At 67.8% G+C, this 57,671-nt stretch carries 47 protein-coding genes (1 of these 47 only partly in view); 30 read left to right on the top strand and 17 right to left on the bottom strand.

The window, feature by feature from the left end; genetic code table 11:
- Nucleotides 1–32: 32 nt before the first annotated feature.
- The 16 genes from pyrH (at nucleotide 33) to KZ491_RS05870 (ending at nucleotide 19,107) form a co-directional block, all read left to right on the top strand.
- A complete protein-coding gene (gene pyrH, locus KZ491_RS05795) occupies nucleotides 33–758 on the top strand; it encodes a UMP kinase (RefSeq protein ID WP_222564931.1) in 726 nt (241 codons plus the stop codon).
- A gap of 32 nt (nucleotides 759–790) precedes the next feature.
- Nucleotides 791–1,702, top strand: a complete 912-nt coding sequence (locus KZ491_RS05800) for a cation diffusion facilitator family transporter (RefSeq protein WP_222564932.1) — start codon at nucleotides 791–793, stop codon at nucleotides 1,700–1,702.
- An 85-nt stretch (nucleotides 1,703–1,787) separates the two neighbouring features.
- Nucleotides 1,788–2,345, top strand: a complete 558-nt coding sequence (frr, locus tag KZ491_RS05805) for a ribosome recycling factor (protein ID WP_222564933.1) — start codon at nucleotides 1,788–1,790, stop codon at nucleotides 2,343–2,345.
- A gap of 20 nt (nucleotides 2,346–2,365) precedes the next feature.
- On the top strand, nucleotides 2,366–3,124 hold the full coding sequence (gene uppS, locus KZ491_RS05810; RefSeq protein ID WP_222564934.1) for a polyprenyl diphosphate synthase: 759 nt from the start codon (nucleotides 2,366–2,368) through the stop codon (nucleotides 3,122–3,124).
- Nucleotides 3,121–3,984, top strand: a complete 864-nt coding sequence (locus KZ491_RS05815) for a phosphatidate cytidylyltransferase (RefSeq protein ID WP_222564935.1) — start codon at nucleotides 3,121–3,123, stop codon at nucleotides 3,982–3,984. The genes uppS and KZ491_RS05815 overlap by 4 nt, the downstream gene beginning before the upstream one ends.
- Complete coding sequence (locus KZ491_RS05820) at nucleotides 3,984–5,213, top strand: 1-deoxy-D-xylulose-5-phosphate reductoisomerase (RefSeq protein ID WP_222564936.1); 1,230 nt, start codon at nucleotides 3,984–3,986, stop codon at nucleotides 5,211–5,213. The genes KZ491_RS05815 and KZ491_RS05820 overlap by 1 nt, the downstream gene beginning before the upstream one ends.
- A 30-nt stretch (nucleotides 5,214–5,243) precedes the next feature.
- Nucleotides 5,244–6,668 (top strand): RIP metalloprotease RseP, encoded by a 1,425-nt coding sequence (gene rseP / locus KZ491_RS05825; protein WP_222564937.1) that lies wholly within the window; start codon nucleotides 5,244–5,246, stop codon nucleotides 6,666–6,668.
- Nucleotides 6,669–6,774: 106 nt separating this feature from the next.
- Nucleotides 6,775–9,228, top strand: a complete 2,454-nt coding sequence (gene bamA, locus KZ491_RS05830; RefSeq protein WP_222564938.1) for an outer membrane protein assembly factor BamA — start codon at nucleotides 6,775–6,777, stop codon at nucleotides 9,226–9,228.
- A gap of 17 nt (nucleotides 9,229–9,245) precedes the next feature.
- Nucleotides 9,246–10,274 (top strand): UDP-3-O-(3-hydroxymyristoyl)glucosamine N-acyltransferase, encoded by a 1,029-nt coding sequence (lpxD, locus tag KZ491_RS05835; protein ID WP_222564939.1) that lies wholly within the window; start codon nucleotides 9,246–9,248, stop codon nucleotides 10,272–10,274.
- Nucleotides 10,271–10,732: a 3-hydroxyacyl-ACP dehydratase FabZ gene (fabZ, locus tag KZ491_RS05840; protein ID WP_043958928.1), complete on the top strand. Its 462-nt coding sequence runs from the start codon at nucleotides 10,271–10,273 to the stop codon at nucleotides 10,730–10,732. Before lpxD ends, fabZ begins: the two co-directional genes overlap by 4 nt.
- Nucleotides 10,729–11,514: an acyl-ACP--UDP-N-acetylglucosamine O-acyltransferase gene (gene lpxA / locus KZ491_RS05845; protein ID WP_222564940.1), complete on the top strand. Its 786-nt coding sequence runs from the start codon at nucleotides 10,729–10,731 to the stop codon at nucleotides 11,512–11,514. Before fabZ ends, lpxA begins: the two co-directional genes overlap by 4 nt.
- Nucleotides 11,511–12,713: a lipid-A-disaccharide synthase gene (lpxB, locus tag KZ491_RS05850; protein WP_222564941.1), complete on the top strand. Its 1,203-nt coding sequence runs from the start codon at nucleotides 11,511–11,513 to the stop codon at nucleotides 12,711–12,713. The genes lpxA and lpxB overlap by 4 nt, the downstream gene beginning before the upstream one ends.
- A 4-nt stretch (nucleotides 12,714–12,717) precedes the next feature.
- Nucleotides 12,718–13,455, top strand: coding sequence for a ribonuclease HII (locus tag KZ491_RS05855; RefSeq protein WP_222564942.1), 738 nt, complete (start codon nucleotides 12,718–12,720; stop codon nucleotides 13,453–13,455).
- Nucleotides 13,456–13,691: 236 nt separating this feature from the next.
- On the top strand, nucleotides 13,692–14,342 hold the full coding sequence (locus tag KZ491_RS05860) for a hypothetical protein (protein ID WP_222564943.1): 651 nt from the start codon (nucleotides 13,692–13,694) through the stop codon (nucleotides 14,340–14,342).
- A 138-nt stretch (nucleotides 14,343–14,480) separates the two neighbouring features.
- A complete protein-coding gene (gene dnaE, locus KZ491_RS05865) occupies nucleotides 14,481–18,041 on the top strand; it encodes a DNA polymerase III subunit alpha (protein ID WP_222564944.1) in 3,561 nt (1,186 codons plus the stop codon).
- Between the two features lie 106 nt (nucleotides 18,042–18,147).
- A complete protein-coding gene (locus KZ491_RS05870; protein ID WP_222564945.1) occupies nucleotides 18,148–19,107 on the top strand; it encodes an acetyl-CoA carboxylase carboxyltransferase subunit alpha in 960 nt (319 codons plus the stop codon).
- Nucleotides 19,108–19,121: 14 nt separating this feature from the next.
- On the opposite strand, the gene KZ491_RS05875 is transcribed toward KZ491_RS05870, so the two are convergent.
- Complete coding sequence (locus KZ491_RS05875) at nucleotides 19,122–20,183, bottom strand: NADH:flavin oxidoreductase/NADH oxidase (RefSeq protein ID WP_222564946.1); 1,062 nt, start codon at nucleotides 20,181–20,183, stop codon at nucleotides 19,122–19,124.
- A gap of 115 nt (nucleotides 20,184–20,298) precedes the next feature.
- Between KZ491_RS05875 and tilS the strand changes: the two genes are divergently transcribed.
- From tilS to KZ491_RS05900, 5 genes are all read left to right on the top strand, one after another.
- A complete protein-coding gene (gene tilS / locus KZ491_RS05880) occupies nucleotides 20,299–21,591 on the top strand; it encodes a tRNA lysidine(34) synthetase TilS (RefSeq protein ID WP_222564947.1) in 1,293 nt (430 codons plus the stop codon).
- A gap of 62 nt (nucleotides 21,592–21,653) precedes the next feature.
- Nucleotides 21,654–21,926, top strand: coding sequence for an exodeoxyribonuclease VII small subunit (locus KZ491_RS05885; RefSeq protein WP_043958708.1), 273 nt, complete (start codon nucleotides 21,654–21,656; stop codon nucleotides 21,924–21,926).
- Complete coding sequence (locus tag KZ491_RS05890) at nucleotides 21,919–22,800, top strand: polyprenyl synthetase family protein (RefSeq protein ID WP_222564948.1); 882 nt, start codon at nucleotides 21,919–21,921, stop codon at nucleotides 22,798–22,800. Before KZ491_RS05885 ends, KZ491_RS05890 begins: the two co-directional genes overlap by 8 nt.
- A gap of 111 nt (nucleotides 22,801–22,911) precedes the next feature.
- Complete coding sequence (locus tag KZ491_RS05895) at nucleotides 22,912–24,711, top strand: CHASE2 domain-containing protein (RefSeq protein ID WP_222564949.1); 1,800 nt, start codon at nucleotides 22,912–22,914, stop codon at nucleotides 24,709–24,711.
- Nucleotides 24,708–26,024 (top strand): M48 family metalloprotease, encoded by a 1,317-nt coding sequence (locus tag KZ491_RS05900; protein ID WP_222564950.1) that lies wholly within the window; start codon nucleotides 24,708–24,710, stop codon nucleotides 26,022–26,024. Before KZ491_RS05895 ends, KZ491_RS05900 begins: the two co-directional genes overlap by 4 nt.
- A gap of 90 nt (nucleotides 26,025–26,114) precedes the next feature.
- On the opposite strand, the gene KZ491_RS05905 is transcribed toward KZ491_RS05900, so the two are convergent.
- A complete protein-coding gene (locus KZ491_RS05905; protein WP_281421652.1) occupies nucleotides 26,115–26,528 on the bottom strand; it encodes a DUF4870 domain-containing protein in 414 nt (137 codons plus the stop codon).
- A 66-nt stretch (nucleotides 26,529–26,594) separates the two neighbouring features.
- Nucleotides 26,595–27,905, bottom strand: a complete 1,311-nt coding sequence (pmbA, locus tag KZ491_RS05910; RefSeq protein WP_222565494.1) for a metalloprotease PmbA — start codon at nucleotides 27,903–27,905, stop codon at nucleotides 26,595–26,597.
- 167 nt (nucleotides 27,906–28,072) lie between these two features.
- Between pmbA and yjgA the strand changes: the two genes are divergently transcribed.
- Nucleotides 28,073–28,702, top strand: coding sequence for a ribosome biogenesis factor YjgA (gene yjgA / locus KZ491_RS05915; protein ID WP_222564951.1), 630 nt, complete (start codon nucleotides 28,073–28,075; stop codon nucleotides 28,700–28,702).
- Between the two features lie 13 nt (nucleotides 28,703–28,715).
- Here yjgA and tldD read toward each other — a convergent pair whose 3' ends face one another.
- The 10 genes from tldD to leuS form a co-directional block, all read right to left on the bottom strand.
- Nucleotides 28,716–30,158, bottom strand: a complete 1,443-nt coding sequence (gene tldD / locus KZ491_RS05920; RefSeq protein WP_222564952.1) for a metalloprotease TldD — start codon at nucleotides 30,156–30,158, stop codon at nucleotides 28,716–28,718.
- 134 nt (nucleotides 30,159–30,292) lie between these two features.
- Entirely contained in the window at nucleotides 30,293–34,228 is a 3,936-nt protein-coding gene (locus KZ491_RS05925) for a YhdP family protein (protein ID WP_222564953.1), read from the bottom strand.
- Between the two features lie 20 nt (nucleotides 34,229–34,248).
- Nucleotides 34,249–35,760: a ribonuclease G gene (rng, locus tag KZ491_RS05930; protein WP_222564954.1), complete on the bottom strand. Its 1,512-nt coding sequence runs from the start codon at nucleotides 35,758–35,760 to the stop codon at nucleotides 34,249–34,251.
- Nucleotides 35,757–36,365 carry a Maf family protein gene (locus tag KZ491_RS05935; RefSeq protein ID WP_222564955.1) on the bottom strand — a complete coding sequence of 203 codons (609 nt, stop codon included), beginning with the start codon at nucleotides 36,363–36,365 and terminating at the stop codon, nucleotides 35,757–35,759. The genes rng and KZ491_RS05935 overlap by 4 nt, the downstream gene beginning before the upstream one ends.
- Before the next feature lie 103 nt (nucleotides 36,366–36,468).
- Nucleotides 36,469–36,939 (bottom strand): 23S rRNA (pseudouridine(1915)-N(3))-methyltransferase RlmH, encoded by a 471-nt coding sequence (rlmH, locus tag KZ491_RS05940; RefSeq protein WP_222564956.1) that lies wholly within the window; start codon nucleotides 36,937–36,939, stop codon nucleotides 36,469–36,471.
- A gap of 23 nt (nucleotides 36,940–36,962) precedes the next feature.
- The gene (gene rsfS / locus KZ491_RS05945) at nucleotides 36,963–37,418 is read right to left on the bottom strand and encodes a ribosome silencing factor (RefSeq protein ID WP_222564957.1); all 456 of its coding nucleotides are present in this window, start codon (nucleotides 37,416–37,418) and stop codon (nucleotides 36,963–36,965) included.
- 29 nt (nucleotides 37,419–37,447) lie between these two features.
- The gene (gene nadD / locus KZ491_RS05950; protein ID WP_222564958.1) at nucleotides 37,448–38,128 is read right to left on the bottom strand and encodes a nicotinate-nucleotide adenylyltransferase; all 681 of its coding nucleotides are present in this window, start codon (nucleotides 38,126–38,128) and stop codon (nucleotides 37,448–37,450) included.
- A gap of 18 nt (nucleotides 38,129–38,146) precedes the next feature.
- On the bottom strand, nucleotides 38,147–39,190 hold the full coding sequence (gene holA, locus KZ491_RS05955) for a DNA polymerase III subunit delta (protein ID WP_222564959.1): 1,044 nt from the start codon (nucleotides 39,188–39,190) through the stop codon (nucleotides 38,147–38,149).
- Nucleotides 39,191–39,192: 2 nt separating this feature from the next.
- Nucleotides 39,193–39,837: an LPS-assembly lipoprotein LptE gene (locus KZ491_RS05960; protein ID WP_222564960.1), complete on the bottom strand. Its 645-nt coding sequence runs from the start codon at nucleotides 39,835–39,837 to the stop codon at nucleotides 39,193–39,195.
- 74 nt (nucleotides 39,838–39,911) lie between these two features.
- A complete protein-coding gene (gene leuS, locus KZ491_RS05965; RefSeq protein WP_246606668.1) occupies nucleotides 39,912–42,614 on the bottom strand; it encodes a leucine--tRNA ligase in 2,703 nt (900 codons plus the stop codon).
- Between the two features lie 275 nt (nucleotides 42,615–42,889).
- Here leuS and KZ491_RS05970 point away from each other — a divergent pair, with 275 nt between their 5' ends.
- Nucleotides 42,890–44,191: a metal-dependent hydrolase family protein gene (locus KZ491_RS05970; RefSeq protein ID WP_222564961.1), complete on the top strand. Its 1,302-nt coding sequence runs from the start codon at nucleotides 42,890–42,892 to the stop codon at nucleotides 44,189–44,191.
- A gap of 49 nt (nucleotides 44,192–44,240) precedes the next feature.
- Here KZ491_RS05970 and KZ491_RS05975 read toward each other — a convergent pair whose 3' ends face one another.
- Together KZ491_RS05975 and KZ491_RS05980 are read right to left on the bottom strand one after the other, a co-directional pair.
- The gene (locus KZ491_RS05975; RefSeq protein WP_222564962.1) at nucleotides 44,241–44,459 is read right to left on the bottom strand and encodes a helix-turn-helix transcriptional regulator; all 219 of its coding nucleotides are present in this window, start codon (nucleotides 44,457–44,459) and stop codon (nucleotides 44,241–44,243) included.
- A gap of 11 nt (nucleotides 44,460–44,470) precedes the next feature.
- On the bottom strand, nucleotides 44,471–45,100 hold the full coding sequence (locus KZ491_RS05980; protein WP_222564963.1) for a hypothetical protein: 630 nt from the start codon (nucleotides 45,098–45,100) through the stop codon (nucleotides 44,471–44,473).
- Nucleotides 45,101–45,236: 136 nt separating this feature from the next.
- Here KZ491_RS05980 and trxA point away from each other — a divergent pair, with 136 nt between their 5' ends.
- Together trxA and KZ491_RS05990 are read left to right on the top strand one after the other, a co-directional pair.
- Entirely contained in the window at nucleotides 45,237–46,115 is an 879-nt protein-coding gene (gene trxA, locus KZ491_RS05985; protein ID WP_222564964.1) for a thioredoxin, read from the top strand.
- A gap of 64 nt (nucleotides 46,116–46,179) precedes the next feature.
- Nucleotides 46,180–47,616 (top strand): aldehyde dehydrogenase family protein, encoded by a 1,437-nt coding sequence (locus KZ491_RS05990; RefSeq protein ID WP_222564965.1) that lies wholly within the window; start codon nucleotides 46,180–46,182, stop codon nucleotides 47,614–47,616.
- A 36-nt stretch (nucleotides 47,617–47,652) separates the two neighbouring features.
- Here KZ491_RS05990 and KZ491_RS05995 read toward each other — a convergent pair whose 3' ends face one another.
- Nucleotides 47,653–50,535 (bottom strand): putative bifunctional diguanylate cyclase/phosphodiesterase, encoded by a 2,883-nt coding sequence (locus KZ491_RS05995; RefSeq protein ID WP_343225564.1) that lies wholly within the window; start codon nucleotides 50,533–50,535, stop codon nucleotides 47,653–47,655.
- A 215-nt stretch (nucleotides 50,536–50,750) separates the two neighbouring features.
- Here KZ491_RS05995 and KZ491_RS06000 point away from each other — a divergent pair, with 215 nt between their 5' ends.
- The 5 genes from KZ491_RS06000 (at nucleotide 50,751) to KZ491_RS06020 (ending at nucleotide 57,595) form a co-directional block, all read left to right on the top strand.
- Entirely contained in the window at nucleotides 50,751–51,362 is a 612-nt protein-coding gene (locus KZ491_RS06000) for an IMPACT family protein (RefSeq protein WP_222564966.1), read from the top strand.
- Between the two features lie 40 nt (nucleotides 51,363–51,402).
- The gene (locus KZ491_RS06005; RefSeq protein ID WP_222564967.1) at nucleotides 51,403–53,193 is read left to right on the top strand and encodes an ABC transporter transmembrane domain-containing protein; all 1,791 of its coding nucleotides are present in this window, start codon (nucleotides 51,403–51,405) and stop codon (nucleotides 53,191–53,193) included.
- Between the two features lie 82 nt (nucleotides 53,194–53,275).
- Complete coding sequence (locus tag KZ491_RS06010; RefSeq protein ID WP_222564968.1) at nucleotides 53,276–54,781, top strand: MATE family efflux transporter; 1,506 nt, start codon at nucleotides 53,276–53,278, stop codon at nucleotides 54,779–54,781.
- Nucleotides 54,782–54,929: 148 nt separating this feature from the next.
- A complete protein-coding gene (locus KZ491_RS06015; protein ID WP_222564969.1) occupies nucleotides 54,930–55,412 on the top strand; it encodes a DUF2946 family protein in 483 nt (160 codons plus the stop codon).
- Nucleotides 55,413–55,495: 83 nt separating this feature from the next.
- Complete coding sequence (locus KZ491_RS06020) at nucleotides 55,496–57,595, top strand: TonB-dependent copper receptor (RefSeq protein WP_246606588.1); 2,100 nt, start codon at nucleotides 55,496–55,498, stop codon at nucleotides 57,593–57,595.
- On the opposite strand, the gene KZ491_RS06025 is transcribed toward KZ491_RS06020, so the two are convergent.
- On the bottom strand, nucleotides 57,579–57,671 hold the final stretch of the coding sequence (locus KZ491_RS06025; RefSeq protein ID WP_222564970.1) for an acyl-CoA dehydrogenase family protein. Its footprint extends 1,620 nt past the window's final position; the window shows 93 of its 1,713 coding nt (coding positions 1,621–1,713); its start codon lies beyond the right edge, outside the window; it ends in the stop codon at nucleotides 57,579–57,581. The genes KZ491_RS06020 and KZ491_RS06025 overlap by 17 nt on opposite strands.

Here is a 57,671-nt window from a genome sequence, read left to right on the forward strand (position 1 = left end):
TTGCCCCGCTTACCTATTCATACGAGGTCCTCATGTCCCAGCTCGCCTACCGCCGCATCCTGTTGAAGTTGTCCGGCGAGGCGTTGATGGGCAACGAGGACTACGGCATTGACCCGCTGGTGATCCATCGGCTGGCGCGCGAGGTGATGGAAGCCCAGGACGCGGGCGCCGAAGTGGCGCTGGTGATCGGTGGCGGCAATATCTTCCGCGGCGCCGGGCTTGCTGCTGGCGGGATGGACCGGGTAACCGGCGATCAGATGGGCATGCTCGCCACGGTGATCAACGCGCTCGCCATGCAGGACGCGTTGGAGAAGCTGGGCGCGAAGGCGCGGGTGATGAGCGCCATCAAGATCAACGATGTCTGCGAGGACTACATCCGTCGCCGCGCGATCCGCCATCTGGAAAAAGGCCGGCTGGTGATCTTCGCCGCGGGAGTGGGTGCGCCGTTCTTCACGACCGACTCGGGCGCCGCCCTGCGGGCGATCGAGATCGGCGCCGACCTGCTTCTGAAAGCCACCAAGGTCGACGGTGTGTACGACAAGGACCCCAACAAGTATCCCGACGCGGTGCGCTACGACCGGCTGACGTACGACGACGTGATCACGCGCAACTTGCAGGTGATGGATACCGCGGCTTTCGCGCTCGCCCGCGACAGCGACCTGCCGCTGCGCATCTTCGACATGAGCCAGCCGGGTGAGCTGTTGAAAATCCTCCGCGGCGAGGACATCGGCACGCTGGTCCAGGGCCGGAGCGAATAGTGTCCGCTGCGGCGGCATGGCACGATTGAGCCATGCATTCCGAACCGCATCAGCACGCCCTCCCCCACGCCACCCGCGCCTTCGCGGTGGTCACCTTGGCCAATCTGGCCTACACGGTCATTGAGGCCGGCTACGGCTTCCACACCAACTCCCTGGCGCTGCTGTCGGATGCGCTGCACAACCTGGGTGACGTGTTCGGGCTGGCGCTTGCGTGGGGCGCGGCCGTACTTGCGCGGCGTCCGCCGACGGAGCGCCACACATTCGGTTGGCGACGCGCGACCCTGCTATCGCCGCTGGCGAACGCCGTGCTGCTGGTAGGGTTCGCCGGCGCCCTGGGGTGGGAGGCGATCCGGCGATTCGGCGCGCCGCCGTCGATCCCCGGCCTTTCGATCATGGCGGTTGCCGCAGTCGGCATCGTGGTGAACCTGGGCGGCGCATGGATGATGCGCGATGGTCACGAGCACGATCTCAACCGGCGCGGTGCATTCCTCCACTTGCTTGCCGATGCCGCGATCTCGGTCGCCGCGGTGGGCGCGGGCGCAGGCATCTGGTGGTTGGGATGGAACTGGCTGGACCCGGTGATCTCATTGCTGGTCAGCGTGGTAGTCGCCCTGACCGCGTTCGGCTTGCTGCGCGAGAGTTTCAACGCGGCGATGGACGCGGTGCCGCGCACGGTAGACCAAGCGGCGGTGGCTGCGTACATCAACAGCCAGCCGGGAGTCGTGGACGTCCACCACCTGCACATCTGGTCGCTGGGGACCGGCGAGATCGCGATGACCGCTCACGTGGTCCGTCCGGCCGACAGCGCGGACCACGACGAGTTCCTGGACCGACTGCACCGGAAGCTGGACGAGAGGTTCGGCATCAATCACCCGACCCTGCAGATCGAGCACGGCACTTCCTGCGAGCACGACGAGCACAACCGCGCCCTCCACTCCCACTGACGTCGCCCGCCCACCCGGATCACGAGGGCTGCCGCGGCCGCGGTTCGCTATACTTCGCCGATTACCGCAAAGACCGGAACCGGCGATGTTGAATGAGATCACGAAAGACGCGCAGGCCCGCATGGGCAAAAGTATCGAGTCGCTGCGCCAGGCGATGAGCAAGGTACGCACCGGCCGTGCCTCCACCTCCCTGGTCGACCACCTGAAGGTGAACTACTACGGCTCCGAGATGCCGCTGGCGCAGGTGGCAAGCATTGCCGTCAACGACGCGCGCTCGCTGACCATCACGCCGTGGGAGAAGCCGATGGTGGCCGCAGTCGAGAGGGCCATCATCAACTCGGACCTGGGCTTGACCCCCAATACCGCCGGCACGGTGATTCGGATCAACCTGCCCGCCCTGACCGAGGAGCGCCGCCGCGACCTGGCCAAAGTGGTCAATGCCGAAGGCGAGGACGCCAAGGTTGCGATTCGCAACATCCGTCGCGACGCCAACCAGCAGGTCAAGGAACTGCTGAAGGAAAAGGAGGCCAGCGAGGACGACGCGCGCCGGGTCGAGGACGAGATCCAGAAGATCACCGACGCCGCGATCAAGGACGTCGACGAGGTGGTCAAGGCCAAGGAACAGGAGCTGATGTCGGTTTGACGGCCCGGCCCGTCGCCACCATGGCAGCTACCGAACCGTCCAGTCCCGCCATCCCGCGCCACCTGGCCATCATCATGGATGGCAACGGGCGTTGGGCGGAGCGCCGCCACCGGCCGCGCATCATCGGTCACCGGGCCGGGGCGCGCGCGGTCAATGTCTGCATCGACTTCTGCATCCTCAAGGGCATCCAGGCGCTGACCCTGTTTGCCTTCTCCAGCGAAAACTGGGGGCGGCCGGAGAGTGAGGTGGGTGCGCTGATGAAGCTGTTCATGAACGCGCTGGAACGTGAGGTCGACGAACTCGACCGCCGCAACGTGCGGATCCGCTTCATCGGCCAGCGCGAGCGCTTCACCCCTGCGATCGTCGCCCGGATGGCGTCCGCCGAATTGCAGACCGCCTCCAACACCGGCCTGCAGCTGTCGATAGCCGCGAGCTACGGTGGCCGCTGGGACATCACGCAGGCAGCGCACGCGCTGGCTGCCGATGTCGCAGCCGGACAACTCCGGCTCGAAGACATCGACGAGGACGCCATGGCGAACCGCATGACGCTCGCCGACGTGCCGGCACCGGACCTTTTCATCCGCACCGGCGGGGAGATGCGCATCAGCAACTTCCTGCTGTGGCAAATGGCCTACACCGAACTGTGGTTCACCGAGGCATTGTGGCCGGAGCTCGATGCGGCAACACTGCAGCGAGCGCTCGACCATTACGGTTCCCGCGAACGCCGTTTCGGGCTCACCGGTGCGCAGGTCGCCCCCATCCAAGAGAGCTCCGAATGACCCGTATCCGCCTTATCGCCGCCCTGGTGATGGCTCCGGCCGCCATTGCGGCGATCCTCTTGCTTCCCACCGCCTGGCTGGTGGCGCTGGCCGCTGTGGTGTTCCTGCTGGGCCTGTGGGAATGGTTTGACCTGGCCGACATCGATGAGACGCTGGCCAAGACGGTCCTGTTGCTGGCACACGTTGCGTTGATGGTGGCGCTGGTCTGGGCATCCAGATCCGGCTCGGGCTTCAGCTTCGCGCTCTTCGAGTTGGCAACGCTGGTCGGCGTGGTCTGGTGGCTGCTCGCGCTGGTGTGGCTGGGCCGTTACCAGTTCGGCAGCGACCACACCACCTATGCGCGCGTGTTCAAGCTGGCTGCTGGCGCTTTGGCGATCATTCCCGCCTGGTGCGCCCTGGGCTGGCTGCACGCCAGTGATCCCAGCGTCAGCGTGGTCGGGTCGATTCCCAAGGGGCACTTCTGGTTGCTGACGGCGTTGATGATGGTCTGGGCGGCCGACAGCGGTGCTTACTTCGTCGGTCGCCAGTTCGGCCGGCACAAGCTGTCGCCCAGAATCAGCCCCAACAAGACCGTCGAGGGACTGCTCGGTGGACTGGTGGCGGGCGTGGCGATGGCCCTGGCCATCTCGCTGCTGGCCGGCGCCGAACGCAGCCAGCTGCCGGCCATTGCCCTGGTGGCAACGGTGGCGACCTTGTTCTCGGTGGCAGGCGACCTGTTTGAAAGCCTGCTCAAGCGCCACGCCGGAGTGAAAGACTCCGGCACCCTGATACCGGGGCACGGTGGCGTACTGGATCGGCTGGATGGGGTGCTCGCCGCCCTGCCCGCTTTTGCCTTGGGCAAAGGCCTGATGGGATTTTGATGAACGCGGTTGCTACCCCCTCGGACTCGATCCGCCACGATATCGCGGTACTGGGCGCCACCGGCTCCATCGGCAGCTCCGCCCTGGACGTCATCGCGCGGCACCCGCAGCGCCTGCGTGCGACCGTGCTCGGCGCCGGCCAGAACGTCGATGCGTTGATCGAGTTGTGTCGGGTGCACCGGCCGCTGCACGCGGTGATCGCCGACCCGGACGGCTTCACGGCGCTGCGCGACGGTCTGGCGGCGGCCGGACTCACGACACGGGCGCACGCCGGCGCCGACGCGGTCAGCGAGCTGGCCGCCGGGGACCACTGCGACACCGTGGTCGCTGCCATCGTTGGCGCGGCGGGCCTGCCCTCGACGCTGGCAGCGGCACGTGCAGGCAAACGTCTGTTGCTGGCCAACAAGGAGTCGCTGGTGCTTGCCGGTGAGCTGCTGATGGCGGCCGCGCGCGAGGGCGGCGCCACGATCGTGCCGATCGACAGTGAGCACAACGCGATTTTCCAGTGCCTGCCTGCTGCGACCCGGTTGACCGCAGGGGAATCCCGCGCCGGCCTGGCGCGGATCATCCTCACCGCCTCGGGTGGCCCCTTCCGCGGCCGCTCCCGTAGTTCGCTGGCGGACGTTTCGGTCGAGGAAGCCATCAAGCATCCCAAGTGGTCGATGGGCCCGAAGATCTCAGTGGACTCGGCGACCCTGATGAACAAGGGTCTGGAAGTGATCGAGGCGCACCACCTGTTCGGCTTGCCGGGCGATCGGATCGATGTGCTGGTTCATCCGCAGAGCCTGGTCCACTCGATGGTGGAATTCATCGACGGCTCCACATTGGCCCAACTGGGACTGCCGGACATGCGAACGGCGCTCGCGGTTGGCCTGGGCTGGCCCGACCGGGTCGAGTCCGGCGTATCGGGCCTCGACCTGCTGACGCAGGGCGGCCGGCTGGATTTCGAAAAGCCCGACCTGGAGGCGTTTCCCGGCCTGAAACTGGCCTATGCCGCCCTTGCGGCCGGTGGCACCGCGCCCGCGGTATTGAACGCGGCCAATGAAGTCGCGGTCGCCGCTTTCCTGGAGCGTCGGATCGGCTTCCTGTCCATTCCTGCGCTGGTTGCGGAGACCCTTGCCGCCCTGCCCGCGATCCCCGCCGACTCGTTGGAAGCGCTCCAGGACATCGATCAACGTGCCCGCCGTTACGCCGTTCAGGGGCTGGCCGCCCATCGGATGCCAGCATGAGCGCCTTGATCCTGATTGCAGATTCCGCCCATGGCTGAGCTGATCGGTTCCGTCTGGTGGTTGCTGGTCAGCCTCGGCCTGTTGGTGACCTTCCACGAGTTCGGCCATTACTGGGTGGCGCGCCGCTGCGGAGTCAAGGTCCTGCGCTTCTCCGTGGGCTTCGGCAAACCGCTTTTCATGCGGCGCGGCAAGGACGGCACCGAGTACGTGGTCGCCGCCATCCCGCTGGGTGGCTACGTCAAGATGCTCGATGAGCGTGCGCTGATCGAAGACATGCCGGCAGCGGGGAGCACCGGCGAGCCAGGCGACGCCACCAGCACCGCCGCATCACTGACCGAAGCCGACCGCGCCGGCGCGTTCAACCGCCAGTCGGTCTGGAAGCGGATCGCGATCGTGATTGCCGGTCCGCTCGCCAACCTGCTGCTATGCGTGCTGCTGCTGTGGGCAATGTTCGTCATCGGCCGCCCGGATTACGCGCCCGTGCTCGGCCAGGCCACCGGCATTGCGGCGGATGCCGGGCTGCACCGGGGGGATACGATCACTGCGGTCGGGGACCGCCAGACGCCCACCTGGAGCGAAGTCCAGATGGCGCTGATTCCGTCCGCGCTGGATCGCATTGACGTCCAGCTGCAGGTGCTGGACGTGAATGGCAACACTGGCACCCGGCGCCTCCCGCTGTCGCGCCTGCCGGCCGACTTCGACGAACGCCGGGCGGTCGACGCGATCGGCCTGGTGCCGCGCCATCATTCGCTGCCCGCCGTGGTCGGCCAGGTGGCTCCGGACACCGCGGCCTGGGGTGTGCTCGCCGAAGGCGACCGCATCAGCGCGATTGACGGCCACTCGGTGCAGGAGTGGTCCGACCTTGGGCCGCTGGTGCAGGGCCTGGGCGAGCGCGGCGGTCCAGGCATGGTCGAGGTGATTCGCGACGATGAGCGCCTCGCGCTGGAACTCCAGCCCACCCGCGTCACACCTGAGGGTGCAGACAGTTATTGGGCCATCGGGATCTCGCCGGCGCGCCCTGAGCAGCCCGCCATGGACGCGGAGTTGCGCTACGGCCCGATCGTTGCCGTGCCCGCCGCGCTGCGCGAAACCGCGCACCAGGCCGGCCAGTTGTTCTCGATGATCGGCCGCGCCTTCAGTGGCCGCGTGGAGGTGCGCAACACGGTCGCCGGACCCATCACCATCGCCCGCGCGGCCAATGCCTATGCCGGCCAGGGCGCTGCATGGTTCCTGTCGTTGCTGGCGATGCTGTCGTTGAGCCTCGGCATACTGAACCTCCTGCCAATCCCGCTCTTGGACGGCGGACACCTGCTGTATTACCTTATCGAGTTGGTCAAAGGCAGCCCGGTGAGCGAGCGCACGATGGCCTATGGCCAATACATCGGCCTGATGCTCATCGCCGCGCTCATGGGCCTGGCGTTCTACAACGACATCGTGAACAACCTGCTGCACTGATGCCGCCTGCCCTGCCTGCCACTGCCGACACCCGTTCACCCTATTTCGCCGCCTCCACGGGCACCTGCCCCGGCGAGTGCCGCAAGTTCCCCAACCGGACGTGACAATGACGCGACCCATCCCCCGCCGCCTGCTGGTTCTGGCCCTTGCTTCGGCGCTTTCCACGGTTCCCGCGTTGAGCGCGATTGCGCAGCAGCAGCCGGCGATCGCCGCACCGGTCGGCCCGTTCACCGTCAGTGACATCCGCGTGGACGGCCTGCAGCGGATTTCCGCGGGCACCGTATTCACGTATCTGCCGGTGGAGCGTGGCGACACGATGGACCAGGCCGCGGCGGGCGACGCCATCCGCGCGCTCTACAAGACCGGGTTCTTCGAGGACGTCCGCATCGGCCACCAAGGCGACATCCTGGTGGTCACCGTGACCGAGCGTCCGGCAATCAACAAGCTGACCCTGACCGGCAACAAGGACATCAAGACCGAGGACCTGATGAAAGGCCTCAACGACATCGGTCTGACCGAAGGCAACACCTTCGATCGCCTGAGCCTTGACCGCGTGACCCAGGAACTGACCCGCCAGTACAACAACCGCGGCAAGTACAACGTCAAGGTGACCCCGTCGGTGGCGGCGCTGCCGCGCAACCGCGTCGACGTGACCATCGCCGTCGAAGAAGGCAAGGCGGCAAAGATCCAGCACATCAACCTGATCGGCAACGAGCTGTTTGACGACAAGGAGATCACCGGCGGCTGGGAGTCGGGCGTCCACAACTGGCTGAGCTGGTACCGCCGCGATGATCAGTACTCGCGCGAGAAGCTCTCCGGCGACCTGGAAAAACTCAACAACTTTTACCTCGACCGCGGCTACGTCGACTTCAACATCGACTCCACCCAGGTTTCCATCAGTCCCGACCTGCAGGACATGTTCATCACCGCAGGCGTGACCGAAGGCGAGCAATACAAGATCTCCAGTGTCGAGATCACCGGCGACACCGTGCTGCCCAAGGAAGACATCGAGAAGATGGTGCTGGTCAAAGCCGACCAGGTGTTCTCTCGCAGCCTGCTTGAGATCAGCTCCGACGCGATCACCGCGACGCTGGGCAACATCGGCTACGCCTTCGCCCAGGTGAACCCGATTCCGGACGTGAACCGGGAAGATAAAACCGTCGCGATCGCAATGCAGGTGGTCCCGGGGCCGCGCGTCAACGTGCGCCGGATCAGCTTCAAGGGCAATACCCGTACCGCCGATGAAGTGCTGCGCCGCCAGATGCGCCAGTTTGAAGGCGCCTGGTATTCGCAGGCCGCGATCGACCGCTCGAAGATCCGCGTCCAGGGTCTGGGCTACTTCGACAAGGTGGACGTGGAAACGGTTCCCGTGCCGGGCACCAGTGACCAGGTCGATGTGGTCTACAACGTCAACGAGGTCGCCGCCGGCAGCTTCGTGTTCGGTCTGGGCTATTCGCAGCTGACCGGCCTGAGCACCCAGATCCAGGTGTCGCAGAACAACTTCCTCGGCAGCGGCAACCGGATCGCCGTGCAGGCGCAGCGCAACGATTACCTGCAGCGCTACGATTTCTCCTTCACCGATCCCTACTTCACCGACAACGGCGTCTCGCTGGGCTACAACCTCCGCTGGAGCGAGTTCAACAACTCCAACTTCAACACCGCGCGCTACTCGTCCACCAGCGGCATGGGGCAGGTTGTACTCGGGGTGCCCATCACCGAGACCGACAGCTTCACCACGCTGCTGGGCATCGACAGCAACCAGATCTTCGCCTACCGCGGCTCCACGCCGGAATCCATCGTCGACTACATCGACGCGATCGGCCAGCGCACCTTCCACGCCTGGCGGGGCGAGATCGGCTGGGCGCGCAACACGCTCAACAGCGCACTGACGCCGACCCGTGGCTTGTCGCAGCGCCTGTGGCTGGAAGCGACCCTGCCCGGCTCGACGGTCGAGTACTACAAGCTCAACTACAGCCTGTCGCATTTCTGGCCGCTGTCGCGCCACTTGGTGCTCAACACCCGCGCCGAGCTCGGCTACGGCGACAGCTACGGCGACGCCTCGGTGCGCAACATCTGCTACACCGCGCCCACCCAGGCCAATCCGAATCCGGTGCAGACCGAGAATTGCGATCCCAGCTCGGCTGACTACGTCAAGACCGTCACCGCCGACGGCCTCCCGTTCTTCGAGAACTTCTACGCCGGTGGTACGCGCTCGGTCCGCGGCTTCAAGGACAACACCCTTGGCCCGCGCGAGGCTGCGCTTTACAGCAGCTACCTGCAGCCGATCGGCGGCGCGGTGAAGACGGTCGGCTCGGTGGAGATGATCTTCCCGACCCTGATCGACAGCACGGCGGCGCGCATCTCCGCGTTCCTGGACTTCGGTAACGTATTCGCCAGCACCGACGATTTTGATGCGGGCGAGCTGCGAGCCTCCACCGGTCTGGCGCTGATGTGGCGATCGCCGATGGGCCCGATCACGATCAGCTATGCGTTCCCGGTCAAGAAGGAAGACGGCGACCAGCTGGAGCGCCTGCAGTTCACGTTCGGCGGCTCGTTCTGACGGCGGACCCGGCCGTCATGACCTCACCTGCCCCGACCGTGGCCGAGCTGGCCGAGCGATTCACGCTCGGCGTGCGCGGCGACGCGACTGCACTCATCCATGGTGTCGGCACTCTGGCCCACGCGGGCGAGGGGCAGCTCGCTTTCCTGGCCAATCCCAGGTATCGCAGCCAGCTGGAGGGCTCGAAGGCCGCCGCGGTGGTGATGCGCGCAGCCGATGCGGAGGGCTACGCCGGCACGGCGCTGGTCGCCGAGGATCCGTACACGGCGTTCGCAAAGATTGCCGCGACATTCGAAGTGCCGCCCGCGCGCGAGCCCGGGGTGCACCCCATGTCTGACATCCATCCCGACGCCGTCATCGACTCTGCGGCGCACGTCGGTGCCTTCAGCAGCATCGGCGCGGGCAGCCGCGTCGAGGCCGGCGCGTTCATCGGCCCGGGCTGCATCGTCGGTGAGGACTGCATGGTGGGCGCCGGCAGCGAACTGCTGGCACGCGTCACCCTGGTGACCCGGGTCCGGCTGGGCGAGCGAGTGCGCATCCATCCCGGCGCGGTGATCGGCGCCGACGGCTTCGGCCTGGCGATGGATGCGGGACGCTGGATCAAGGTGCCACAGCTGGGCGGCGTGGTGATCGGCGATGACTGCGAGATCGGTGCCAACACCTGCATCGACCGCGGCGCGATCGAGGACACCGTGCTGGAAGAGGACGTGCGCCTGGACAACCTCATCCAGGTTGGCCACAACGTCCGCATCGGCGCGCACACCGCCATGGCCGGCTGCGTGGCCATCGCCGGCAGCGCCCGGATCGGTCGCTATTGCATGATCGCCGGCGGTGCCGGCATCGCCGGGCACCTTGAAATCTGCGACCGGGTGGTGGTGACCGCAATGAGCCTGGTGAGCAGTTCGATCCGCGAGCCCGGAGAATACTCGTCCGGCACCGGGCTGATGGACAATCGCAGCTGGCGCAGGAACGCCGCGCGATTCCGGCAGCTCGACAGGATGGCGCGCCAGTTGCGCGACCAGGAACTTAAGGACGACACGCAATGACCGATGCACTCAAACTCCCGATCGATGTTCCGGGTATCCAGGCGCTGCTGCCGCACCGCTACCCGTTCCTGCTGGTCGACCGGGTGACGGAGCTGGATCCGAACAAACGCATCCTCGCCTACAAGAACGTCACCAACAACGAGCCGTTCTTCAACGGCCACTTCCCCGGTCAGCCGGTGATGCCCGGCGTGCTGGTGATCGAGGCGCTGGCCCAGGCCGGCGGTCTCCTCACCCAACTCTCGCTGGGCGGGACCTTCGAGAACAAGCTCTTCTATCTGGTCAAGATCGACGGTGCGCGGTTCTCCCGCATGGTTGTCCCCGGCGATCGCCTCGATCTGGAAGTGATCCTCAAGCGGACCATCCGCAACATGGCGCTGTACCAGGGCATCGCCCGGGTCGACGGCGAGCAGGCCGCCTGCGCCGACATCCTGTGTGCCGAGGTCGTCAACAAGCCATGAGCGCGGCGGTCATCCACCCCAGCGCGATCGTCGAAGCCGGGGCACGGCTCGCCGATGGTGTGACGGTGGGCGCCTTCAGCTACATCGGTGCGGACGTGGAGATCGGCGCCAATACGGAAATCGGGCCGCACTGCAGCGTGCACGGACCGGCCCGGATCGGCCGCGACAACCGCTTCATCGGCCACGCTGCCATTGGTGGCGAGCCGCAGGACAAGAAGTACGCCGGCGAGCGCGTCGAGCTGGTCATGGGCGAGCGCAACACGGTTCGCGAGTTCGTCACCATCAACCGCGGCACCCAGGGCGGCGGCGGTGCCACCCGCATTGGCGATGACAACTGGCTGCTCGCCTACACCCACATCGCCCACGACTGCGTGATCGGCAACGACTGCGTGTTTTCCAACAACGCGACCCTTGCTGGCCACGTCATCGTTGGCGACCACGTGATCCTCAGCGGGTTCGCCGGCGTCCACCAGTTCTGCCGGATCGGCGCGCACGCGTTCATCGGCATGGGCGCGTTCGTCAACGGTGACGTGCCGCCGTTCGTGATGGTGGCCCAGGAAGGCTACAGCCGGCCGCGCGGGATCAACAACGAAGGCCTGAAGCGGCGCGGCTTCGACGCCGAGCGCATCGCCATGATCAAGCGGGCCTACCGCGCCCTTTACGTGGCCGGCCACACGCTGGAGGAGGCCCAGGCCCGCCTGCGCGAGATGGCGGGCGACAGCGACGATGTTCGCCAGCTGCTGGACTTCATCGACAGCAGCGATCGGCCCCTGCTGCGGTGAGCGACAGCCGTGCCGTGGCGGAGATCTTCAACGAGCTCCCCCCGACCCGACCCAAACGCATTGCCCTGGTGGCCGGAGAAGCGTCCGGCGACCTGCTCGGCGCGGACTTGATCGAGCAGCTCCGCCTGCGCTGGCCGGGCGCGGAATTTGTCGGGGTCGGCGGTCCGGCGATGCGCGATGCTGGCATGGAAACCTGGTTCGATGCCTCCGAGCTCGCGGTGATGGGCCTGTCGGAGGTACTGCGCCACCTGCCACGCCTGCTCCGCCTGCGGCGGGAACTGCGCGAACGCGTGCTGGGGTGGCAGCCCGACGTGTTCATTGGTATCGACGCACCGGACTTCAATCTGGGCGTGGAGAAGTGGCTGAAGCAGCGCGGTGTGCGCACCGTGCACTACGTCAGCCCGTCGGTATGGGCTTGGCGCGAGAAACGCGCGGCCCGGATCGGTGAGAGCGCCGATCTGGTGCTGTGCCTGTTTCCGATGGAGCCGGCGATCTACGCCAGGCACGACGTGGACGCGCGCTTCGTCGGCCATCCGCTTGCCGACACAATGCCGCTGGTTCCCGACCGCGATGCGGCGCGGGCGACGCTCGGACTGGATCCCCAACGACCCGTGCTCGCCCTGTTGCCGGGGTCACGGGTCGGCGAGATCCAGCGTCTGGGTGCCGACTTCATCGGCGCTGCGGCACGCGTGCTTGCCGCCGAACCGGCGCTGCAGGTGGTCGCGCCGATGGCCGGACCGCAGGCACGCGACGCATTCGCGACCGCCCTGGCCCGCCACCCGGACGCAACTGCGCTTTCGCGTGCGCTGAGCGTGGTGGACGGACAGTCACGCACCGCGATGGTCGCCAGCGACGTGATCCTGCTGGCGTCCGGCACCGCGACGCTGGAGGCGATGCTGGCGAAACGACCGATGGTCGTCGCCTACCGGGTTTCCGCGTTCACGTATTTATTGGTGAAAACCCTGGGCATGCTCAAGGTCGATCATTACGCGCTGCCCAACGTGCTCGCAGGGGAAGAGGTCGTGCCCGAGCTGATGCAGGACGAATGCCGCCCGGAGGCGTTGGCAGATGCGTGCCTGGCATGGCTGCGCGGCGCCGACACCCGCGGCCTGCAATTGCGCTTCCTCGCCCTGCACGATTCGCTGCGCCGCGGCGCCTCCGCGCAGGCTGCACAGGCGATCGTCGAGCTCGTATCCTGAGCCGATGGGCTGCTGCACCGACCAACTGACCCTGCAACTGGACACCGTCAGGGCTGCCGAACCGTTCGCCGGTGTGGACGAGGCCGGACGTGGGCCACTGGCCGGTCCGGTCGTGGTCGCTGCCGTGGTGTTTGCGCCGGGTCGCACCCCGGTCAACGGGCTGGACGATTCCAAGGTGCTGTGTGCGCGACGGCGCGATGAGCTGTACGCGCGAATCGTGGAGCGCGCGCTTGCCTGGCACGTGGTCGCAGTGGAGGTCGAGGAGATCGACCGCATCAACATCTACCAGGCCACGATGGCCGGAATGCGTCGTGCGGTGGAGGCCGTCAGTCACCTTGCCGTCGCGGCCCGCATCGACGGCAACGTGATCCCGAAGGGGCTGCCTTGCCCGGCGGAAGCGTGGATCGGCGGCGACCGCCGCGACCGCGCCATCATGGCCGCCTCCATCCTCGCCAAGGTCACCCGCGACCGCCTGATGTGCGCGCTGGACCAGGAATGGCCGCACTACGGCTTTGCCGCTCACAAGGGCTACGGCACTCCGGCGCACCTCGCCGCGCTGGACCGGCATGGCGCCTGTCCCCACCACCGGCGAAGTTTTGCCCCGGTACGGAAGGTGATTGACCGGGACGGGGCCGGCGGGCTCAGCGCCGCGTCGATCGCCGGGCGGTCATCAGGTACTGAACGGGAACGGCCCCCGAAGCCCCGGTCAGACGTTCACCTGCCGTTTCCCAATCGCGGATAAACCAACGCGTAGAGGTATGCGCACGGGCCTCTCGGAATGTGGTGCGTGTCGCGCCCCAGGACTTGCGGCACTCGCCAGCTGGCCCGCGAGCGAGCACGCTGGAGTCGTGGAGCGTGCCGGGTCGCAGACCCATTGCACAGCGATTTGGCGGCTCTGGCCTGTCGCGGATGACGGTGTCTACCGTTGGATCCGCCAGCCACCCCGTCCAGGCATGGACAAGCAATGAGGCTATCCTCATGAACACGTCCCTATTCGTCGTATCCCCGCTGCCAGCAAGCCTGTTCAGCGGCGCGGTGCGACTGAACTCCAACCGCCACTCGATCGGCGACTTCGTACCCGACCCGGTCCGTCTGGCGCACTTCAATGCACTGCTGGCGCAGATCAGTGCCGAGCATCCCCAAGTCGACGGCGACCAGTTGGCCACCGCCGCGCGCGAGCTGATATTCCAGGCCCGGGACGGACGTATTCCCCAGTCGATCCGCGAACGGATCCGCCGCGCAGGCGCCATGGACCTGATGCAGTCCGATCCGGAGTGGGAGACCGACGCCGCGGCGGCGATTGCTGCCGCGACAGCGCTGGACTACCTGCATGGCAAGGACACTCTGATTCCCCACAGCCTGCCCGTGGTGGGCTGGCTGGACGGCGCGGTGGTGGTCGAGACGGCATGGCCCACTCTGGCCGACGAGGTCAGGGACTACCTCGACTTCTGTCGCCTGCGCAGGATCGAGGCCGGTTTGCGCGGCGAGTCACGCCGGCATTTCGGCTTCACCCGGGACCAGCTCGACGACGCCCGGACCGCCGAATGGCTGTGGACGGAACACTGCCGGAGGACCGGACGCACCAGCTACCTGTCGCAAGATGAGGCTGGGCGTTTCCGGGTGAACTGAGCCATTGCGTGCCGCGGGCCGGAAACCCGCGGCGCGCGTACCGTCGTCTTCGGTCCCCGCAAGGCTTGTCAAGGCCTTGCCCGGCCGACCGTGGCTGATACTCTGGGCGTTGCCCCAGCCGGTCGGTCCACGGCACGAATGCCAGCTCGCTTCACCCACCTTCACCTGCACAGCGAATTCTCGCTCGTCGACTCCACCATCCGGGTCAACGAGCTGGTCAAACGCTGCGTGATGCTTGGTCAGCCGGCGGTCGCCCTGACCGACGTCAACAACCTGTTTGCCGCGGTGAAGTTCTATCGCGCTGCGGAACAGGCCGGGGTCAAGCCGATCCTGGGCGCGGACATCGGCCTGGCCGATGGCAACGAGGCCAGCTCGCGCCTGACCCTGCTATGCCGCGACCACACCGGTTACCTGACCCTGTCGCGCCTGCTCAGCCGGATGTGGATGGAAGGCCACCGTACCGACAGCGTCGCGCTGCGCCCGGAATGGCTGCGCGAGGACAACGAGGGCCTGTTCGCCCTGGCCGGACGACAGAGCCTCGCCGGGCGCATGGCGACCTCGCAGCGGCCCGAGCTGGCCGAGGCCTGGCTGGCGGACTGGCAGGGAATTTTTGACGACCGCCTGCATCTGGAGCTGACCCGGACCGGGCGCGCCGACGAGCCCGCGTTCAACGAATTCGCGATCCACGCCTCGGCCAAGCGCGGGCTGCCGCTGATCGCCAGCAACGATGTCCGCTTCCTCGACCGCGACGGCTTCGACGCGCACGAGGCGCGCGTCTGCATCTCGACCGGCCGGGTGCTGGACGACCCCAAACGGCCGAAGGAGTACAGCGCCGAGCAGTACCTGAAGTCGTCCGAAGAGATGGCGGAGTTGTTCGCCGACGTCCCTGACGCGATTGACAACGCACTGGCGCTGGCGACCCGCTGCAACCTCGAGATGCAGCTGGGCACCTACTACCTGCCCGCATTCCCGGTGCCCGATGACCACACCATCGAGTCCTGGCTGCGCAGCCAGGCGCACGACGGGCTGGACGCGCGGCTGGAGAAGGCGCCGCTGGCCGAAGGCAAGACCCGACAGGACTACGAGGACCGCCTCGATACCGAGCTCGGCGTCATCCTGTCGATGGGCTTCCCCGGCTACTTCCTGATCGTTGCGGACTTCATCAACTGGGGCAAGGAACAGGGCATTCCGGTCGGGCCTGGGCGCGGCTCGGGTGCCGGTTCGCTGGTGGCGTGGGCACTGGGCATCACCGACCTGGACCCGCTGCCCTACGACCTGCTGTTCGAGCGCTTCCTGAATCCGGAGCGCGTGTCGATGCCCGACTTCGACATCGACTTCTGCATGGACCGCCGCGACGAGGTGATCGACTACGTCGCGCGCAAGTACGGCCGCGACCGGGTCAGCCAGATCATCACCTACGGCACCATGGCCGCCAAGGCGGTGGTGCGCGACTGCGGGCGCGTGCTCGGCCATCCCTACGGCTTCGTCGACGGGATCGCCAAACTGATCCCGATGACGCTGGGCGTGAGCCTGAGCGACGCGCTGGGCGAGTCGGAGGCGGCCAAGAAGAATCCCGAGCTGGCGTCCGGCGACCTGATCGCGCGCTATCACTCCGAAGACGACGTGCGCGACCTGCTGGACCTCGCGCGCAGTCTGGAGAACCTGACCCGCAACGCCGGTCGCCACGCCGGCGGTGTGGTGATCGCACCCTCGCCGCTGAGTGATTTCTGCCCGCTGTTCGCCGAGCACGATGGCGAGGGTCGCGGCAAGACGCCGGTAACCCAGTTCGACAAGGACGACGTGGAATCGGTCGGGTTGGTGAAGTTCGACTTCCTCGGCCTGCGCACGCTGACGATCATCGACTGGGCGGTGAAGGCGATCAACGTGCGCCGCGCCAAGACCGGCGAAGAACCGCTGGACATCACCGCGCTGCCGCTGGACGACAAGCCGACCTACGAGCTGTTCGCCCGCGGCGAAGGCGTGGCGGTGTTCCAGTTCGAGTCGCGCGGCATGCGCGAGTTGCTCAAGCGCGCCCGCCCCGACACCTTCGAGGACATCATCGCGTTGGCGGCGCTGTTCCGCCCCGGTCCGCTCGGCTCGGGGATGGACAAGGACTGGGTGGACCGCAAGCACGGCGTGGCCGAGGTCAGCTATCCGCATCCGTCATTGGAGCCGGTGCTGAGCCCCACCTATGGCGTGATCGTCTACCAGGAACAGGTGATGCAGATCGCCCAGGTCATGGCTGGGTACTCGCTGGGCGGCGCCGACCTGCTGCGCCGCGCGATGGGCAAGAAAAAGCCCGAGGAAATGGCCAAGGAACGGGCCAAGTTCGAGGCCGGCTGCCTGGCCAACGGCATTCCGGCCAAGGTCGCCAGCCCGATCTTCGACCTGATGGAGAAGTTCGCCGAGTACGGCTTCAACAAGTCGCACTCGGCCGCCTATGCGCTGGTCGCCTACCAGACCGCGTGGCTGAAGGTGCACTACCCGGCCGAGTTCATGGCCGCGGTGCTGTCCTCCGACATGGACAACACCGAGAAGGTCACCGGTTTCCTGGACGAGTGCCGGGCCATGAATCTGACCGTGCTGCCACCGGATGTGGACGCCTCGGCGTACATGTTCGAGGCGGTGGAACCGGACGCCGGAGCAGTGCCCGTGGACGCCGATGCCAAACCGCCTGTCGACACGATCCGCTACGGTCTGGGCGCGGTGAAAGGTGTCGGTTATGGCGCGTGCGAGGCGATCGTACAGGCGCGCCGCGCGGGCCCATTCGCTGACCTGCTCGACTTCTGCAAGCGCGTGGAAGGCGGCAAGCTCAACCGCCGCGCGTTGGAAGCGCTGACCCGCGCCGGCGCCCTGGACAAACTGGGGAAGAACCGCGCCAGCCTGATGCTGCAATTGCCCGAGGTGGTCCGCGCCACCGAGCAGCTGGCCCGCGAGCGCGAGGCCGGGCAGGTCAGCCTGTTCGGCGGCGGCGACGCCGGTCCAGCGCTGCATATCGACCTGCGCGAGACCGACGAGTTTCCGCTCGGCCAGCTGTTGGCCGGCGAGCGCGAAACCCTGGGCCACTACCTCAGCGGGCATCCCTTCGACCCTTACCGCGACGAGTTGCTGGACCTGATCGGGCACGATCTGGGTGCGCTGGAGAGGATCTGGGAATCGCGTCCGGAAAGCGCACGCAGCGGTTGGCGACCGGAGCTGGACACGGTCGTCGCCGGCCAGGTGGTCGCGCTGCGCAAGAAGGGCGACAGCCAGATGTTCGTGCAGATCGAGGACGGCAGCGGCCGGCTCGAAGTCGCGTTCTTCTCCGAGACCTATACCGACTTCGCCCCGCTGCTGACCCGTGACCGCCTGCTGGTGATCAAGGGCGGCTTGCGCGAGGACGCCTTCAGCGGTGGCTTCGCCCTCAAGGCCGAACGCTGCTGGGATTACAACCAGATCTGCGCCGATCACGCCAAGCGGCTGTCGTTGCGTCTGGACCTGCAGGTGCCCGGCACCTGGCAGCGGGTTGATGCGCTGCTGGCGCGACATCGTCCGGGCGGCGCGCGGGTCCGGCTTGACCTGCTGCTGCCCGTCGCCGCCGGCATGGTCGATCTGCCATCCAGCGGATCAGTACGGGTGGACGCGGAACTTGCCGGCCTGCTTCGCGCCGAGCCCGGCGTACGCGCGGTGAAACTGGCACTTGAGCGGCCGTGGGGTTGAACGGGTAGCACGCCAGCAGGTACGCCGTCGCTTGGCGCGTGCGCGCAGAGGGGTCGGTTAGACTGTCCGATTCACGGCAGTACGGCTGCCCAAGCCCAGGCTACCCATGAACCCGAACTACCTCGATTTCGAACAACCCATCGCCGACCTGGAAGCCAAGATCCAGGAGCTTCGCCAGGCCAGCCGAGGGTCCGCGGTGGACGCCGACAGCGAAGTGCACACCTTGCAGGACAAGCTGCGCAAGCGCACCGCGCAGATCTTCCGCGACCTCAGCCCGTGGCAGGTATCGCAACTGGCCCGGCACCCGGCCCGTCCGCACACCAATGACTACATCCGGGTGATGTGCGACGAGTTCCAGGAGCTGGCCGGCGACCGGGCCTACAGCGACGATCCGGCCATCGTGGGCGGCCTGGGCCGCATCGGCGGGCGACCGGTGGTCATCATTGGCCACGAGAAGGGCCGCGACACCAAGAGCAAGGTGCGCCGCAATTTCGGCATGCCACGGCCGGAGGGCTATCGCAAGGCGCTGCGCCTGATGAAGCTGGCCGAGCGTTTCCAGCTGCCGGTGCTGACCTTCATCGATACCCCCGGCGCGTATCCGGGCATCGGCGCCGAAGAGCGCGGCCAGTCGGAAGCCATCGCCCGCAACCTGCTGGAAATGGCCGAGCTGAAGGTCCCGATCATCTGCACGATCATCGGCGAGGGCGGCTCGGGCGGCGCGCTGGCGATCGGCGTCGGCGACTGCACCGTGATGCTGGAGCACAGCACCTACTCGGTGATTTCCCCGGAAGGCTGCGCGTCGATCCTGTGGAAGGACCCGGCCAAGGCCAAGGACGCCGCCGAGCAGCTGGGCCTGACCGCCAAGCGCCTGCACGGCCTCGGTCTGGTCGACAAGGTGGTGCGCGAGCCCACCGGCGGTGCGCATCGCAACCCGCGCCAGATCGCGACCCGGCTCAAGGCGGTATTGCTCAACGAGCTCGACATCCTGCAGGCCAAGCCGGTCGAGGAGTTGTTGCAGCAGCGCTATGAGCGGCTGCGCAACTACGGGGCCTACGAAGCAGCCTGAGCCACGCCGCGCCGTTACCAGGCGCGCTGGTATTGCACGGGCACCGGCAGCGCCGCACCCAGCTCCTTCGCGGCCCGCTGCGGAAAGTACGGGTCGCGCAGCAGCTCTCGGGCCAACAGGACCATGTCGGCGTCGCCGTTGGCCACCAGTGCCTCGGCCTGGGCGGCGTCGGTGATCAGTCCGACCGCACCGGTAGCGATACCGGCCTCGCGGCGGATGCGTGCGGCGAACGGCACCTGGTAGCCGGGCTCCACCGCAATCGTGACGTCCGGCACCAGCCCGCCAGATGAGACATCCACCAGATCGACCCCGTGCCCCGCCAGCATCCGGCACAGCGCGATGCTCTGCTCGATATCCCAGCCGCCCTCGGCCCAGTCGGTCGCCGAGATGCGCACCCACACCGGCAGCTCCCGGGGCCACTCATGGCGCACCGCGTCGAGCACGTCCAGCAGCAGGCGGGTGCGGTTCTCGAAACTGCCCCCGTAGTCGTCCTCGCGCCGGTTCGACAGTGGCGACAGGAACTGGTGAAGCAGGTAGCCGTGAGCGGCGTGGACTTCCACCAGCCGGAACCCCGCCGCCAGCGAGCGACGAGCGGCCATCGCAAAATCCTCGATGATCCGGGCGATGCCGCCACGGTCGAGTGCGCCCGGATCGGCGTAGTGAGCATCGAAGGCCAGCGCGGTGGGCGCCACCGGTATCCAGCCGCCGACCGCTGGAGCGACCGCGCCACGACCCCGCCACGGCGCATAGGTGCTGGCCTTGCGCCCGGCGTGCGCCAACTGGATCCCGGCCACCGCGCCCTGCGCCTCGACGAAGCCGGCGATGCGTTTCCAGGCGTCACGCTGGGCGTCATTCCAGATGCCGGTGTCCTCCGGCGAGATCCGCCCCTCGGGCGCGACGGCGGTCGCCTCGGCGATCACCGCCCCTGCGCCGCCGGCCGCACGGCTGCCCAGATGCACCAGATGCCAGTCCTCGGGCATGCCGTCACGCGCCGAGTACTGACACATGGACGAGACCACCAGCCGGTTGCGGAACTCGACTGATCTTTGCTGCAGGGATTCAAACAGGTGACTCAAGGTGTGCTCCGATCCGGGTTCAGGTGGACAACGTTAACAAGCTGGCCGCCACGCTGGCGTAACGGCCCCGCCCTTCGTGCCGGCCGCGGCGATCACGCCGTGGCACCATTTGCCGATGACAATCCCGGGCCACCCCTTTCACGACCGACCCGACGCGCCCCTGCTGGTCGGATTCAGCGGTGGGCTCGATTCCACCGTGCTGCTGAATGCTCTCGCCCGGGACCCGGCCGTGCGCCGCAGGGGACTGCGCGCCATCCATATCCACCACGGCATGCAGGCCGACGCCGACCGCTGGACCGTGCACTGCAACTCAGTCTGCGATTCGCTCGGCATCCCGCTGGACACGATCCGGGTCACCGTCCGCGTTGATGGACGCGGCACCGAAGCGGCGGCCCGCGATGCCCGGCATGCCGCGTTCGCCGGACTGATGGAGCGCGGCGATGTGCTGGTACTTGGCCACCACCGTGACGACCAGGCGGAGACCTTCCTGTTGCGTGCCCTGCGCGGATCGGGCGTGGACGGCCTGGCCTCCATCCGGCGCTGGCGGGAGTTTGCCCCGGGACGGCTGTGGCGCCCCCTGCTGGACACCTCGCGCGAGACGCTCTTGGCGTATGCCACCGCGCACGGCCTGCGCTGGATCGAGGACCCCAGCAATACCGATTCCAGTTTCGACCGCAATTTCCTGCGCCAGCAGGTCCTGCCGCTGCTGCGCTCGCGCTGGCCCGGCGCCGAGTCGGCGTTCGCACGTTCCGCAGCCCTGTGTGGGGAAGCACAGCAACTGCTGGACGACGGCGACGCCTCCGCGCTGGCGGCCTGCACCGGCAGGAACCCGCGAGTGCTTTCACGCGCAGCGCTACGCACCTTGCCCGCCGCTCGTCGAGCCCGCGTGCTGCGCCGATGGATCGCCGGACTGGGATTGCCAGCACTGCCGGCGCACGGCGTGGCGCGCATCGAATCGGACTTGTTACCTGCGCGTGCCGACGCCTTGGCGCGGTTCCAATGGAGCGGAGCGGTGATCCACGCCTGGCGCGACGGCCTGCACGCCGGGGCCATGCAGGACACCGTGCCCGAAGGCTGGAAGGCGACCTGGGACGGTCGCGAGCCCCTGAGTCTCCCAAACGGGAGCCGGTTGGCACTGGAAGGGGCGCCAGTATTGCCATGGACCTGCCATGTCACCACCCGCCGCGGAGGCGAGCGGATTACTCTTCCCGGGCGGACACACAGCCACTCGCTCAAGCATCTGCTTCAGGATCTGGATGTTCCGCCATGGCAACGACCCAACCTGCCGTTGCTCATGCGCACCGACGACAGTGTGCTGGCCGTAGCCGACCTGGTCTACGCAAAGGAGTTCGCAGACTGGCTCGACCTGCACGGCGCCACGCTGCGTTGGCTTCCACGCTCCGATTGACCGTCATTGGCCGGGCCCGGCCTTGCATTGACCGTCCGCGCACACTGGCCGACACTGCACGGATGCCCCGCAAACCCGATCCCGAAGAATCACCCGTCGCCCATTTCGAAACCTCGCTGGATGCACTCGAACAGCTGGTGGAAAAAATGGAAAAGGGCGACTTGAGCCTGGAAGAATCACTGGCCGCCTACGAACGCGGCGTCGGCCTGTACCGCAGTTGCCAGACCGCCCTGGAACAGGCCGAGCTGCGCGTCCGCCTGCTCAGTGACCCGCAGGATCCCGACAGCGCGGAGGAATTCCACCCCTTGCCCGATCCCTCGGCTCCCGATGCCTGAGACGCGTCTGGCGCAGTGGCGGGAGCGGATCGACCTGGCACTCGCCGCGGCACTGCCGAGCGCCGACAGCGGCCCCGGCCGGCTGCACGCGGCCATGCACCACGCCGCCCTGCTGGGTGGCAAGCGTATGCGGCCCCTGCTGGTCTACGCCGCCGGCGACCTGTGTGGCGCCGATCCGACCGCCCTGGACGCCCCGGCGGTGGCCATCGAACTGGTCCACGCCTACTCGCTGGTGCACGACGACCTGCCGGCGATGGATGACGACGACCTGCGCCGCAACAAGCCAACGGTGCACATCGCCTTTGACGAGGCGACCGCGATCCTCGCCGGGGATGCGCTGCAGACCCAGGCCTTCAGCGTGCTCGCCGATGCGCCGGTGAGCGATGCCGTCCGGGTCGCGTTGATGCGCACCCTCGCCCACGCAACCGGCAGCACCGGTATGTGCGGCGGCCAGGCGCTGGACCTGGCTGCGACCGGCAACGGCGCCACCATCGGCATCGACGCACTGGAACACCTGCACGCCCTGAAGACCGGTGCGCTGATCCGCGCGGCGGTACGCATGGGCGCCCTGTGCGCCAACGCGAGCGAAGGTGATCTCGCGCGACTGGATGCCTACGCCGACGCACTTGGCCTGGCGTTCCAGGTCCGCGACGACATCCTCGATGTCGAAGGCGACAGCGACACCCTGGGCAAGACCGCCGGCAAGGACGCGGCCCAGGACAAGGCGACCTTCCCCGCCCTGCTGGGGATGGAGGCCTCGCAAGCTCGCCTGCAGGAGCTCGCGGCGCGCATGAACGACGCCCTGGCACCGTTTGGTGAGCGCGCCGGCTTGCTCGCCGCCCTGGGACGTCAGGCGGTCGAACGCAGCTTCTGACCGGTTTCGCCCCCAAGCCTCGTAAGTGGTGGGGACAGGAGTTCCGGCAAAGCAGGTAGCGCGATGGGCAACGGCCCCGGCCATGCCTTACTGGCATGGCTACACACACGGATGGCAACGCTGGGCGTCCGCGCGATGGACGCCTGGACCGTCGTCCTGCGTGGCTATCGCCGACCACTGGCGTGGCTGACGCTGCAGCTGCGCTTCGCCTTCTTTCCGTTGCTGGCGGCGGCGGCGATTGGCTGGCTGGCGTGGGACTGGACCCATGAGCGTTCTCTGGATGCCGCCGAGGATGCAATCTTCGACCAGGTATTGCGGTGGCGGCCGATCGAGCCGACGCCATCGGGCCGGGTGGTGGTGGTCGAGATCGACGACTGCTCGATCGAGTACTTCCGCAGTGTGGGGGAAGGTGGCTGGCCGTGGAGCCGCGCCCGCCACGCCGACCTGATCGACGGGCTCGACCGCGCCGGTGTACGCGGGATCGGATTCGATGTCCTGTTCGCCGATCGCTCCGCGCAGGACCCCCAGGGCGATGAGTTGCTGGAAGAAATGGCCAAGGCGGGCGACGGCCGGTTCCTGTTTGCCGCCTCGCGCCTGCACCGCGACTTTGACGCTCGCGCATTACTCACCGCCGACCTCGCGCCCGCGGCGTATCCGCGCACGCGCGGCGCAGCGACGCCCGGGCCAACGGTCGCGCTGATGCTGCCCTACGGCCAAGCCATGGCGCGCCACAGCGCGCTGGTCAATGTCGCCCGGGCCGAGGACGGCGTGGTGCGCGACGTCCTGCTCTATCTGGACGCGGGCGACTGGAACATCCCCGCGCTGCCGATGCGCCTTGCAGCCCTGGCGGATGACGCCCCGGCAACGGTTCGGCATCCGCCAAGCCCATTGTTGCGGGTCAACTGGCGGGCCCGCTCGCAACTGCCCTATGCGAGCGCGGCAGACGTCATCGAGCAGCGCCCGATCTGTCACACCGAAGCGCACCCGATGCCATCCTTGACCGACACCGTGGCCCTGGTCGGGTTCACCGCGGCGGGCATCAACGATATCAAGCCGACCCCGGTCAATCGCGCGATGCCCGGGGTGGAGGTCCTCGCCGAGGCGACCGAGGCCCTGGTGGCCGGAAGCGCGATCCGGATGCCACCAGGTTGGGTGAAGTACGTGCTCGCCGCGTTGGCGACCCTGCTCACCACCCTCGTGTTCTGGCGCGGACAGCCGCACAAGGACGTGGATTCGGTGTTCGTGGCCATCAACGCGCTGCTGTTGTTGATCGCCTTCGCCGGGCTGACGTTGTTCGGGTTCTTCCTCGACATCTTTGCCTGCGTGGGCTTCATCAGCCTGTGTTTCGGTGCGTGCCGGATGTACTCGGGCGTGCAGCGCGGACGCGCGGACGGCAACAGCGACTACACCGTCGAGCATGATCCGGCCGCCGAGCCGTGGACGGCGGTGGTGCGACTGCGCCTGCTGCCAGACGCCACCTTGTCGGCGCGCACGTACAAGGTCCGGCGCCGCGAGTATCGGCGCGTCCTGCGCCGCTACGTCTATGCCGAGGACGGCATTGTCATGATCGACGGCGTGGTGGAGCGCAAGCACGTCATGACCGCGATGCTGGACGACATCGTCGTCCTGCTGTGGAACGGCAACAGCGAGGCCGCGCTGCGTGAGCGGGTCCGCAACGATCTGGATGCCCTGCAGGCGGAGCTGGTGCGCTATCCCGGCGCGCCGGCAGCCAGCGCGCAACTGGCGATCGCTTTTGCCATTTCCAAAACCGGTGGGGACAACCCGGACCAGCGCCGTCTGAAACTGCGCGGCCTGCTGGGCCAGGACTTCAACCAACGCCCCGAGCGGCCACTGGCCGACGCCATCACCTTGACTCACACGGGCCCAACGCCCGATGGAGAAATTGCATGAAGACCATCAGCAAACGCATCGGCGTGGCGATCCTGCCCGCGCTGCTCCTCACCGCCGGCGCCATTGCGGTGGCCGCCGAGATGCCAGCGATAGTGCACAAACCTTCGGTCGAGGTGCGCAGCGGGCCGGACTTCAACGCCGGGAAAATCGCCGTACTGCAGCGCAACGCGGCAGTGAAAATCATGGACCAGAACGGCCTGTGGTACCGGCTGCAGATGGCCGACGGCGCCAGTGGATACGTGCGCATCAACGATGTGCGGGTGGCAAGCGCCGGTGCCGAGACGCCTGCGGCCAACAGTCAGGCCCTGTTCGGCGGCAATTCCGGCCAGGGCAGGAGTACCGAGACGGCGAGCGTGCGCGGCATCACCGAAAGCACGCTGCGGACGGCCCGCAACGATGCCGCTGGCCTGTCGCAGCTGCAGGCCTACAGCGTCAGTGCAGAGGCCGCCGCGACGTACGCGCGCAGCAAGGGCTGGCAGCCGGTGCGCATCGCCTGGGGACCGGATGCGGCGGCCGCGCGCGGGAGCGCTGGCCAGGCAACCCAGGCTGACAAGCGGGCGACGCTGTCAACGGCGCGCGGACTGCTCTCCCGCCTCGGCGGCGGCGCCATCGCCGACAGCGCGATGCGGGTCGCCGACCGTGCGGTGGGCAAGTCGGAACAGGAGCTGGCCGCCGAGGAGGTGGAACTCGGGCCCGCGATTGCCGGCCGGGTGCTGGGCGCAGCGCCGCTGTGGGCCAACCCGGAAGCGCAGAAGCGGGTCAATCTGGTGGGACGTTGGGTGGCCTCGCAGACCTCGCGACCGCAGTTGCCATGGACCTTCGGTGTCATCGAGGACGGCGAGATCAACGCCTACGCCGCTCCGGGCGGCTACATCCTGGTCACCCGCGGCATGTACGACCTGCTCGACGACGATGCCGAGCTCGCGGCAGTGATCGCCCACGAACTGGGTCACGTCGTCCAGCGCGACCACTATGAAGTGATCCGCAAGCAGGAAATCGCCAAGGTCGGCAAGGACGTTGCCATGGCCCAGATCCGGCCGCAGGGCATCGCGGCGGATTTCGCCCGCGATTACGTCAACACGCACGGCGCGGCGGTGATGATGAGCAGTCTGGACCGCGACGCCGAGTACCGCGCCGACGAAGCCGCCGGGGTGTATCTGGCGCGCGCCGGGTTCGACCCGCTGTCGTTCTACGCGGTACTGCAAAAGATGGCCGCCTTGGGCACGCGTCCGGCGCGAATGTCGCAGCTCTACCGCACGCATCCACCGCTGCAGGCGCGCATGGATCGGCTCGACCAGCGCGTCCACCGCTGATTGGAGAGCGCAAAATGCAAACGGGCCCGGGGAATCACGCTCCCGGGCCAGTGGGTGCAAGTCGGCCGCAACAACGGGCCGATGCAGGAATCAGCTGACCAGACGCAGCGTCATCGGATAGCGGTAGGCGACGCCTTCGTTGCTCTTGATGGTGGCGATGATCGTCATCACCAGCCAGTAGATGCCCACGGCAAACGCGGCGAAGTAGAACAGGAAGCCGATCAGGATCACCAGCAGCACCGTTCCGACCGCCACCAGAGCCAGCGTGACAATGGCGATGGTGATGTTGAAGTTGAGCGCTTCCTTGGCCTGGTCGTCCACGAAGGGCATGGTGTCCTTCTGGATCAGCCAGATGATCAGTGGACCCAGGACGCAACCCAGTCCGCCGGTGAAAATGCCGGTGAGCGCGGACAGGTGGGCAAACATCGCCCATTGACGCTGCTGGACGGGAATTCCCTCGTCCTGCGGCGGGGTACCAAGTGGATCGTGTTCGTGAACGTTCATGCGAAACCCCCTGAATAGATTCGTGAAAGCATGTGCCCTGCCCGTGGGCAGGTCAATCGACTTGGCTCAGCCTTCGCCGGCCACCGTCATGCGCCCGACCAGAATCGATCCGGTCCGGATGTGCGAACGGTGATCGACGTCGCTGCCGACCGCCTCGATGGCGGCGAACATGTCTTTCAGGTTGCCGGCGATGGTGATGCCATCGACCGGATACTGGATCTGGCCGTCCTGAATCCAGAAGCCGCCCGCACCACGGGAGTAGTCGCCGGTAATCGTGTTCACGCCCTGCCCCATCAACTGGGTCACCAGCAGGCCGGTGCCCATGCCGGCCAGCATCGCCTGCAGGTCTCCGGCATTGCTGGCCACCTGCAGGTTGTGCACGCCACCAGCGTTGGCGGTGGTCTGCAGGCCCAGGCGCCGCGCCGAGTAGCTGCCAAGCACGTAGCGCTGCAGCACGCCGCCTTCGACCAGCGCGGACTCGCGGGTGGCGACCCCCTCCGCATCGAACGAGGACGAGCGGAATCCGCGCAGCAGGAACGGCTGCTCATGCAGGGCGAACCACTCGGGAAAAATCTGCGTGCCCACGCTGTCGAGCAGGAAGCTTGCGCGGCGATACAGGGCGCCGCCCGATACCGCGCCCAGCAGGTGCCCGACCAGTCCACGCGCAACTTCGGCGGCGAACAGCACCGGATACGCTCCCGTGGAAACCTGGCGCGGCGCCAGGCGCGAGATCGCCCGCTCGGCGGCCTTGCGACCGATTGCGCTGGCCGGTGCGAGGTCTTCGGGCGCCAGCGCAATGTCGTACCAGCCGTCGCGTTGCATCTGGTCGCCACGGCCGGCGATCAGCGCGCAGCCCAGGCTGTGGTGGGTGCCGCGCTCGCGGCCGACGAAGCCGTGCGAGTTGGCATACACCGAAACGGTGCTGCCACTGGTCGCCGAGGCGCCATCGGAGTTCTCCAGCCGTGAATCGGCATCGCGACCCGCCTGCTCGCAGGCCAGCGCCAGATCGATCGCCTCATCGGCCTGGATATCCCACGGGTGCCAGCTGTCGAACTCGCGCAGGTCGGTCGCCATCAGCTCCGCATCGGCCAGCCCGGCGGCCGGATCACGCTCGGTGTGGCGCGCGATCGCGCAGGCCTGGTCCACTGTTGTGGCCAGGCTCTCCTCGCGCAGGTCGGCGGTGGAAGCGCTGCCCTTGCGGCCGTCGAAGTAAACCGTGACCGCGATCGACCGGTCGCGGGTCGATTCCACTGTCTCCACCTCGCCCATGCGCACGCTGACGTTCAGGCCGGAATCCTCCGAACATGACACCTCCGCCTGGTCGGCGCCGTTGGCACGGGCCGCGTCGAGCAGCCGCCGGGACAGGCCGGCCAGCATGTCCAGCTGTTCCTCGCTGTTGGGAAGATTGGATGGAGGGGTCGGGCGCAGCTCGTTCAATGTCTTATCCTTGCAGGCTGTGGTTCCGGGCGATCGCTCCGGAGTCTGTTCTTGATGCGGTGGCCGCGGGGCAAACCCGCGACGACCGGAATAGGTGGGGTGCGACGATGCGTGGCATAGACGAGGAAACCGGCGAATTCCGTGGCGAGAGCCGCAGCCAGCAGCGGCGCGAAGCGCTGGAAGTGGCAGCCATCGCCGAGCAACTGGTTGCACTCAGCGAGGCGCAACTGGCACGCATGCCGGTCCCCGAAGAGCTGCTCCCCCACATCCGCGAGGCACGCCGGATCACCTCGCACATCGCGCACAAGCGCCAGCTGGCGTTCCTGGCCAAGCAGATGCGGCGCGAGGATGACGCGGTGATGGAAGCGATCCGCGACGCGCTCGATGAGAAAGGCGATACGGCGCGGCGCGAAACCGCGATCATGCATCGCATCGAGGCTTGGCGTGACCGCCTGCTGGCCGAGGGCGATGCCGCGCTGACCGAGCTGCTGGACCTGTACCCCGACGCCGACCGCCAGGGCCTGCGCCAGCTCGTCCGCAACAGCCTGGAGGAGCGCAAGCGCAACAAGCCGCCACGCGCCGCCCGGGAGCTGTTCCGGCAGTTGCGCGAACTGATCCTGCTGCCCGAGATGCCGATCGCCGGAACAGCAAGCTCCGCGACCGACGACGCCGAGGACCCGGCCGCTACCGGCCACGACGCACGCGACGACGACGCGGCCGAGCAAGACCAGCCGTAGACGGCCTGCGGCGTCACGCCTGGGTGCCACCCACGGTAATCCCATCGATCAGCAGCGACGGCTGGCCGACCCCGACCGGCACGCTCTGGCCGTCCTTGCCGCACACGCCGACACCCTCGTCCAGGGCGAGGTCATGTCCAACCATGCGTACCTTCTGCATCGTCTCCGGCCCATTGCCGATCAGCGTGGCGCCCTTGACCGGCGCGGTAATCCGGCCGTCTTCGATCAGGTAGGCCTCGGTGGCCGAGAACACGTACTTGCCGCTGGTGATGTCGACCTGGCCGCCGCCGAAATTGACCGCATACAGCCCGCGCTTCACCGAGCGGATCATCTCCTCCGGGTCGTGCTTGCCGGCGAGCATGTAGGTGTTGGTCATGCGCGGCATCGGCAGGTGGGCGAAGGATTCGCGGCGACCGTTGCCGGTCGGCGCCATGCCCATGAGGCGCGCGTTGAGGCTGTCCTGCATGTAGCCCACCAGCACGCCATCCTCGATCAGCGTCGTGCACTGGGTCTGTTCGCCCTCGTCGTCGATGTTGAGCGAACCGCGACGCCCGGGCAGGGTGCCGTCATCGACAATCGTCACGCCCGGCGCGGCGACCCGCTGGCCCATGCGGCCGGCGTAGGTGCTAGTGCCCTTGCGATTGAAATCGCCCTCCAGGCCATGGCCGACCGCCTCGTGCAGCAGCACGCCGGGCCAGCCGTTGCCGAGCACCACCGGCATGACGCCGGCAGGCGCGTCGACCGCCTCCAGGTTGACCAACGCCTGGCGCAAGGCCTCGCGGGCCCAGGCTTCCGGCTTGCCGTCGGCGAACAATTCGGCATACCCGTACCGGCCGCCGCCCCCGGTGTAACCCGATTCGCGCCGGCCGTTCTGCTCGACGATCACCTGCACGTTGAAGCGCACCAGCGGACGCACATCAGCGGCGAGGATGCCGTCACTGCGGGCCACCAGAATGGTATCCACGCCGCCCCCGAGGCTGACGATCACCTGTTGGACCCGCGGGTCGGCCGCACGCAGCAGCTTGTCGATGCGGCGCAACGCCTCGACCTTGTCCTCGTTGCCCAGCGAATCCACCGGATCGACCGGCGCGTACAACGCCTGCGCGTTGGCCCGCACCAGCGGCCGGGTGGTCATGCTGCCGCCGTCGCGTGCGATCGCCCGCGCCGAGGTGGACGCGGCGATCAGCGCCTGTGCATTGATCTCATCGGAGTAGGCGAAACCGGTCTTCTCGCCGCTGATCGCGCGAACGCCGACGCCCTGCTCGATCGAGTGCGCGCCGTCCTTGACGATGCCGTCCTCCACGCTCCAGCTCTCGCGCCGGGCGTGCTGGAAATACAGATCGCCAAAGTCGATCCCCGGACCCAGCAGCGTGCCGAAGGTTCGCTCAAGCCCCCCGGCATCGAGCCCGGAAGGCAGCAGGAGTCGGGATTCGGCAAGTTGCAGGGTTTGGGTCATGGGATCTTCTGGGGACGTAGGGACGGAACGGGCGGCCCACCTGACAGGGAGGCGGCTCACGGGGGACATCGGCGGGACTCGGTAGCGCATACAGGCAAGGCCACCCGGACGATATGCGGGCGACTGGCGGGGCTTCAACCGGAGGGCGGCGCGGCGCCTTGTTCGACCGGCGGTTTGACCGGCGGCTTCACTGCAGGTTGGACCGGCGCCGGGCCGTTGCGCTCAGGCTCCCGGCTGACCACATCCACATGCGGGTCCTTCCAAGGGCCGCTGACCCGATAGGTTTTCGCGCCGATCTGGCCCAGCGGCTTGCGCAGCACCGCATTGGCCGCCGCGCCGATCGCCGCGCCCACCGGACCACCGGCCAGTGCCCCGGCCACGGTCAGCAGGTTGCCCGAACGCGGCAGCACTTCGATCGTCTGGTTGAAGGTCTCGGCCCGCAGGTCGGCTTCACCGCGGATGTTGATCCGAGCGGCCGGCCCCTCGATGCGCAGGTCGTCGCTGCTCGCCGTCCCGCCGCCAAAGCGGATGTCGCCGCTGGCCTGGTTGAACGCAAAACCCTTGGAAAAGAAGTCACGGAAGTCCAGCATCAGCCGGCGCGGCAACTCGGCGACGCTGAGCAGGCCCAATACGCGTCCCGCACCGGGTTCCACCTCCAGCAGGCGCCCGTCGCGCACCTCGCCCTTCAGGTTGCCGGACACCTTCACCAGATCGAACTGCATCGGGCCTCCCGCCCACTCGGCGGCCAGCGACATGCGGCCCTCGCCGCCGTCGAGGCGGCCGACATGGCCCAGACCCGTGAGCAGGCGGCCGAAGTCGGTGCTGGCCAGGTCCACTTCAAAACGTGTCCGCGCGGCCTTCCCACGCCCGGTCCAACTGCCCCGGGCATCAATCCGCTGGCCCGGCGTCGCGGCGCTGAAGTGCTCGATCTGCAGGCCCGTGCCCGTCGCCCTGGTACGCAACGATGCCCGCCCCAGCACCGCGTCGTCCAGGCGCAGGTCATCGATCTCCAGTGCCAACGGCGGGATGCGCGCCGGATCGATGTCGTCGTCGTCCGCTGCGGCGGCGACAACGCGCGGCGCGGCTTTGGGTGCATCGGCTGCTTTTTTGGGCAGGCTCCAGTGGACACGTTCAAACCGGCCCGCTACGGCAGCGCTGGAGGACTCCGGCACCTGCAGCCGGCCCTGCAACCTGGGGCCATCCGTCTGTACCAGCAGCGCGCCGCGGGCCTCCGGCGATACGCGGACGCGCGCCTCGCCGAACTCTCCGCCCAACAACTGCAACCGATCGGTGCGGATGTCGATCCGGCCCAAGGGCACGCCGCCACCGCTCCCATCACCTGCCCCGGCCCGGGCCAGACCCACCCAGCCGATCGCATCCAGAATTCGCGCACGCCCGCTGGCGATCAGTCCCGAGGCCGGTGCCGGCGCCGGCAGCGATCCGCTGCCCAGCGCCACCCGGATCCCGGTGCGCTGGCCGCTGCTGCGTGCGCGCAGGGCCAGAACATCGCCAAGGACGACCTGCACCTCGCCCTGATCGAGCGGCAACGCCGTCTCGACGGTTGTCGCCAGTCGTTGGCCAGTCGGCTTCGCCAGCGGCGCGGGCAGCGTCAATGCCGTACCCACCAGGTCGGACTGGAGTTTCAGTCTTGCGGCATCCCCGCTGCGGTCGCCCGCTCCGGGCACGAGCAGGCCGAGCGTCCACGAGGAGCGACCCTGCATGTAGGGCGCAAGCCACCCCAGCTCGGGCGCACGCGCCAGAAGCGTGTCGGCACCGAACTGGGCCTGCAGGTCGGCCTCCAGCACGTTGCCCGCGTCGCGCACCGCGTCCTTGCCCGAGCGCAGGGACAATTTGCCCGGGCGACCGCCCATCTGCACGTCCAGCCGGTCGGCGCGAAAGCCGTTGTGGGTGTAGCTCACCGGACCGCGGACCTGCTCGAACGCGAGTCCCCAACGCGGGTCGGACAAGCTGGCGCCGGCCAGGCGCACGTTGCCGTCGATCGCCAGCGAGCCATGCTCCACCATCGGCAGCGCCATCGCGAAAGCCACCTCGGCAGGACCGGAGCCCTTGACCGCGGCGAACGTCTCCGGATTCAGCTGCTGCAGGGGGCTGGCACGCAGCAAGCCCAGCAGTCGCGACACATCGCTGCTGCCCTTGGCCTCGACCGCCAGCGTCCCGTGGTCATAGTGGTCGACACTCGCCTTGATGGCGGGGATCGTGATTCCGGCCAGGGTGCCGTGACCGGTGATGTCCAGACCGTTGCCTATGAAACTGGTCTGGAGGTCGAGCCCGGTCGCCGCCGGCCAGTCCGGCTGGAACGCGACGGTGGCGTCGGTGATGTGAGCACGGGCCTCGAAGCGACCGGTGTGGTCGTCAAATGGCCAATCGTCCAGGTCGCCGGAAACAATCGCGCGGCCGTCGCGGACGACCCCGTCCACCAGAGCGGTGTCCAACCAGTGCAGCAACGCCTCAGGCATCAGGTGCCGCACCCAGAAGCCCTTGGCCACCGGCAGGCGGGTCTCGTCCACAGTCGCGGCCAAGTCGATCCGCGGACGGCCGCCCTCGCCGGTCCAGCCCAGCCCGCCACGGATCTGGGCACCGAAATCCGGACCCTTGATGCGCAGCGCGGACGTGCCCACCTGCCAGCCGTCCAGACCGCGCCAGCCGGCCACGTTTCCGTTCAGGTGAACCACATGCGCAACCCCGAAGCCGCGCGGCCAGTCGAAGCTCATCGCCGCAGCCGGATCCAGCTGCGCGCTGAAGCCCTCCGCGTCGCCGCGTACGTCGGCCGCCAGCCCGTTGATGCCCGGCGCATTGCCAACCGTCGCAAACCCCAGACCATCGATGCGCACACCGCCCTGCATTCCGCCGTCGCGGCTTCCGTGCAGGTCGACCGCCGACAGCGAGGCGTGGGGACGCGCGTGCAGCAGCCAGTGCCGCAGCGGACCGGGCAGCTGATTGCTGAGCACGGCCAGCGATGCCAATGGCTGCAAATCGATATGGCCTGTCACGAGGCCGTACTCGCGGCCGGCGGCGAGCGTGAGCGGATCGAAACGGTAGTCCTCGCCCTGAATCTGCAGATGCAGCAAGGGCGCGTCCAGCTGCCACCCGCCATCGGTACGCTGCCAGTGCAGCCGGCTCTCGAGCAGGTCGATCACCTGCAGCGGGATCTGCCCGGCGGCGCCAGGCACGGGAGCGATGGTGGAACCTGCCAGAACCACCCGTTCAAGGCTTGTCTCCAGCTGTAACCCGACCAGGCGCTTGTCCTCCAGATCGGCCCAGGCCCTCGCCCGCCCTTCCCCCGTCTGCAGGGCGATGCCGTGCAGGTCGAGCACCGACGCGAGCGGCTGCAACTCCGCGCGATCGATGTTGACGTACGCACGACCGGCGCCGGCGCTGCGATCAAAGTCCAGCATCGCCACCACGGGCGCCGTGGGATCTTCGGTGCCGCGGCCGGTGGCGGAGGACAATTCCTCCGGCCAGGCGCGTAGCCCCGCGCGGACGCGATTGCCCTGCACGCGCAAGCGCAGGTCAATCCGTGGCACGTTCAGATCCAGTCCCAGATCGGGCGCCAGCACCGTCAATGCTCCATCACTGACCTGAAGCTCGCCCAGTCCTTCCAGGGCGTGGAACGGATCGCCGTCCGCCTCGCGCTGGCCCGGAAGTCCGCGCACCTGCCAGCGACCGTCGGGGGATCTCTCCAGGATCAGCTCCAGGCCGCGCAGCCGCAGCTCCGACAGGGGCACCCCCGGCCACAGCCCGGCGTAGATGGACACCAGCATCTCGGCGTCGCCGACATCGAACACCTCGGCGCCCTCGCCAAGGCGCAGGTTGTGCAACTGCAGCAATGGCCCTCTGCGGGTCCAGCCGGTTTCGAGATGATCAAATGCCACCGGACGCCCGACCCGCTCGCCCAGCCAGGCGGCGACGCGGTCGGGATGGCGCTCCACCAGCGGCAGCAACTGACTGGCCACCGCGATCACCAGTGCCAGCAGCACCAGCACGATCCCCACGGTGTAGCCCACGCCCCGGCGGGCCAGTCGCAATCGGCGGCGCAGCGGCGTCGGCATCTCAGTCGCGGCGGGAGGCGTCAGAGCAGGACGACATCAAACTGTTCCTGCGCGTACTGGTCATCGGCCTGGAAACGGATCGACTTGCCGAGGAATTCTTCCAGCTCGGCCACCGCCGCCGATTCCTCATCAGTGATACGTGCGACCGCCTTGGGTGAGGCGATCACCAGCAGGCGGTCGGCGTCGAACTGGCGCACCTGGCGCACGATCTCGCGAAAGATCTCGTAGGTGACCGTCTCCGGCGTCTTCAGCGTGCCGCGCCCGTTGCACTCGTGGCATGCCTCGGTGAGCTGGCGCTGCAGGCTCTCGGTGGTGCGCTTGCGCGTCATTTCCACCAATCCCAGCGGCGAGAAGTCGTACACAGTGGTCTTGGCGTGGTCTTTGGCCAGCGCCTTCTCCAGAGTGCGCAGGACCTGGCGCTTGTGCTCGGGATCGTGCATGTCGATGAAGTCGATGATGATGATCCCGCCCAGGTTGCGCAGGCGCAGCTGGCGGGCGACCGATTGCGCCGCCTCCAGATTGGTGCGGTAGACGGTTTCCTCCAGGTTGCGCTGGCCCAGGAACGAGCCGGTATTGATGTCCACCGTGGTCATCGCCTCGGTCTGGTCGATCACCAGGTAACCACCGGATTTCAGGGGCACCTGCTTGTCGAGCGCGCGCTGGATCTCGTCCTCGACCCCGTACAGATCGAAGATCGGCCGCTCGCCGGCGTAGTGCTCGACCTTCTGCGCCAGCTCCGGCGTTCCCGCGGCACCGGCGGAGGTCATGAACTGCGCGGCAAACGTACGCAAGCGTTCGAAGGTCTCGCGCGAATCCACCCTGACCTTGTCCACGTCACGGCGGATCAGGTCGCGGACCGCGCGCAGCGGCAGCGTCAGGTCCTCATAGATGCACTCGCCCACGCGTGCGCTGGCCGAACGCTCGCCGATCAGGCTCCATACCCGCGCGAGGTAGGCCACATCATCGGCCAGCGCCGCCTCGGGCTGGCCTTCAGCGTTGGTACGGACGATGTAGCCGTGGCTGTCGCCTTCCGCGGTCAGTCCGGTGACGATGCCCTTGAGCCGGGCGCGCTCGGCTTCATCCTCGATCCGAGCCGAGACGCCGATCACGCGGGTGTGCGGCAGCAGCACCAGGTAGCGGGACGGAATGCTGGTCAGGGTGGTCAGCCGGGCGCCCTTCCCGCCGATCGGGTCCTTGACCACCTGGACGATGATTTCCTGGCCATCGCGCAGCAACTCGCTGATCGGGCGGGTCGGCGGCGGTGGCGCGTTCGGGTCCTCGTCGCCGGCCAGCGCGGGTGCAGGCGGCCGGACGATATCGGCAGCGTGCAGAAACGCCGCGCGCTCGAGTCCGATCTCCACGAAGGCCGCCTGCATCCCGGGCATCACCCGTTGCACCTTGCCCTTGTAGACATTGCCGACCACGCCCCGGGCCCAGCCACGCTCGATGTGGAGTTCCTGCAACATGCCGTTCTCGACCACGGCCACCCGCGTCTCGCGCGGGGTGACGTTGACCAGGATTTCCTCGCTCATGGCGCCTCCGTTGCGCAGGTGGTCAGGCCGGCGGCCAGCGGGCCGAGACCGAATTTCGCCAGCAGTTGCGCGCTCTGGTGCAGCGGCAAACCCATGACGCCGGAATAGCTGCCGTCCAGGCGCTCCACGAACGCCTCGGCAAGCCCCTGGATCGCGTAGCCACCCGCCTTGCCAAAGGGCTCGCCACTGGCGACATAGGCGTGGATAACGGCGTCCGGCAACCGTCCGAAGCGCACCGAGGACACCGACACGGCCGCTTCCTGGCGGGACGCTGAGACCAGCGAGAGCGCCGAAATCACCGTGTGCCCGACACCCGACAGCCGGCGCAGCATCGCCACCGCGTCAGCCTCGTCTTGCGGCTTGCCGAACACCGTCTCGTCCAGCACCACCTCGGTATCGCAACCGAGCACCAGTGCATCGGGCTCGCCTGCCACACGCGCCAGCCCGGCCAGGGCCTTGTCCCGGGCGACCCGGGAGACATAGGCGAGCGCGGTCTCGTCCACTTCGCGCTGTTCGGGAACATCCAGTTCGAGCACGGAAAACCCGAGCCCGAGGCGGGTCAGCAGTTCGCGTCGACGCGGAGAGCGGGAAGCAAGATAAAGCATGGGTCTCCAGGGACGACCGGTCGCCGTAGCGAATGGCGGAAAGCATAACCCGCGGTGCCTGAGCGCCAGCCACCTCGAGCCGGCGAGAGTCGCCGGCCCGCGATCAGGCCCGGTGGTAGGGGTGGTTGGCCAGCATCGCCGCGGCGCGGTAGAGCTGCTCGGCAGCGACCAGCCGCACCAGCATGTGCGGCAGGGTCATCGGCCCCAGCGACCAGGATTCGTCGGCGCGTGCCAGCACGTCGTCGGCGTGGCCTTCCGGCCCGCCGATCAACAACGTCAGGTCCCGGCCCTGGCCGCGCCAATGCTCGAGGCGCTGGGCGAGTTGCTCCGAACTCCACGGCTTGCCCCGGCCGTCCAGCGTGACCACCAGAGGCGAACGCGGCAGCGCGGCAAGTACGCGGGCGCCTTCTTCTGCGGTGGCACGCGGGATGTCGCGGTTCTTGCCGCGCACGCCCGGCTCGATCTCCACCAGTTCCAGTGGCAACCAGTGGGACAGACGCTTGCGGTAGTCCTCGAAGCCCTCGGCGACCCAGCGTGGGGCGCGCTCGCCGACGGCAATCAGCTTGGCCTTCATTGCCAGACCGACAGTCGCCGCAACTAGAGGTCGTCCTCGGCGCGGGTTTCAAGCTCGCCGGAACCGATATCCGGCTCACCATCCTCGTCCACCGACGCGGGAGGCTGGTCGCCCACGGTCCACAGGCGCTCGAGTGCGTAGAACTCGCGCACCCGCGGCAGCATGATGTGGACAACGACGTCGCCCAGATCGACGAGGACCCACTCGGCCTCGCGTTCGCCCTCGACGCCCAGCGGCATGATGTCGAGCTTCTTGGCGAACTTGACCACCTCATCGGCGATCGACTTCACGTGGCGCGAGGACGTGCCCGACGCCACCACCATGTAGTCGGTGACGCTGCTTTTGCCGCGCACGTCGATTTCCACCGGATCCTTGGCCTTCAGCTCCGCGATGGCACTGCGCACAGTGTCCAGCAGTTTGTCGACGCTGGGCGGCGGGCTCGGGAGACGGGTCTTGATGACTTGGGCTTCGGTGGACATGCAGGCTCTGGGGTTGGGTGCGGCCTTGATTATAGCGAAGCCGGGCTGCCGGGCCGCTTCACGTACAGCTGATTCTGAACGATGTACTCCGCCACCGGTGCCGGAACCAGCTGCTGCCACGACGCGCCGGTCGTGATGCGCTCGCGGATATCGGTGGCCGATCCAGGGTGCAGGCGGTTTGGCAGGCACAGCACCCGGCCGGCCGGTGCCGACGCCAGGTCAGCCACCGTGTCGGTCCAGCGGCCGTGCAGCGCCGCCTTCAGTGGCCCGGAAAGGTGGCGGTCAAGATCTACGCCCGGACGGGCGGCAACAACAAAGTGGGCCATTTCGAACAGCGTCTGCCAGTCTTTCCACTGCGGCAGCCCGGCGACGCTGTCGGCGCCAATCAGCAGGGCGACCGAAGCCGCCACGCCGTACTCGGCGCGGATGCCGCGCAGGGTGTCGACCGAATAGGACGGCGTGTCGCGCAGCAGCTCGCGCCGATCGACCAGCAGGTCCCGCTCGCCGGCCACTGCCAGGTCCAGCATCCGGGCACGGTGCTCGGCGCTCGCCCCGGGCGCAGCTCGATGCGGCGGGTCAGCCGCCGGCATGAGCCTGATGACGGCCGCCAGATGGTCGCGTGCGTTTCGCGCAATGTGCAGATGGCCGCAGTGGACGGGGTCGAACGTGCCACCGTAGAAGACGCGCAGCGTTTGGTCCGCGGGGTTCATCGCCGGGTTCCGCCGTACTCAGGCATCCACGTGGACCAGCAGCCGGACCGCGGCCGGATCGGCGACCGCCAGCAGGACCCGCTCCAGCATCAGCCACGGATCGCCGGGCTCACGGCCCTTGGCCATCCGGTCGACTGCACCAATGCGCGAGACGAATGCGTCCCAACGCGCCGGCGGATGCCGCTCCAGGGCGCGGTGGTACATCGGCTGTTTGGAATCCCAGATGCGTTGCGCCTTGAACTCGGCCGAGAGGTTGCCGCCGCGAGCCTTGATCCGCGACAGCGCGGCGGTGCGCTGCAACTCGACCACCACCATGCCCAGCAGTGCGGGTACCGCCTCGCCTTCGGCGCGCAGACCGGCCAACATCCGCGAGACCTGCAGCGACTGGCCATTCATCGCCGCATCGATCAGGCGGAACACGTCGTAGCGCGCCGCATCGGCGACCAGCGACTCCATCCGTGCCAGATCCAGGCTGCCCCCGTCGGCGAGCAGGGCCAACTTGTCGATCTCCTGCGCGGCGGCCAGCAGGTTGCCGTCAATGCGTTCCACCAGCCGCTGCACGGCATCGGCGTCGGCGCGCACGCCGCGCGAGCGCAGGCGATGCTCGATCCAGCCGGGCAGTTCATGGGGTTTGATCGGCCAGGCGATGGCGATTTTACCGATGCCGCCGATCGCCGTGCTCCACTTTGCGGGATGCTTGCGACTCCATTCACCGGCGGTGACCAGCAAGACCACGTCGGCGGGAGGATCGGCGCAGAAGCGGCAGATCAGCTCGCTCCCGACCTTTCCTGGCTTGCCGGTGGGCAGGCGCAACTCCAGCAAACGCCGGCTGGAAAACAGTCCCGGCGAGCCGAAGCTGGCCTCCATCGCGTCCCAGTCGGGCTCGCGGCTGCCTTCGCTGTCAAATACTTCGCGCTCCGCAATGCCCTGCGCGCGGGCGGCGGTGCGCACCGCATCGGCGGCCTCCAGCACCCGCAAGGGCTCCGCACCGGCGATCAGGTAGGCCGGTGCCAGGGGTCCCGATCCGAGCTGGGCGGCCAGCTGTTCGGGTTTGAGCTCCATGCTCAGGGCTGGGAGCCGGGCTTCGGCTCGGTGCCGTCATCGGTGGGAACCGGCGGCGGTGGCGGCGGAGGCGGCATTGCTTCGGCGGCTTCCATCGCGGCCTTGGCTGCGTCAGTGGTTTTCTGGAACACCTTGGAGGCATCTTCGGAGGCGGTATCCACGCTGCCGGCGGCGTCGATCCGGCGCAGGATAGCGGCCGCCATCTCGCGCTGCATTTCACGCACCAGGATCTCGCGCTCGCCTTCGGTGCCGATCGAATTGTTCGGTACCGAGATGTAGTCGCGCGACAGCTCGATGTTCTGCTGCGGCACCAGCACGGTGCCATCGCCATTGCGCATCTCGAAGACGACCGCGTAGCGCAGGCTGAACTCCTGCGCACGGCCGCGCGCATCGACGCTCAACGGGGTGTCACCCCAGCGCTCGGCCTTGATCTCCAGCACCGCCGGATTGCGTTCCGCCGAGCTTGCCGGCGTGGCGCCAGCGCGGGTGAGCGATTGCTGCAGACGGTCCGCAAGCGGGCTGTAGCGGCTCTTGGAGACCACCTTTACCGGGTCAAGGTCGGCCGGCAGCGTCAATGCGTCGCGCAACTGGAAACCACAGGCGGACACGGTCAGCACGAGGGCGAGAGGCAGCAGGCGTCGGATCATCGAGGCAGTCTGAAGGAGGCGGATGGGTGCAGCAAGCATAATGCGCGGCTGCGCAACGGCGTGGGGGACGGGGTTCAGCCGGCAACGATGTTGACGATCTTGCCCGGCACCACGATCACCTTGCGTACCGTCAGGCCACTCAGGAAGTGCGCCACGTTCGGCTCGGCCAGGGCCAATTTCTCGACCTCAGCGTTACCCATGCCGACGGGTGCCTCGATCTTGCCGCGCAGCTTGCCGTTGACCTGCACCGCCATGACCACGGCATCGCGTGCCAGCGCGGCCTCGTCGACCTGCGGGAACGGCACATCCTCGAGCAGCGTTTCCGGATGGCCCAGCGCCTGCCACAACGCATGGCTGGTGTGCGGGGTGACCGGGTTCAGCAACAGCACCATCCCCTGCAGCGCCTCGTGGCGCACGGCCCGGCCCTGGTCGCTCATGTCCTTGAATTTACTGACATGGTTGAGCAGCTCCATCAGCGCGGCGATCGCGGTGTTGAAGGCGTGGCGGCGGCCGTAGTCGTCGCCAACCTTCTGGACGGTCTGGTGCAGCTGCCGGCGTAGTGTCTTCTGGCCGGCGTCCAGCGCGGCCGGATCCACCTGCGGGTGGTCTGGCTGCGAGGCGTGGGTGACCACCTCGCGCCAGAACCGCCGGAGGAAACGGGCCATGCCTTCCACGCCGGCCTCGTTCCACTCCAGCGACAGTTCGGGCGGGGCGGCGAACATCGAGAACAGGCGCACGGTGTCGGCGCCGTACTTGTCCACCATGGTGCGCGGATCGACGCCGTTGTTCTTGGACTTGGACATCTTTTCGATGCCACCGATCACCACCGGCTGGCCGTCGGCCTTCAGCGTCGCGCCGGTGATGCGGCCGCGCTCGTCGCGGACGATCTCCACTTCGGCGGGGTTGATCCAGTCGCGCGAGCCGTTTTCGCCTTCGCGGTAGAAGGTCTCGGCAATCACCATGCCCTGGGTCAACAGGTTGGTCGCCGGCTCGTTGCTGTCCACCAGCCCCTGATCGCGCAGCAGGCGGTGGTAGAAGCGGAAATACAGCAGGTGCAGGATCGCGTGCTCGACGCCGCCGATGTACTGGTCCACCGGCAGCCAGTGGTTGGCCCGGGCATCCACCTGCTCGGGCGCACCGGGCGAGGTGTAGCGCGCGTAGTACCAGCTGGACTCCATGAACGTATCGAAGGTGTCAGTCTCACGCTCGGCCGCGCCACCGCAGCTGGGACAGGTGGTCTTGCGCCACTCCGGATCGGCCTTGATCGGCGAGGCGGTTCCCATGAACTCGACGTCCTCGGGCAGCACCACCGGCAACTGGTCTTCCGGCACCGGCACCGCGCCGCAGCCGTCGCAATAGATGACCGGGATCGGGCAGCCCCAGTAGCGCTGGCGGCTGACGCCCCAGTCGCGCAGGCGGAAATTGACCCGGCGCGCGCCACGGCCCTCCGCTTCCAGGCGGCTCGCCAGCGCATCGAAGGCCTGTTGGAAGTCCATGCCGTCGTACTCGCCCGAGTTCACCAGCCAGCCGCGATCGGTGTAGGCGCCCTGCTCGGCGATGCCCTGCTCGAACTGGCTGACCACCTGCACCGCCGCGCCGGTGTCGTAGGCGTCGGTCGAGCCCTGCCGGCCCAGTGCGCTGGACATGGGATCGGCGTGCCGGCCCAGGTCCTGGCCAATCTCGCGCACGGCATCGCGCACCGAATCGGGCACGACGACCATCTTGATCGGCAGCTGGTAGCGACCGGCGAACTCCCAGTCACGCTGGTCGTGGCCAGGCACCGCCATGACGGCACCGGTGCCGTAGCTCATCAGCACGAAGTTGGCGACGAACACCGGCAACGCTTCGCCGCTGATCGGGTGGATGGCGCGCAGCCCGGTGTCCATGCCGCGCTTTTCCTGGGTCTCCAGTTCCGCCTCGGTCGCCCCGCCCTTGCGCAGGTCGGCGACGAAGTCGGCCAGATCGCTGTCGCTGGCAGCGGCATGTGCGGCCAGTGGATGCTCGGCGGCGATGGAGAGGAAGGTCACGCCCATCAAGGTGTCCGGGCGGGTGGTGTAGACAGTGAGTGGATCGAGGTCGACGCCAGCGGCATCGCGCACGGCGAAGGTGATGTCCAGGCCCTCGCTGCGCCCGATCCAGTTGCGCTGCATGGTCTTGACCGCGTCCGGCCAGCCCGGCAGGTGGTCCAGACCGTCCAGCAGCTCCTGGGCGTAGTCGGTGATCTTCAGGAACCACTGCGGGATCTCGCGCTTTTCCACCAGCGCGCCGGTGCGCCAGCCGCGGCCGTCGATCACCTGCTCGTTGGCCAGCACGGTCTGGTCAACCGGATCCCAGTTGACCACCGAGTTCTTGCGGTAGGCGAGGCCCTGTTTCATCAGGCGCACGAACATGCGCTGCTCGTGCACGTAGTACGACGGCTCGCAGGTGGCGAACTCGCGCGACCAGTCGATCGCGTAGCCCATCTGGCGCAGCTGCGCCTTCATGTGGCCGATGTTGGCGTAGGTCCACTGCGCCGGCGCGGTGTGGTGCTTGATCGCGGCGTTCTCCGCGGGCAGGCCGAAAGCGTCCCAGCCCATCGGCTGCAGGACGTTGTGGCCGGTCATGCGCTTGTAGCGGCTGATCACGTCGCTGATCGTGTAATTGCGCACGTGGCCCATGTGCAGTGCGCCGGAGGGATACGGCAGCATCGACAGGCAATAGAACTTCGGCTTCGGCGAGCTCTCATCGACCTCGAACGCGCGGGTGTCGTCCCAGTAGCGCTGGGCAGCGGTCTCCAGCGCATGCGGCTCGAAACCGGACCCGCCGGCGCTGCCAGGGTCGTTGCTGCGGGGGTCGGTGGAGGCTTCGATGGGCACGGGCGTGGAACCGGAGACAGATGGACCGGAAAGCCTAACCCAGCGACTCTCCCGCCGCCATGCGGTCCGGGGCGGAGACGCGTGTGCTACGTCATCCAAGAGACCCCGGGACCCGGTGTCACCTGGGTCTTTCGCGCCACGCGCGTCGTGCATGCGTGTGCTTCAATCGATCCAACCTCCGCCAACGGGATACCGCCGTGCCGATTCGCATTTCCTGCGCCCTGCTCGCCATTGCCTTGCTGCCCTTGACCACCCACGCCGCCGATGGCGCCAGCGCCCTGCACTGCGGAAAACTGTTCGACAGCCGCGCCGGCAAGGTCCTGGGTCCCCACACGGTGCTCGTGCGGGATGGCCGCGTTGAGCGGATCGTCAGCGGCGGCAATGCCAGTGTCGTCGGCGTCACCGACGTCGATCTGTCCGGCCACACCTGCATGCCCGGCTGGACCGACCTGCACGTGCATCTGGGCAGCCAGTCCAGCCCGGACAGCTACTCTGAAGGCTTCCGGCTGGACGATGTCGACTACGCTTTCCGCGCGGTCGGCTACGCACGGCAGACGTTGCTGGCCGGCTTCACCAGCGTCCGCGATCTGGGCGGCGAGGTCTCCCCGCACCTGCGCGATGCGATCAACCAGGGACTGGTGGACGGCCCGCGGATCTGGGCGGCGGGAAAGTCGATTGCGACCACCGGCGGCCACGCCGACCCCACCAACGGGTACAACTCCGCGCTGTCGCACCTGATCGGACCACCCGGTCCGACGCAGGGCGTGATCAACTCGGTCGACGATGCGCGCCAGGCGGTGCGCCAGCATTACAAGGACGGCAGCGACGTGATCAAGATCACCGCCACCGGTGGCGTGCTGTCCTACGCCAAGTCCGGTGACGCGCCACAGTTCCGGGTCGACGAGATCCAGGCCATCGTCGACACCGCCAGGGACTACGGCTATCGGGTGGCCGCCCACGCCCATGGCGAGGAAGGGATGCGCCGCGCGGTCGAGGCCGGCGTCACCAGCATCGAGCACGGCACGTACATGAGCGACGAGGTGATGGCGCTGATGAAGCGCAAGGGGACCTGGTACATCCCGACGATCTACGCAGGCCGGTTCGTGGCCGACAAGGCGAAGATCGACGGCTACTTCCCCGCGGTGGTCCGGCCAAAGGCGGAGAAGATCGGCGCGTTGATCCAGGCGACTGCCGGCAAGGCGTACCGGTCCGGCGTGAAAATGGCCTTCGGCACCGACATGGGCGTTGGCCCGCACGGCGACAACGCGCGAGAGTTCGTTTACCTGACCGAAGCCGGCGTGCCTGCCGCGGTGGCCCTGCAGATGGCCACGATCCGCGCCGCCGAGGTGCTCGGCGTCGACGACCAAGGCGTGATCGAAAGCGGCAAGCGGGCCGACATCATCGCCGTGCAAGGCGACCCGGTTGACGACATCACCCGGGTGCTGGATGTCAGCTTCGTGATGAAGGACGGCGTGATCTACAAGCAGCCGGATGCCTAGAGACGCGGAGCGCCGCTGCGTTCGCATCCCATGGCACGTGGCGCAACTCTCACGGGTTGCGCGGCCACTGGAAAACCTCGTCGATGCCGACATCGAACGCGTGCGCGATCCGGAACGCGAGTTCCAGCGACGGAGCGTACTTCCCCGCCTCCAGCGCGATGATTGTCTGCCGGGTCACGCCGCATGCTTCGGCCAAAGCCTGCTGCGTCATCTCGCCGCGGGCGAACCGCAGCGCGCGGATGGTGTTCCGGACCGGGGTGGACGCCATGCTGCCGCGCCTCAGTGCCGGTCGCGCCAGTAGTAGATTGCCGTCCCGAAGTACTCCAACAGGCAGCTGAGCATCAGGCCGAGGATCAACAGGTTAGCCACCGCCAAGTGACTGGCCCACTGCAGACGGTCCTGGGGCGACAGCCCAAGTACACCCGCCACACCGACGCAGAATGCGAACAGACCGAAGCGCGCCCATGCCACAGCCTTGGACGCGATCTCGCGGTCACGCTCGTCTTCGGCCACCGCCTCGCTCCATCGCCTCGCCAGGACCCCGCGCAGCACGCTCCAGGCGATCAGCAACGCGACCAGATTGCGCACGACCCGGCCCGTCACGGGATCGTTCCAGACGGTTGCCGCCCTGAAGGCGTCAACGTTCGAGACCAGATAGGCAACCGCGGCGGCCATGAACACGGTGCCGATCCACGCGTTCCACTCGCCCGGCGAGGCGGCCTCGGCCACCGCGTCTCGCGGCAGGCGGCTGACGGCGAACAGCGAGACCCATGCGGTGGTGATCAGGAGAACCATGCCGACGTGGCCGGTATCCAGCCCCAGCAGCGACTGCGGGCCGGCGAGCAACAACCACAGCGCGAACATTGCCAACAACAGCAAGCCGAGGCCGCTCCAACGATTCAGGATCATGATGTCTTTTCCGCCTGACTAAATGTACGGTTGACATTACATCCAGACCGCGCAATGTCAACTATGTTTTACATCCGGTTGGAATCCGCTGCGCCGCACCCATCTAGGCCTGTGAACTTCATCTGCGAGTAGCCCGATGCCTGTACTGCCCGACGCCCTGCCCGCCCGTCACGTGTTCGACGCCACCACAGCCGGTTTTGAAGCCGAAGTCCTGCAGAAGTCGATGCAGACCCCGGTTCTGGTCGACTTCTGGGCGCCGTGGTGCGAGCCGTGCAAGCAGTTGGGTCCGGTGCTGGAAAAGCTGGCCGCCGAGTACCACGGCAGCTTCGACCTGGCCAAGGTCGAGGTCGACCAGGAACCGCAGCTGGCCGAGGCGTTCCAGGTGCGCTCAATTCCTACCGTGTTCCTGGTCAAGGGCGGCCAGATCGCCGACGGCTTTCCAGGCGTACTGCCGGAAGGGCAGATCCGCGAGTTCCTCAAACAGCACGGCGTCGAGCCCGCCGAAGCGCCCGTGGCCGCCGACGAGGCCGCGCCGGCGCCGGTCGATCCGCAGGCCGAGGTTAGCCGGCTGCGCGCAGCCGTCGCTGATTCACCCGACAACGCGGAACTGAGGCTGGACCTGGCGCTCGCCCTGCTCAAGACCGACCAGGCCGAGGAAGCCGCCGGGCTGCTGGAGGGGCTGCCGGCCAACCTGGCCACCGACGATCGCACCGTCGATGCGCGTGCCCGGCTCGCCTTCATCGCCCTGGCCAACGCCGCGCCTGCCCTGGAGGAGCTGCAGCGCTCAGTGGCAGAGAATCCCGATGACCTGCGCGCGCGCCACCTGCTGGGCGCGCGGCACATCGTGGCCGGCAATCCGGAGGCGGCGATGGAGCAGTTCATCGAGATGCTGGCGCGCGACCGCAACTTCGACGGCGGCCTGCCCCGCACCGCCCTGATCGATGCCTTCCGCATCACCGACGATACCGCGCTGGTGGGCCGCTACCGCCGGCGCATGTCGTCGCTGCTGTTCTAGGCGACACCAACGCACGACCCTGCCTTAACCGGGCATGGGCGATGCTTCCGCTCTGGAGGTGCCCATGCCCACGCTGAAAAAGTCCTATCCCTATTACCTTGCCGGCAAGCCGGTCGCTGCCAACACCGATCTGGTGGTGCTCGACAAGTACACCGGTAAACCGGCCACCCGGGTCGCCCTTGCCGATGCCGCCGCGATCGAACAGGCCATCGACTCGGCGTTCAAGGCGCGGACGGCCATGGCCACGTTTACGCCGGATGCCCGCCGCGACGTGCTCGAGCACTGCGTGAAGCGGTTCCGGGAGCGCGATGAGGAACTCGCGCAGGTGCTGTGCATCGAGGCCGGCAAACCGATCCGGGATGCGCGCGGTGAAGTCACCCGCCTGATCGAGACTTTCCGTGTCGCCGCCGAAGAAGCCACCCGCATCGGCGGCGAAGTGATCGAGTTGCAGCTCTCCGAGCGCACCCGCGGCTATCGCGGCATGAGCAAGCAGGTTCCGGTCGGGGTGTGCAGCTTCATCACGCCGTTCAACTTCCCCCTGAATCTGGTCGCCCACAAGGTGGCCCCGGCGATCGCCGCGGGTTGCCCGTTCGTGCTCAAGCCCACCGCCAAGACCCCGATCGGCGCGCTGATCATCGCCGAGGTCCTGGCCGAGACGGACCTGCCGCCTGGCGCGTTTTCGGTCATGCCCTGCTCCAACGACGACGCCGCGCCGCTGGTCGAGGACGACCGCATAGCGCTGCTCAGCTTTACCGGCGGCCTGATCGGATGGGACATGAAGGCCCGGGCGGGCCGAAAGAAGGTGGTGCTGGAACTGGGTGGCAACGCCGCCTGCATCGTCGACGCGGAACCAGGCCGGGATCTGGATTCCATCGTCGAGCGGCTGGTGTCGGGCGCCTATTACCAGTCCGGGCAGAGCTGCATCAGCGTGCAGAGGATCCACGCCCACTCCTCGATCTACGGCGCGCTGCGCCGGAAGCTCAAGACAGCCATTGGCAAGCTGCCGGCCGGCGACCCGCGCGACGAGAACACCTTCATCGGACCGATGATCGACGAGGACGCGGCCAAGCGGGTGGAGGAGTGGATTGCCGCCGCGCGCAAGGCGGGGGCGAAAAAGCTCGTCGGTGGAAAGCGCGAGGGAAACCTCATGCCGGCGTGGTTGCTCGAAGGCGTGGCCCGCGATGCCGATCTGTACCGCCGCGAGGCCTTCGGGCCGGTCGCGTTGATGGAGCCGTTCGAAGACTTCGACGACGCCCTGGCGGCGGTCAATGAAAGCGATTTCGGCCTGCAGGCCGGCGTGTTCACAGGCCGGCTGGACCACGCAATGCGCGCTTGGGACCGGCTGGACGTCGGCGGCGTCATTGTTGGCGACATCCCCAGCTTTCGCGTCGACAACATGCCCTATGGAGGCGTCAAGCAGTCCGGGATCGGCCGCGAGGGCGTGCGCTACGCGATCCAGGACATGACCGAGACCCGCCTGCTGGTGATCCGCGACTCCTGAGCGCCGCGCACGGCGCGTTGCCAGTCGCCGCCTCGGTTAAGCCGGGTCGGCAATCGCCGCCAGCCGCATCTGCGGCGCGGGACGTCCGAGCAGATAGCCCTGCCCCCGCTCGCAGCCCAACTCGAAAAGGATGTCGCGCTGCGCCTCGGTCTCGATGCCTTCGCCGATGGTGTGGATCCCGAGCGTGCCTGCAAGCGCCTGGATCGCGCGCACCACGGCGATGCTCTCGGCCTGCTTCTCGCCGGTCAACCCGGCGACGAAGCTGCGGTCGATCTTCAGGCATTCGATCGGGAAGCGGTGCAGGCACGAGAGTGCGGAATAGCCGGTACCGAAGTCGTCCAGCTGGGCCAGCACGCCGTGGCTGCGCAGCGTGTGCAGGGTACTCAGGGTCCGCCCGATATCGTCGAACAGGGCCACCTCGGTGATCTCGATGCGCAACTGGTTCGGGTTCGCGCCGGCGTTGTGGATCAGCCGCATCAGGCGTTCGGCAAAATCCGCCGAGCGGAAGTGGCGCGGCGAGACGTTGACCGACACATAGCCCTCCACACCCCGCGACAGCCGGGTGATCACCTGCGCGTACATCAGCCAGTCGACTTCCTCGATCAGGCCATTGTCTTCGCCCAGGCCGATGAACTCGCCGGGAGCGAGCAGGCCGCGGGTCGGGTGGCGCCAACGCAGCAACGCCTCGTGGCCGACGATGCGCAGGCCGTCCAGACTCATGATCGGCTGGTAGTAGGGAATGAAGTTGTCGCCGTTGATGGCCCGGCGCAGGTCGGCCTCCAGGTCGAGGATGCGCGATGCCTCCTCGCGCATGTCCTCGTCGAACACGGCCCAACGATCACGGCCACTGGCCTTGGCGCGGTACATCGCCGCATCGGCATCGCGCAGCAGGTCGGTACCGCTCAGGTAACGCGGCTGCCACATCACGATGCCGACGCTGGCGGACGGGAACACCTCACGTCCGGCGATCCAGTAGGCCTGGCCGAGCAAGTGGAGGATGCGCTGGGCGAGGCTCTTGGCGACGTGCACCCCCTCGATGTCGTTGACCAGCACGGCGAACTCGTCGCCTCCCAGGCGGGCCACCAGATCGTGGTCGCGAACGGCGCTGACGATGCGCCTGCCGGCCTCGACAAGCAGGTCGTCGCCGGCGGAATGGCCGACGCTGTCGTTGATCAGCTTGAACCGGTCCAGGTCCAGGAACAGCACGGCAAATCCGCACGGGTCTTCCAACGCCGGCCTGTGGCGCGCGCTGGCATGCGCCTTGGTGACCGCCACGGCCAGGTGATCGAGCAACTGGCTGCGGTTGGGCAGTCCGGTGAGCTCGTCGTGGCGCGCCTGGTGGGTCAGTTGCTGCTCCGCACGCATGCGCTCGCCGATCTGCTCCAGCAGCTCCGCGTTGGCCATCGCCAGTTCACGCGTGCGCGAATGGATCCGCTGCTCCAGCTCGGCGTGCGCCAACACCAGGCGCTCCTGCTCCTGCTTGCGGGTCAGCCCGATGCTGATGTGGTTGGCGACGAAGTTGAGCAGGTCCTGGTCGCGGGTGGTGAACGTGACCTCCGGCGAGTAACTCTGCACCGCGATCACGCCAACCACGGTGTTGTCGCGGTACAGCGGCACCCCCAGCCAGCAATGGGCGACTGTGCCATGGCCGCGGAAGCCAGCCATGCGGTGCGGGTCGGTCAGCAACGCCCGCCCGGTTTCGAGGACGTGCTCGGTCATCCCCGAGTCCAGCAGTCGGCTCGCCCGGTGGGCATCGTGCTCGTCGATCGAGTAGGGAAACTCCAGCCGCGTCCCGTCCTCGGAAAGCAGGGCGATGTAGAAGTTGCGCGCATCGAGCAGTTCGTTCACCACCGCGTGCACCTGCGCGTAGAAGATCTCCAGCGTCTCGGCGGTGATGGACAGCTCGGCGATGCGGTACAGGGCGCGCTGGAGTCTTTCAGCGCGCTGGCGCTCAAGGATCTCCGAGTGCAGGTCGCGGTTGCTCAGCTGCAACGCCTTGGTCCGCTCCTCGACGCGCCGTTCCAGCTCCTCGCGCGCCTGGTGGCGGTCCAGTGCAGTCAGGATGTGCTGGGCGACGAACACCAGCAGCGCCTGCTCCTCGGTCCCGTAACAGTCGGGCCGGTCGTAGCTCTGCACCACGATCGCGCCGCATACGCTGTCGTCGCGGCGCATCGTCACGCCCAGCCAGTCCGCGCTGTCGGGGCCGTGCTTGGGGTCATGGGGCACCCCCAGCCGCCGCCGCACCAGCTCGGAGGACCCGAAGACCGCATCGCCGTGACGGATCAACGCCATGGTCAGGCTGTTGGGAGCACTGTCCACCGGAATCTCGACCGCCGGGTCCGGCCGGAACGTGTCCATCTGGTCAGCGAAGTACAGGAACCGGTAGGTCTGGGCAGCTTCGTCGTACAGGACGATGTAGAAGTTTTCCGCGTACATGAGCCGGGCGACCACGCCATGGATCCGCTGCAGCATGTCGGCCAGCTCCAGGGTCGAGCCGGCGAGATCGGCGATCTCGTACAGCGCCTGCTGCAACTGCTCCGACTTCTCCAGCTCCTTGACCCGGGCGCGCGCGCGCACTGCGGTCAGGTGCAACTCGATGGTGCGCGTGGCCAGCACCATCCAGGCTGTGCGCTGCGCGGCGGTCATGGCCTGCGGCAGCTCAACCACCAGTACCGACTCGCCCTGTTCGCCGTCCCAGTCCAGTTCAATGCGGTGGGCGCCGCCGGCGTCTTCCTCCCACTCGGATGCACTTGAACGCAGGGATCCACCGCGTATGGAATCGCCGCGCGCGCGCAGATGCAGGCGCGAGCCGGGGGGCAGGGTCGCGTCGATCATCGGCAGCAACTCGCCGCCGCCCTCGCGATGCAACGCGGCGGGATCGGCTGGGGCGTGCGCAATGGACGTGGTGTGGTGGCGCACTGTCAGCTCCTCCCCGGTTGACGCAGGGAGAATAGCGCGACGTGGGCCCGGGTGCCGGATCGGCGACGCCTACAACGTGTGGGGTGCTCTTTGCCGCGCGGGCGGACCCGCCTTACCCTGAACGCCATGCAGCACATGCGCCGCCAGATCCATCCCTGTATCCGCCCCGAGGGGACCCCGCCGTACGTCCGGGGCTCCCGGCGAGGCCGCCTGTAGTGTGCGGCTACACCCTGGCTGGCCGTGCCAGCCACGAGATCGAGGTCAAGCACAGCCGCTTCCTCGCGCTTGCGGCGCCGGTGGACTCGCCCGAGGCGGCGCTGGCCTTCGTGGCCGAGGTTCGCGATCCGGCCGCCACCCACAACTGCTGGGCCTATCGAATCGGCGAGTTGTACCGGTCCAGTGATGACGGCGAGCCGGCCGGCACGGCCGGGCGCCCCATCCTTTCGGCCATCGACGGCCAGGGCCTCGACCAGACCGTGGTGGTGGTGACGCGCTGGTACGGTGGCATCAACCTGGGCGCCGGCGGACTGGTCAGGGCCTACGGCGGCTGCGCGGCGGAGTGCCTGCGCACCGCACGGCGACGGCCGCTCATCGAGTATGTGGAGTGCACGCTCCAGTTCGGTTTCGCCGATACCGGCGTGGTCCACGCCGCGCTGGCCGCGCACGGGGTCGACAAGCTGGACGAGCAGTTCACCGCCTCCGGCGTGCACCTGAGGTTGCGGCTGCCAGCCAGCGAGCTGGACGAGCTGGGCGCCCAGCTGCGCGATGCGACGCGGGACCGCGCGCGACTGGCGACCAAGGATCCAGATACGGACCCGACGCGATGATTCCGCGACGCACCTGCCGTGATAGCGGACAATACCGCCCATGAGTGACACTTCCGCAGCACCCGCGCCACCCTCCGATACAGCGACGGCGAAGCCCGCCGTCGGCAACCTCAAGGCACTCTGGCCGTTCGTCAGCCGCCACCGCGGGCTGTTTGCGGGCTGGCTGATCGCCCTTGCATGCTCGTCGGCCGCAACGCTGAGCCTGCCGGTGGCTTTCAAGACCATGATCGACCGCGGCTTCGCCCAGGGCGGCGGCAGCGCGATCGACCGGGCGTTCATGCTGCTTTTCGCGGTGGCGGTCGCATTGGCGCTGGCCACGGCGGCACGCTTCTTCTTCGTGTCGCTGCTCGGGGAGCGGGTGGTGGCCGACCTGCGTGGCCGGCTCTACTCGCACCTGATCGGCCTGGACGCCGGCTTCCACGACCGCAGCCGCAGCGGCGAACTGGTGTCCCGCCTGACCGCGGACGCGGAACTGCTACGCGGCGTGATCGCCACCAGCATGTCGGTCGCCCTGCGCAGCGTGGTGACCTTCCTGGGCAGCATCGTGATGCTGTTCGTCAGCAGCCCGCAGCTGGCGGCGTATGCGCTGGTGGGGATCCCGCTGGCGGTATTGCCGATCGTGATCGGCGGACGTCGCCTGAAGAAAATCTCGCGCGACAGCCAGGACCGGGTCGCCGATGCGAACACCCTGGCCAACGAGACCCTGGGCGCGGTCTCCACGGTGCAGGCGCATGCGCGCGAGCCCTACGAGCTGGGGCGTTTCAGCGACGCCCTGAAGGTGGCCGTGGCTACGGCGCGGCGCCGAATCCAGGCCCAGGCCTGGGTCACCGCGATCGCAATCGTGCTGATCTTCGGCGCGATCACTCTGGTGCTGTGGTCGGGGGCCCACGATGTCGCCGAAGGCCGGATGAGCGCCGGCACGCTGGGCCAGTTCGTCCTGTACGCCATGATCGGAGGCGGCTCGGTGGGCTCGCTGGCAGAGGTCTGGAACGAAGTGCAGCGTGCCGCCGGCGGCATGGGCCGGATCGGCGAGCTGCTCGCCGAGAAGTCCAGCATTACTGCGCCGGCGCATCCGGAGCCACTGCCCGCGCCGCTGCGTGGCGACATCGTGCTGGAGGGGGTCACTTTCCACTATCCGATGCGACCCGACCACCCGGCGCTGGAGGATTTCAGCCTGCATGTGCATCCCGGAGAAACGGTGGCGCTGGTGGGGCCGTCCGGAGCAGGCAAGAGCACCGTGCTGTCGATGCTGCTGCGCTTCCACGATCCGGCCCACGGCAGCATCACCGTGGACGGCATCGACATCCGTCGGTTCGACCCGGCAGACCTGCGCGGCGCCATCGCACTGGTGCCGCAGCAACCCAGCATCTTCGCCACCACCGCGCGCGACAACATCCGCTACGGCCGCCTGGAAGCCAGCGACGCGGAGGTCGCCGCCGCCGTCCAGGCAGCCCACGCCAGCGACTTCATCAGCGCCCTGCCCGAAGGTCTGGACACCGAGCTGGGCGAGCGCGGCGCACGCCTGTCGGGGGGCCAGCAACAGCGCATCGCGATCGCCCGCGCCCTGCTCAAGGATGCGCCGATCCTGCTTCTGGACGAGGCCACCAGCGCGCTGGACGCCCAGAGCGAGCGTGCCGTGCAGCAGGCCCTGGACACGCTCATGGAGGGTCGCACGACGCTGGTGATCGCGCACCGGCTGGCAACGGTGCTCAAGGCGGACCGGATCGTGGTGATGGACCGCGGCCGCATCGTCGCAGAGGGCACCCACGACCAGCTGCTGGCCGAAGACGGGCTCTACGCCGAGCTGGCCAAGCTGCAGTTCCTGGATTGAATTCGGTGGACGGCGGGCGGATGGCGTATCGCGGCGGGTTCACGCTTCACCCGGCAGGCTGCCCACTGATCCGGGAGCAGGCATGAGCAAAAAACAGGGCAAGAGTGTGCGCCTGCTGACAGAAGGTCCGGTCGGCCGAACAATGATCATGTTCGCGCTGCCGATCATGGCCGGCAACGCGGCGCAATCACTGAATGGTTCGATCAACGCGATCTGGGTCGGCCGCTTCCTCGGCGAGGCGGCGCTCACCGCGACGGCCAACGCCAACAACGTGATGTTCTTCCTGATCGGCGCGGTGTTCGGCATCGGAATGGCCGCCACGATCCTCATCGGCCAGGCCACCGGCGCCCACGACAACGCGCAGGCGCGCCGGGTGATGGGCACCAGCGCGACCTTCTTCATCAGCCTGTCGGTGCTGTTGGCGGTGGCGGGATGGTTCGTCACCGAGCCACTGCTACGGCTGATGGACACGCCGGCGGCGGCGCTGCCGCTGGCGGAGAGCTACCTGAAGGTGATCTTCCTGGCGATGCCGTTCATCTACGCGTTCGCGTTCGTGTCCGCGGCGCTGCGCGGTGTCGGCGACTCGCGAACCCCCTTCCGCTTCCTGCTGCTGTCGGTCGTGCTGGACGTGGTGTTCAACCCGCTGCTGATCTTCGGTATCGGCCCGTTCCCTGAGATGGGGATCTCCGGTTCGGCCACGGCGACGGTCGTTGGCCAGGGCATCAGCCTGCTGGCGATGCTCTTGCACCTTCGCCGCCAGCGCCATCCGTTGTGGCTCGGCCGAGCCGACGCCCACCTGTTTCGCGTTGACCTGACCATCCTGCGCGCGCTGGTCGTCAAAGGCGTGCCGATGGGCCTGCAGATGGTGCTGATCTCGCTGGCGATGATCGCGATGATGACGATGGTCAACGCCTACGGCATCGCCACCGCGGCGGCGTACGGGGCGGCGCTGCAACTGTGGACCTACGTTCAGATGCCGGCGATGGCGATCGGCGCCGCCTGCTCCTCCATCGCCGCCCAGAGCGTCGGTGCCGGCGACTGGAAGCGCGTGGATTCCACCGCGCACACCGGCATCGGCTACAACTTCCTCCTGACCGGGGCCCTGATCGCGCCGCTGATCCTGCTGGACCGCTACAGCTTCGCGCTGTTCCTGCCCGACGGCAGCGACTCGATGGAAGTCGCCCGCCACCTGAACCACATCGGCGTGTGGTCGTTCCTGTTCTTCGGCGTGACGTTCGTGGTGTCAGGCGTGGTCCGTGCCACCGGTGCGGTGATTCCGCCGCTGGTGATCCTCGCCATCGCCCTGTGGGGCATCCGTGTTCCTTTCGCGGAAGTGCTGCAGCCGTCGATGGGCGTGGACGCCGTGTGGTGGAGCTTCCCGGTCAGCGCCGCCTCGGCCATGGTCATGTCACTGGCCTACTACCGCTGGGGCCGCTGGCGCAGCGCGAAGATGCTGCCGACCGACCCGCGCGAGGTGGCCATTCCCTCCGAGGTTCCCGCCTGCGCGCCGTCACCGATCGCCGATCCCGCTCCCGATCAGGAAACGGACGACGTCGAGGTCGTCGCGCTGGCAGACCGGGCGACGTGATTTGCTTGTTGCCGTCCCTCCGGGAGCCCGCCACCACTTGCCAGGACAACGCCGGCTGTCGCGGATCCTGCGCGACCATACGGCCTAGCATGGTCCGACTTGACCTGGATCAGCACGGTGTCGCGCGCGTGGCTGACAATAGCGGCACATGAACCGCCGCCTGTTCCACCGCTGGATGACTCACTGGGCGCTCGCCGCCACCCTGGCGTTGACCCTGGTGCCCAGCGTTGGGCGCCTGGCGGGCCAATCGGCAATGCCGATGCACGTGATGCCAGCCGGGGCGTTGACCGGCGGCGACAGCGCCAACAGCGGCGACATGAGCCATGGCGCGCACACCGACAGGACGGGCGCCGAGGCCTCCGCCATCGCGAGGGCGCACGAGCAAGAGCACGCGCACACCACCCGCGATACGAACGACGTGCCGCCGGCTGCCGGCAACGGTCATCACGGTTCCGACGATGATTGCGCGTACTGCCCCTTGCTGTCCGGGACGACCGCCCTGCCGGTTCCCGGCCTCCCGGCTGCGTTGCCTGTCCAAGGCACCGCCGTGCGGCTGCCGGCGACCCGGACCCCCGCATTGGACCGGCACCCGACCGGTCTGGGATCGCGCGGACCGCCGATAACGGCCTGAGCTCCGCCCCCCCTTTGTTTCTCCGTTCTCGACCCCGCATCCGCGGCAATGGCCGCGCGCACCCCGGTGCCAGGAGTTTGACCATGTTCCGCATTTCCCCTTTCCGCTCCCGCGTGCTGCGGGCCCCTTCCTCCTGCCTGTCGCTGGCCATCATGGCGGCAATTGCCTGCCTGCCTGCCCACGCGGATGTGCTCGCCGACGCGGCCACGGACGCACGCGATCCGTTTGATTTCCAGCAGGTGGTGGTCACCTCCGCGCGGCCGGTGTCGGCGCTCACCTTTGAGACCGACCCGCGACTCCCGCGGCAGCCGGTTCCGGCCAGCGACGGCGCCGACTACCTGAAGACCATTCCCGGCTTCACCGCGATCCGCAACGGCGGCACCAATGGCGATCCCGTGCTGCGCGGCATGTTCGGATCACGCCTGAACCTGCTCAGCAACGATGGCGCCATGCCGGGTGCCTGCCCCTCCCGCATGGACAATCCGATGTCCTACGTGTCCCCGGAAACCTACGACAGTCTGGTCGTGGTCAAGGGTCCGCAGACCGTCCTGTGGGGACCGGGCGCATCGGCCGGTACCGTGCGCTTCTCGCGCGACCGCGAGCAGTTCGACGAGCCGACGGTAAAGCTCGCCGGCAGCCTGCTGGGCGGGTCGTTCGGGCGCAACGACCAGGTACTCGATGCCACCTTCGGCGCGCAACCCGGCTACGCGCGCATCAGTGCCAACCGCTCCGACTCCAATGATTACCGCGACGGCGACGGCAACGCGGTGGCCTCGGAATGGAACAAGTGGAACGCCGACCTTGCTTTGGGCTGGACCCCGGACGCCGACACGGTGCTGGAAGCGACGGCAGGCGTCGGCGATGGCGAGGCACGTTATGCCGGTCGCGGCATGGACGGCTCGCAGTTCAAGCGCGACAGCTACGGCCTGCGCCTGGAGAAGAAGAACCTCTCCGGCGCGCTGGACTCGATCGAGGCCAACGTGTTCTACAACCGCGCCGACCACGTCATGGACAACTACAGCCTGCGTCAGCCCAACCCGGATGGCGCGATGCCGATGCCGATGGCGTCCAACGTCGAGCGCACCACCATGGGCGGCCGCGCCGCCGCCACCTGGCTGGGCGAAAGCGTCGATGTCACCGCTGGCGTGGATGCGCAGGACAGCCGCCACCGGCGCCGCTCCGGCCACGGCCGGAATACCTACCAGCTTCAGCCGTGGACGGTGGATGCGCGCTTCCGCAACCTGGGCGTTTTTGCCGAGGGCACTTGGCGTGCCGACGAGGGCAAGCGCGTCATTGCCGGCCTGCGCGCCGACCGCGCGCGGGCGACTGACGAACGCACCACCTTGGGCGCGATGGGTCGGCCCAATCCCACCGCCGGCAGCAGCCGTACCGAAACCCTCTCCGCCGGCTTCATCCGCTTCGAGCAGGACCTGACCGATCACCCGGTCACCTGGTACGCCGGCCTGGGCCATACCGAACGCATGCCCGATTACTGGGAGCTGTTCTCACCGGACATGGGCCCCGCCGGCACGCCCAACGCCTTCGCTGGGGTGGAGACGGAAAAGACCACCCAGCTGGACGTCGGCGTGCAATACCGCAGCAAAACCTGGGATGCCTGGGTGTCCGCCTACGCCGGCCGGGTCGACGACTTCATCCTGTTCCGCTACGGCGGCGCCGGAATGATGGGACCGATGTCTTCGGTGTCCAACATTGACGCGCGCATCCACGGCGGCGAACTGGGCGTGGAATACCGGCCGTCCGCACAGTGGACCCTGGGCGGTACGCTTGCCCATTCCTGGGGCAAGAACCGCGATGCGGGTACCGCGCTGCCGCAGATGCCGCCGCTGGAAGCGCGCTTGTCGCTGGGCTGGGAGGACACCCGATGGTCGTTCGGAGCACTGGTGCGAGCGGTCTCATCGCAGGAACGGATCGCCTTGGCCCAGGGCAGCGTGGTCGGCCAGGACCTGGGACCGAGCGCAGGGTTTGCGACGTTCGCGGTTAATGGTGGATACCGCTTCAACAGCCTGGCCCAGCTGACGGTCGGCGTGGACAACGTTTTTGACCGCACCTACAGCGAACATCTGAACCTGGCCGGCAACGCCGACTTCGGCTACCCGGCCGATCCGGTCCGGATCAACGAGCCGGGCCGCACCGCCTGGGTCAAGCTCAACCTGAAGTACTGATCCGGGCCGGGAGCGCCCGCTCGATCAGCGCGTCCATGGGCACCCCGGTCGGCAGGGTGCCCATGGCCAGGCCGTG

This window comes from Novilysobacter antarcticus (assembly GCF_019802285.1).
Lineage (GTDB): Bacteria > Pseudomonadota > Gammaproteobacteria > Xanthomonadales > Xanthomonadaceae > Novilysobacter > Novilysobacter antarcticus.

Excerpts from the sequence above, each read along its gene's own strand:
- pyrH (WP_222564931.1), top strand. The coding sequence starts at position 33 with ATGTCCCAGCTCGCCTACCGCCGCATCCTGTTGAAGTTGTCCGGCGAG.
- KZ491_RS05800 (WP_222564932.1), top strand. The coding sequence starts at position 791 with ATGCATTCCGAACCGCATCAGCACGCCCTCCCCCACGCCACCCGCGCC.
- frr (WP_222564933.1), top strand. The coding sequence starts at position 1,788 with ATGTTGAATGAGATCACGAAAGACGCGCAGGCCCGCATGGGCAAAAGT.
- uppS (WP_222564934.1), top strand. The coding sequence starts at position 2,366 with ATGGCAGCTACCGAACCGTCCAGTCCCGCCATCCCGCGCCACCTGGCC.
- KZ491_RS05815 (WP_222564935.1), top strand. The coding sequence starts at position 3,121 with ATGACCCGTATCCGCCTTATCGCCGCCCTGGTGATGGCTCCGGCCGCC.
- KZ491_RS05820 (WP_222564936.1), top strand. The coding sequence starts at position 3,984 with ATGAACGCGGTTGCTACCCCCTCGGACTCGATCCGCCACGATATCGCG.
- rseP (WP_222564937.1), top strand. The coding sequence starts at position 5,244 with ATGGCTGAGCTGATCGGTTCCGTCTGGTGGTTGCTGGTCAGCCTCGGC.
- bamA (WP_222564938.1), top strand. The coding sequence starts at position 6,775 with ATGACGCGACCCATCCCCCGCCGCCTGCTGGTTCTGGCCCTTGCTTCG.
- lpxD (WP_222564939.1), top strand. The coding sequence starts at position 9,246 with ATGACCTCACCTGCCCCGACCGTGGCCGAGCTGGCCGAGCGATTCACG.
- fabZ (WP_043958928.1), top strand. The coding sequence starts at position 10,271 with ATGACCGATGCACTCAAACTCCCGATCGATGTTCCGGGTATCCAGGCG.
- lpxA (WP_222564940.1), top strand. The coding sequence starts at position 10,729 with ATGAGCGCGGCGGTCATCCACCCCAGCGCGATCGTCGAAGCCGGGGCA.
- KZ491_RS05855 (WP_222564942.1), top strand. The coding sequence starts at position 12,718 with ATGGGCTGCTGCACCGACCAACTGACCCTGCAACTGGACACCGTCAGG.
- KZ491_RS05860 (WP_222564943.1), top strand. The coding sequence starts at position 13,692 with ATGAACACGTCCCTATTCGTCGTATCCCCGCTGCCAGCAAGCCTGTTC.
- dnaE (WP_222564944.1), top strand. The coding sequence starts at position 14,481 with ATGCCAGCTCGCTTCACCCACCTTCACCTGCACAGCGAATTCTCGCTC.
- KZ491_RS05870 (WP_222564945.1), top strand. The coding sequence starts at position 18,148 with ATGAACCCGAACTACCTCGATTTCGAACAACCCATCGCCGACCTGGAA.
- tilS (WP_222564947.1), top strand. The coding sequence starts at position 20,299 with ATGACAATCCCGGGCCACCCCTTTCACGACCGACCCGACGCGCCCCTG.
- KZ491_RS05885 (WP_043958708.1), top strand. The coding sequence starts at position 21,654 with ATGCCCCGCAAACCCGATCCCGAAGAATCACCCGTCGCCCATTTCGAA.
- KZ491_RS05890 (WP_222564948.1), top strand. The coding sequence starts at position 21,919 with ATGCCTGAGACGCGTCTGGCGCAGTGGCGGGAGCGGATCGACCTGGCA.
- KZ491_RS05895 (WP_222564949.1), top strand. The coding sequence starts at position 22,912 with ATGGCAACGCTGGGCGTCCGCGCGATGGACGCCTGGACCGTCGTCCTG.
- KZ491_RS05900 (WP_222564950.1), top strand. The coding sequence starts at position 24,708 with ATGAAGACCATCAGCAAACGCATCGGCGTGGCGATCCTGCCCGCGCTG.
- KZ491_RS05905 (WP_281421652.1), bottom strand. The coding sequence starts at position 26,528 with ATGAACGTTCACGAACACGATCCACTTGGTACCCCGCCGCAGGACGAG.
- pmbA (WP_222565494.1), bottom strand. The coding sequence starts at position 27,905 with ATGCTGGCCGGCCTGTCCCGGCGGCTGCTCGACGCGGCCCGTGCCAAC.
- yjgA (WP_222564951.1), top strand. The coding sequence starts at position 28,073 with ATGCGTGGCATAGACGAGGAAACCGGCGAATTCCGTGGCGAGAGCCGC.
- tldD (WP_222564952.1), bottom strand. The coding sequence starts at position 30,158 with ATGACCCAAACCCTGCAACTTGCCGAATCCCGACTCCTGCTGCCTTCC.
- KZ491_RS05925 (WP_222564953.1), bottom strand. The coding sequence starts at position 34,228 with ATGCCGACGCCGCTGCGCCGCCGATTGCGACTGGCCCGCCGGGGCGTG.
- rng (WP_222564954.1), bottom strand. The coding sequence starts at position 35,760 with ATGAGCGAGGAAATCCTGGTCAACGTCACCCCGCGCGAGACGCGGGTG.
- KZ491_RS05935 (WP_222564955.1), bottom strand. The coding sequence starts at position 36,365 with ATGCTTTATCTTGCTTCCCGCTCTCCGCGTCGACGCGAACTGCTGACC.
- rlmH (WP_222564956.1), bottom strand. The coding sequence starts at position 36,939 with ATGAAGGCCAAGCTGATTGCCGTCGGCGAGCGCGCCCCACGCTGGGTC.
- rsfS (WP_222564957.1), bottom strand. The coding sequence starts at position 37,418 with ATGTCCACCGAAGCCCAAGTCATCAAGACCCGTCTCCCGAGCCCGCCG.
- nadD (WP_222564958.1), bottom strand. The coding sequence starts at position 38,128 with ATGAACCCCGCGGACCAAACGCTGCGCGTCTTCTACGGTGGCACGTTC.
- holA (WP_222564959.1), bottom strand. The coding sequence starts at position 39,190 with ATGGAGCTCAAACCCGAACAGCTGGCCGCCCAGCTCGGATCGGGACCC.
- KZ491_RS05960 (WP_222564960.1), bottom strand. The coding sequence starts at position 39,837 with ATGATCCGACGCCTGCTGCCTCTCGCCCTCGTGCTGACCGTGTCCGCC.
- KZ491_RS05975 (WP_222564962.1), bottom strand. The coding sequence starts at position 44,459 with ATGGCGTCCACCCCGGTCCGGAACACCATCCGCGCGCTGCGGTTCGCC.
- KZ491_RS05980 (WP_222564963.1), bottom strand. The coding sequence starts at position 45,100 with ATGATCCTGAATCGTTGGAGCGGCCTCGGCTTGCTGTTGTTGGCAATG.
- trxA (WP_222564964.1), top strand. The coding sequence starts at position 45,237 with ATGCCTGTACTGCCCGACGCCCTGCCCGCCCGTCACGTGTTCGACGCC.
- KZ491_RS05990 (WP_222564965.1), top strand. The coding sequence starts at position 46,180 with ATGCCCACGCTGAAAAAGTCCTATCCCTATTACCTTGCCGGCAAGCCG.
- KZ491_RS06005 (WP_222564967.1), top strand. The coding sequence starts at position 51,403 with ATGAGTGACACTTCCGCAGCACCCGCGCCACCCTCCGATACAGCGACG.
- KZ491_RS06010 (WP_222564968.1), top strand. The coding sequence starts at position 53,276 with ATGAGCAAAAAACAGGGCAAGAGTGTGCGCCTGCTGACAGAAGGTCCG.
- KZ491_RS06015 (WP_222564969.1), top strand. The coding sequence starts at position 54,930 with ATGAACCGCCGCCTGTTCCACCGCTGGATGACTCACTGGGCGCTCGCC.
- KZ491_RS06020 (WP_246606588.1), top strand. The coding sequence starts at position 55,496 with ATGTTCCGCATTTCCCCTTTCCGCTCCCGCGTGCTGCGGGCCCCTTCC.